The organism is Micromonospora wenchangensis (genome assembly GCF_002210435.1).
GTDB classification, from domain to species: domain Bacteria; phylum Actinomycetota; class Actinomycetes; order Mycobacteriales; family Micromonosporaceae; genus Micromonospora; species Micromonospora wenchangensis.
Window position 1 is genome coordinate 1 of the sequence record NZ_MZMV01000043.1, and the last position, 57,671, is coordinate 57,671.

Consider the following 57,671-nt stretch of genomic DNA (forward strand, 5'->3'; position numbering starts at 1 on the left):
GGGGTGGTCGGCGGCGTCGTGGCGAAGGTGATGTTCGAGACGTAGGAGTTGATGTTCCAGCTCGCGTCCGCGTCGGTCTGGCTGGTGACCGGTCGACCCTGGACGGTGAAGTTGGTGAAGTGCACGCCGCTGATGTTGACCGTCGAGGACCGCCCGTGCAGGTTGACGACCTTCTTCACGTCCGAGGAGACGTTGGTGAAGTAGGCGTTGCGGATCGTGGAGGTGTTCTTCACCGTCCGCCAGGACGGCGGACGGTCCTCCTGGAGGTCGATCAGGCTGTCGGTCTGTTCGACCCGGACGTCCTCCCACCGGGTGTTGGACACGACGGCGGTGTCGACCGCGTCGATCACCATCGACCGTCCCGCCTTCACCACGTCGATGTCGCGGAAGACGATCCCGTCCATCGACGTTCCCTCGGTCTTGGTGCCGATCTTCGCGCAGGCGGAGTTGCTGTAGCAGACGACGTGCTCGTGGACGACGTTCCTGGTGTTGACGATGCCGCTGGCGAACTCGTTCTTGGTCGCCATGTTGTCGTCGCCCGTGTAGAGGAACGCGTTCGACAGCAGGCTGTTGGTCGACTCGTCGAAGTCCACGCCGTCGGTGTTGTTGTAGCCCGAGTTCGGCCGGCAGTTGATCAGCTTGTAGTTCCTGATGGTGACCCGGTCGCTGCGGTAGACGAGGGTGTTCCAGTAGCTGGAGTCGCGGACGGTGACCCCGTCGACCAGGATGTCGGAGCTTTCCTCGATCTTCAGCACGGCCAGGTTGATGCCCTGGGCCCGCAGGTACTTGCCGTTGCCGTCGATGACCCCACGGCCCAGCAGCTTGGCGTTGCGCACCTGGTACATCCGCAGCGAGGCGTGCTGCATGCCCTCGATGTTCACCCCGCCGCTGCCGGTGTTGAAGTCCGCCTTCTGGTTCGAGCCGTAGAGGACCGCGCCGGCGGCCAGGTAGAGGGTCATGTTGCTCCTCATCCACAGCTCACCGACCTGGTACCGACCCGGCGGCACGTACAGGATGTTCCGGGTCGCCCCGGACGCGGCGTTGATGGCGCTCTGGATCTTGGAGGTGACCAGCGTGGCCCCGGTGTTGTCGACGCCGTAGTCGGCCAGGTTCGCGACGTCGGCGTCGCCCACCTGCGGCGCGTCCGCCTCGGGCGCGTCGATCAGGACGAACAGCAACTCCTTGGCGTCGAACTGGACGATCAGGTAGTTGGGGCCGCTGGTGAAGCTGATCGTGTTGCCGCTGCGGGCGACGGCGAGCTTCCGGCTCTTGGGGCTCACGGTGTACGAACTGAAGCTCTCGGCGACGGTGACCGAGAACTGGGCCGTCCCCGCCGCCGCCATCGAGCAGTGCGCGTAGTGCACCTGCATCTCCGGGGCGTACTTGGTCATCTTCTCGACGAACAGCGGGTTGGCGTCCGCCGTGACGGTGTAGAGCGTGCTCTTCGTCGCGCCGCGCAGGGCGGGGTCGGCGACGCAGCCACCGGCGGCCGCACCGGACGTGCCGTTCGCGGCCGCCGCGGTCGCACCGTGGACCGGTGCCACCACTGCGCCCGTCGCGACACCGCCGACGGCGAGGAGAGCGATCGTTGCCCAGATCGCGAGGCGTCTGTTCTTCATGGGGACCCTTCTCGGGGGTGGACTGGGTGCGCCCGGACCACTCCCCGCCACAGGAGGGTCGACTTCGGCGCGCGACCGTCGGCCATGGCGCGGGACCCCTGCACCGGTCCCGACGGGCCCTTCCGTGTCGTTCGCCGCGTGCCCGGTTTTCCTCGCAGCGGGGACACGGAGCCGACAAACGGGCCCCGCCAAGAAACATTTCTACAGCGGACACTACGCTTGACATGGAAGTTCGTCAATGACGACCGAGGTGGGGGACGAAAAGTATCGGGCCGGATTCGGAAACTTTCCTATCGACCGGGGTGGGTCGGTGGTGGGTCGAGTCCGGGGGGCATGGTGCCGTGAACCGCCGCCCCCTGCCCCTGCCGCGCCGACCGGCGCCGGGCGCGACGGACCCGATACGCTCGCCCCGACGGCCGGTGTCCGCCCCCGGGCGGCCCCCGCCGGCCGGACCCGCGCGCCGGCAGGAAAGGGGATGCGGCATGTCGTCGTCGAGGCGGTCGGCAGCCGACCCACCGCGTCCGGTGACCATCTCCCACATCGCCCGGACGGCGGGCGTGTCCGTGCCGACCGTGTCGAAGGTGATCAACGGCCGGGCCGGGGTGGCACCCGGCACCCGGGCCCGGGTCGAGTCGCTGATCAGCGAGTACGGCTACCGCAAGTCCGGTCCTCCGGCCGGCGGCACCACCATCGAGCTGGTCTTCGCGCAGAATGGGGACCTGCCCGGCATCGAGATCATCCAGGGCGTCCAGCAGGTCGCCCGTGAGCACCAGCTCGGTGTGGTGCTGTCCGGGTCCGGTGCCGACCCGGGGCGGTACTGGCTCGACCACGCGGTGTCGCGTCGTTCCCTCGGTGTCGTGGCCGTCGCGCAGCTCGACGTCGAGGAACAGGACCAGCTCCGTCGGCACGCGGTCCCGTTCGTGATCGTCGACCCCACCCACGAGCTGCCCGACGACGTGCCGTTCGTCGGGGCGACGAACTGGTCGGGTGGCCGGGCCGCCGCCCGGCACCTGCTCGGCCTGGGACACCGCCGCATCGCGACGGTCACCGGACCGGGGCACGTGCTGTCCTGCCGGGCGCGCTTCGACGGCCACCGGTCCGCGCTGGAGGAGGCCGGCCTGACCGGGCGGTCGACGCTCGTGACCCGGCAGGAGCTGACCCGGGAGGGCGGCCGGACGGCCGCCGGCGACCTGCTGGCCCGGCCGGACCGGCCGACCGCGGTCGTCACCGGCAACGACCTGCAGGCCGTGGGGGTGTACCAGGCCGCGCGGGCCGCCGGCCTGCGCATTCCGGAGGATCTCAGCGTCATCGGCTTCGACGACCTGCCCGTCGCCGCCCAGTTGGACCCGCCGCTGACCACGGTCCACCGGCCGCTGGGCCAGATGGCGGTCACCGCCACCGAGATGGCGCTCGCGCTGGGCCGGGGCGAGCGGCCCGCGCAGACCGGAATCGAGCTGGCCACGACGCTTGCGGTACGGCACAGCGCCGCTCCCCCGGCCGCCTGACGGCCCGCCCGGCACGATCCACCGGGTACCCACGGTCACCGCGTCGGGGGCCGGCGGCGGTCCACCTCCGCACCGGGCGGCGACCCCCGTTCGACATCGGCTATTGACGTCGCCGTAACAGGGGGCTTAGCGTCTGTCGAACCGCTTCGTCGAACCGCTTCGACGATCATTCACGTGCGGATCCCCGCCCGGCCGAAGGAGGTGCGCGATGGCCACCATGCACGACGTCGCCCGCCTGGCGCAGGTCTCGGTCAGCACCGTGTCCTACGTCCTCACCGGGGCCCGGCCGATCTCCCAGGCCACCCGGGCCAAGGTGCTCGCCGCCATGGCGCAGCTCGACTACCAGCCCAACGCGATGGCCCGGGGCCTGGCCAGCCGGCGCAGCCGGATCCTGGGCCTGCTGCTGCCGATGGACGAGCGCGGGCTCGGCGCGACCGAGGCGGCGTTCGTCACCGGGGCCGCCGCGGCGGCCAGCGCCGTCGGTTACCACCTGGTGCTGTCGCCCGTCGGTGGGGGCGGCGACCTCGACGAGCTGCGCCGGCTGGCCAGCCAGCGGATGTTCGACGGCGTCGTGCTGATGGAGGTGCAGCTCGCCGACGAGCGGGTCGACGCGCTCGGCCAGGCCGGGGTGCCGCTGGTGCTGATCGGGCGGACCGGGGACACCGACGGCCTGTCCTACGTCGACATCGACTTCGAGCAGACGGTGCGGGAGGCGGTGGCGCACCTGGTCGGCCTGGGCCACCGGCAGATCGTCTACGTCAACCACTCGGCCGAGACCCTGGCCAGCGGTTACGGGCCGGCGCTGCGGACCCGGGACGCGTTCGTCACGGCGATGACCGGCCACGGCCTGGAGCCGGTCATGATCCCGGCGCAGGACAGCGCCGCCGGTGGGCGGGCCGCGCTGGCCGCCGCCGTCGCGCGGGCGCCGGGCCTGACGGCCGTGCTGGCCATGAACGAGACGGCGATCTTCGGCATCCTCGGCGAGTTGACCGCGCGGGGGCTGAGCGTGCCCGACGACGTGTCGGTGGTCTCGATGGTCACCTCGCCGCAGGTCGCCGAGCTGGCCACCCCGGCGTTGACCGCGATGACGTCGCCCGGCTCGGCGATGGGCCGGATCGCGATCGAGGCGCTGGTGCGCCACCTGGACGGGGCCGGTGACGAGCGCCACCAGCAGTTGCTGCCGTGCGCGCTGGAGATCCGGGGATCGACCGCAGCACCCCGCAGTCGTCAGCCCGATGGGGGTTGACCAGGTAAAACGGCCCGTCGCCGCGCGGCAACGCGACGACGGACCCAGTGAAGTACCGGGCTCGATACTCAACGAGGAGGATAGCAATGCAGCGATTCCGCCGGATCGTCGCCGCGATCGCCCTGGCGGCCACCGCGACGACCACCGTGGCCGCGTGCGGCGGCGACGACAGCGGTGACGACAGCGGGGCCAAGACCCTCAAGCTCTGGCACTACGAGGGCGAGAACAGCGCGATGGGGGTCGGCTGGGCCAAGGCCATCGAGATCTTCAAGACCGAGCACCCGGGTGTCGAGGTGCGCTTCGAACGCAAGGCGTTCGAGCAGATCCAGCAGAACGCCGGCATGATCATCAACTCGTCCGAGGGCCCGGACATCATGGAGTACAACAAGGGCAACGCGACGGCCGGCCTGCTGTCGTCCCAGGGGCTGCTCACCGACCTCAGCGGCGAGGCCGACAAGCGCGGCTGGGCCGGCAAGCTCAGCCCCAGCCTGCAGACCACGGCCCGGTACAGCGACAAGGGCGTGATGGGGTCGGGCAACTGGTTCGGGGTGCCGAACTACGGCGAATACGTCACGGTCTACTACAACAAGGACCTGTTCGACCGCAACGGCGTCACCGTGCCCACCACCATGGCGGAGCTGACCGCCGCGATGGACACCTTCGTCGGTAAGGGCATCACCCCGCTGGGCATGGCCGGCGCCGAGTACCCGGCCGGGCAGCTATTCTACCAGTTGGCCCTGGCGAAGGCCGACCGGCAGTTCGTCGACGACTACCAGCTCTACAAGAACCCGGTCGACTTCAAGGCCGACCCGCTGAAGTACGGCGCGGACACCTTCGCCGACTGGGTGCGCAAGGGCTACCTGGCCAAGGACTCGGCGAGCCTCAAGGCCGAGGACATGGGCACCGCGTTCATCGCGGGCAAGACCCCGATGATCGTCTCGGGGAGTTGGTGGTACGGCCGGTTCAAGGCCGAGATGAAGGCCAACTGGGACACCTTCCTGTTCCCGGGCAACACCCTCAACGCCGGCTCGTCCGGCAACCTCTGGGTCGTTCCGGCCAACAGCAAGGCCAAGAGCCTGGCGTACGACTTCATCGACATCACCCTGCGCCCGGAGATCCAGGACCTGATCGGCAACAACGGTGGCATCCCGGTGGCCGGTGACCCCACGAAGATCACCGATCCGAAGGACCGCAAGCTGATCGAGGACTTCAACACGGTCAGCAAGCAGGACGGCCTGGCGTTCTACCCGGACTGGCCGGTGCCCGGCTACTACGACGTGCTGGTCGGCGGGTTCCAGGCGCTGATCAACGGGTCCAAGTCCCCCGACCAGGTGCTCGACACGATCGCCAAGCCGTACGCCGACGGCGTCAAGGAGATCACCGGCAAGTGACACGGCGAGCGGCGGGCGCGACCGGCACGACCGGCTGCGCCCGCCCACCCCGCCGGGAAGGGTCCTCCATGACAGTCCCCGACACCGTCGCCGGCACCCCACCGGCGACGACCCCGACCTCCTCCCCCGCGCCTCCACCCCGCCGCCGGCGCGACGGCCGCGACGCGGCGTACTGGCTCTACCTGCTCCCCGGGGCGGTGCTGTTCGTCCTGGTGATCGGCGTGCCGCTGGTCGGCACCGGCTACCTGTCGCTGACCCGGTGGTCGGGCGTGGGCGACCCCACCTTCGTCGGGTGGGACAACTACCGCCAGTTGCTGGACGACGACGTGTTCTGGGCGTCGTTCCGCAACACCCTGGCGATGATCGTCGCGATGGTGGTGGTGCCGACGCTGCTCGGGCTGCTGCTCGCCTCGGTGCTCTTCGACGTCGTCGGACGGCGGTTCCGGCCCCGGACGGCGGCGGCCCTGCGGGCGGCGTTCTACCTGCCGCAGGTGCTGCCCGTGGTGGTGGCCGGCATCGTGTGGGGCTGGATCCTGCGCCCCGACGGCGCGTTCAACAGTGTGCTCGACGCGGTCGGTCTCGGCGCGCTGCGCCACGACTGGCTGGGCGACCCGGACACCGCGCTGCCGGCGGTGATGGCGGTGATGATCTGGGTGCAGATCGGCTACCCGGTGGTCGTGTTCATGGCGGCGTTGCAGCGGGTCGACCCGGAGCTGTACGAGGCCGCCGAGGTCGACGGGGCGAACTGGCTGCACCGGTTCCGGGCGATCACCCTGCCGCAGATCCGGCCGGAGACCTTCGTGGTGGCGCTGACCTGCACGATCGCCGCGCTGAAGGTGTTCGGGCCGATCTTCGCACTGACCCGGGGCGGCCCGGAGAACGCCACCAACGTGCCGTCGTACTTCGCGTACTACACGTTCTTCAAGAAACTCCAGGTCGGCTACGGCTCGGCGATCTCCACGGTGCTGACGGCGATCATCGTGGTGGTGGCCGTGGTGTTCATCGCCGTGCAGGCCCGCAGCGAGCGCCGGGAACGGGGGCGCTGAGATGGCCGTCACGACGACCGGGATCCCGGTCCGGCGGACGGTGCGCGACCGCCACCACCGGGGGGTCAGCCGCTGGGTGGTGCTCGCACTGGTCACGGCGGGCGCGCTGGTCATGCTGGTGCCGTTCGCGTTCATGCTGCTCAACGCGTTCAAGTCGCCTGGCGACTACTCGTCGGGCGGCCCGCTGAGCTGGCCGTCGGAGTTCTACACCACGGGTCTGCGGACGTACTGGTCGGAGGTGAACTTCCCGCTCAAACTGTGGAACTCGGCGCTCATCGCCGGGTCGGTGGCGGTGCTCGGCGTCGTCGTGTCGCTGCTCAACGCGTACGCGCTGGGCATCGGCCGGGTCCGCGGCCGGCTGTGGATCGTCGGGGTGTTCCTGCTGGCCAACATGCTGCCGCAGGAGGCGTTGATCTATCCGCTGTACTACGTCGCCAAGGAGATCGGCCTCTACAACACCCGGCTGTCGGTGATCATCATCTTCACCGTCATCCAGAGCGCGTTCGGCACGTACCTGCTGGCCTCGGTGCTGGGCACGTTCCCCCGGGCGCTGCTGGAGGCCGCCGCGCTCGACGGCGCCGGGAAGTGGACGGTGCTGTGGCGGGTGGTCTTCCCCAACCTGCGGCCCACCCTCGCCGTGCTGCTCATCTTCTTCTTCATCTGGACCTGGAACGAGTTCCTCATCCCGCTGGTCATGCTGATCGACAACCAGACCCAGACCATCCCGGTCGCCCTCGCGTCGTTGCAGGGTGACCGGCTGATGGACGCCCCCACCACCAACGCCGGCGCCCTGATCAGCCTGGTGCCGGCCATCCTGTTCTTCCTCATCTTCCAGCGCACCCTGGCGCGCGGCATCACGGCAGGAGCCGAGAAGTGAAGTTCACCGACGGGTACTGGCAACTGCGCCCCGGGGTCAGCGTGCTGCGCCCCGGCACGGTCGAATCGGTCGAACCGGACGACCGCGGTTTCACCGTCTTCGCGCCGGCCGGTCAGATCAACGGCCGGGGCGACACGCTCAACCGGCCGGTCGTCACCGTCCGGTTCTTCTCCCCCGCACCCGGCGTGGTCGGGGTGACCATCGGCCACCACAGCGGCGGGCTGCCCCGCGAACCCCGCTTCGGGCTGGACACCGACGACACCCACCCGGTCACCGTCGACATCACCGGGATCAGCGCGTCGCTGACCACCGGCGAACTGACCGTGCGGGTCGCGCTGGTCGACGGCTGGCGGGTCGAGTTCAGGCACGGCGACCGGCTGGTCACCGCGTCCACCGGACGCAGCATCGGCATCGTCACCGACGGCGAGGGCCGCCGGTACGTGCACGAGCGGCTCGCGCTCGGCGTCGGCGAGACGGTGTACGGGCTGGGCGAGCGGTTCGGCCCGTTCGTCAAGAACGGGCAGACGGTCGACGTGTGGAACGCCGACGGTGGCACCGCCAGCGAGCAGGCGTACAAGAACGTGCCGTTCTATCTGAGCAGCGCCGGCTACGGGGTGTTCGTGGACCACCCGGAGCACGTGTCGTTCGAGGTCGGCTCGGAGGTCGTCGCGCAGACCCAGTTCAGTGTGGAGGGCCAGTCGCTGACCTACCACGTCGTCGACGGGCCCACCCCGAAGGACGTGCTGCGCCGCTATACGGCGATGACCGGTCGACCGGCCCGGGTGCCCGCCTGGTCGTACGGGCTGTGGCTGTCCACGTCGTTCACCACGTCGTACGACGAGAAGACGGTGACCGAGTTCGTCGACGGGATGGCCGAGCGGGACCTGCCGCTGTCGGTGTTCCACTTCGACTGCTTCTGGATGCGCCAGTTCCACTGGGTCGACTTCGTGTGGGACCCGGCGACCTTCCCCGACCCGGAGGGGATGCTGCGCCGGCTGCACGAGCGGGGCCTGAAGGTGTGCGTGTGGATCAACCCGTACATCGCGCAGCGGTCGTACCTGTTCGAGGAGGGCCGCCAGGCCGGCTACCTGGTGCGCAACCCGGACGGGTCGGTGTGGCAGTGGGACAAGTGGCAGGCCGGCATGGCGTTGGTCGACTTCACCAACCCCGACGCGGTGGCCTGGTTCACCGGCAAGCTCCGGGCGCTGCTGGACATGGGCGTCGACTGTTTCAAGACCGACTTCGGGGAGCGCATCCCGACCGACGTGGTGTGGCACGACGGGTCGGACCCGCAGCGGATGCACAACTACTACTCCTACCTCTACAACAAGGCGGTCTTCGAGCTGCTGGAGGCCGAGCGGGGCGAGGGTGAGGCGGTGCTGTTCGCCCGTTCGGCCACCGCCGGCGGCCAGCAGTTCCCGGTGCACTGGGGCGGCGACTGCGAGTCGACGTTCGTCGCGATGGCCGAGTCGCTGCGCGGCGGGCTGTCCCTGGCGTCGTCGGGTTTCGGCTACTGGAGTCACGACATCGGCGGGTTCGAGGGCACCCCCGACCCGGCGGTGTTCAAGCGGTGGATCGCGTTCGGCCTGCTCTCCTCGCACTCGCGGCTGCACGGTTCCGGCTCGTACCGGGTGCCGTGGGCGTACGACGAGCAGGCCGTGGACGTGCTGCGCCAGTTCACCCGGCTCAAGCTCGGCCTCATGCCGTACCTGGCGGCGACGGCCGAGGAGGCGCACCGCGACGGGATCCCGATGATGCGTCCGATGATCGTGGAGTTCCCGGACGATCCGGCCGTGGCGCACCTCGACCGGCAGTACATGCTCGGCCCGGACGTGCTGGTCGCGCCGGTGCTCAGCGCCGACGGGCAGGTCACCTTCTACGTGCCCGCCGGCACCTGGACCCACCTGGTCACCGGGGCGCAGCTCACCGGCCCGGCGTGGGTGACCGAGAAGCACGGGTACGACAGCCTGCCGGTGCTCGCCCGGCCCGGCGCGGTCATCGGGTTCGGGGCGCGCTGCGACCGGCCCGACTACGCCTGGGCCGACGGGGTGGAGCTGCGGCTCTACGCCCCGGCGGAGGGGCAACGGCAGCGGGTGCGCATCCCGTCGCCCGACGGGGGGCCGGGCGCGCAGTTCGAGGTGGGGTTCCGGGGCGGGGTGGCGACCGCCGAGCTGGTGGCGGGTGAGTCGTCGGCGTACCACTGCGTGGTGGTCGGCGCGGAGAGGGCGGGACGATGACGGCACGCAACTTCCCGGAAAGCTTCGTCTGGGGGTCGGCCACGGCGGCATACCAGATCGAGGGGGCGGCCACCGAGGACGGTCGGGGTCGGTCCATCTGGGACACCTACAGCCACACCCCGGGGCGGACGTTGAACGGCGACACCGGCGACGTGGCCGCCGACCACTACCACCGGTGGTCGCAGGATCTGGACCACCTCGCCGAGCTGGGGCTGGGCGCGTACCGTTTCTCGATCTCCTGGCCCCGGGTGCAGCCGGGCGGTTCCGGCCGGTTCAACCCCGCCGGCCTGGACTTCTACGCGCGGCTGGTCGACGGGCTGCTGGAGCGCGGCATCCGACCGGTGGCGACCATGTACCACTGGGACCTGCCGCAGGAGTTGGAGGACGCCGGCGGGTGGCCGGTGCGGGACACGGCGCGGCGTTTCGAGGAGTACGCGGCGGGGATCGTCGGCGCGCTCGGCGACCGGGTGCACACCTGGACGACGCTCAACGAGCCGTGGTGCTCGGCGTACCTGGGGTACGGCTCCGGCGTGCACGCGCCCGGCCGCACCGAACCGGCGGCGGCGTTGGCGGCGGTGCACCACCTGAACCTGGCGCACGGCCTGGCCGGGCGGGTGGTGCGGGAGTTGACGCCGAGCGCCGAGCTGTCGGTGACGTTGAACCTGCACGTCGTGCGGGGCGCGTCCGACTCGGCCGCCGACGCCGACGCGGTCCGGCGGATCGACGCGCTGGCGAACCGGGCGTTCCTCGGCCCGATGCTGGACGGGGCGTACCCGGCGGACCTGCTGGCCGACACCGCCGCCGTCACCGACTGGTCGTTCGTGCGCTCCGGTGACGAGAAGACGATCGCGGTGCCGCTGGACGTGCTGGGGGTCAACTACTACTCCAGCACCCTGGTCCGTGCCTGGGACGGGCACTCGGCCCGGTCCGCCGCCGACGGGCACGGCGCGTCGGCGCACTCGCCGTGGGTGGGCGCCGGGGACGTCGACTTCCTGCCGCAGCCCGGCCCGTACACGGCGATGGGGTGGAACATCGACCCGCCGGCCTTCACCGAGTTGCTGGTGCGGCTGGGTCACGACCATCCGGGCCAGCCGTTGATGATCACCGAGAACGGCGCGGCGTTCGACGACGTGGTGTCGGCCGACGGGCGGATCCACGACGACCGGCGGATCGACTACCTGCGCCGGCACGTCGGCGCGGTGGCCGACGCCCGCGCGCAGGGCGTGGACGTGCGGGGTTACTTCGTCTGGTCGCTGCTGGACAACTTCGAGTGGGGCTACGGCTACGACCGTCGGTTCGGCATCATCCACGTCGACTACGACACGCAGGAACGCCGGTGGAAGGACAGCGCCCACTGGTACCGCCGGCTGGTCGCCACCGGCCAGCTCGACGGGTAGGTCGGCAGCTTCTGCGTGGGACCTCGGGGTGCCCCGGCCGGCCGGGGCACCCCACGTCGTCGCCGCGACCCGGACCGGGTTCAGGGGCGCGCCGCGCGGACCCGTTCGAGGCCGAGTCGCGGACTGGTGACGAGGCGGTAGTCGGCCGACTCCGCGTCGGACAGGGGGTCGCCGCGGACCGGGGTGAAGTCGGGTCCGTCGGAGTCGGGTGCGTGCACCACCTGAAGTTGCGCCCGCACCGCCTCCTCCCGGAGGCGGTCGGTGATGACGCGGGTGGACGAGTCGGCCGCCTCCCGCAGGTCGGACAGACCACCGATGATCTCGGCGAAGGAGCGGGAGGAGACGTCGGTGTCCGGCTGCCCGGACTGCTCGTCGCCGATCAGCCGGTCCGAGGTGCGGAAGAAGCCGTCCTTGCCCAGGTAGCGCTCGTACATGATGGTCACCAGCGCGAACAGCCGCATGTACGCGCGCCGGTAGGCGAACTCGAAGAACCGCAGCGCCTCCGTCTCGTCGACCTCGCCCCGGTCCATCGAGGCGACGCAGGCGGCCGCGGTCAACGCGCTGTAGAGCGCGAGGTGCACGCCGGTGGACAGCAGCGGGTCCAGGAAGCACGCCGCGTCGCCCACGATCGCGTAACCCGGCCCGCAGAACTGGGCCGCGATGTACGAGTAGTCGGTCTCGACCCTCGTCACGCCGAGGAACTCCGCCCCGGCGGTGAGGCCGGCGATGGTCGGTGAGGCCGCGATGAGGTGCCGGTACAGCTCGTCCGACGACTGGTGCTCGTGACGGTCCCGCGCGAAGGCGTCCTTGGTGGTGACGTAGCCGATGCTCATCCGCCCGCCGGCCATCGGGATCACCCAGTACCAGCCCTCCGGCGAAGAGATGATGTTGATCCCTCCGGTCGGCGTCTCGGGCAGCAGGGTGGCGCCGGTCCAGTAGCCCCAGATGCCGACGTTGCGCAGGTTGTTCAGCGGCTCGCGGTTGCCGAAGTGCCTGGCGCTGAGCAGCCCGTTGCGCCCGGTGGCGTCGACCAGGAAGTCGAAGTCGTCGATGGTGAACGGTTCGCCGTCGTCCGGGGAGCACTCCACGGCCACCGGCCGGCCGTCGGCGAAGCGTACCGACCGGCCGGTGACGCCGGTGGTGACGGCGACCCCGTTGTTGCGGGCGTGTTCCAGCAGCAGCGCGTCGAACTCGCTCCGGTCGACCTGCCACGACTGCACCCCGGACTGCGCCTGCCAGTCGAACGTCCACTGGTCGTCGTCCCAGTGGATGACACCGCCGTTCTTCTTCACGAAGCCGTGGTCGTCGAGGATCTTCGACATGCCGATGGCGTCCAGCACCACCCGGCACGACGGCGTGAGCGACTCACCCACGTGGTATCGCGGGAAGTGGGCGCTCTCGACGAGCCGCACGTCGAGGCCGGCCTGGGCCATCGCCGTTGCCGCGGTGCTCCCGGCGGGGCCACCACCGATCACGAGGACCTTCATGTCTCTGCCACCTTGCCGTTCCGGCCGTAGCCACGCAGGAATGGTGCACGACGACGCGCGTTTCCCCGGCGGCCACCGGGGCCGCCGACGGAATCAGGGGGTGGTGCCGGTCACGGTCGGATCCGGTAGGCGGGTGCCGTGGGTCCCGTACCGGCGGTCGTGCGCCGTACGGGTCGAATCCGATGACGAACGAAGCAGCACAAGCATCCCCATCCTCGCACGAATGAGATAGACGATCGTACATGAATATCGGTGCGGGCACCGCTACGCTCCGTTACCCCGAGGAGCTGTGGCGGTGGGCCGGAGCAGCCACCCTTCCGGCGGTCGTACTAGGGTGCTTTCCGGGGCAAAGTGTCCAGGTGGTCGAGGGGGTCCGATGCGGCAGGCCAAACGGCTGAAGAGTGTCCGGTACGACATCCGCGGGCCGGTGCTGCGGCGGGCACAGGAGATGGAGGCCGCCGGCCACCGGATCCTCAAGCTGAACCTGGGCAACCCGGCGCCCTGGGGGCTGGCCACGCCCGGCCCGATCGTCGCCGACGTGGTGCAGAACCTCGTCGAGGCGCAGGGCTACAGCGACGCCCGGGGCATCTACTCGGCGCGGGTCGCCGTCGCCCAGCGGTACCAGAACCTGGGCGTGACCGGCGTCCAGCCGGACGACGTGCTGCTCGGCAACGGGGTCTCCGAGCTGATCATGATGGTGTTGCAGGCGCTGCTCGACTCCGGCGACGAGGTGCTGGTGCCCAGCCCGGACTACCCGCTCTGGACCGCGGCGGTGAACCTGTGCGGCGGGCAGGCCGTGCACTACCGCTGCGACGAGAGCGCCGGCTGGCAGCCCGACCTGGAGCACCTGGCCTCGCGGATCACCGAACGCACCCGCGCCCTCGTGGTGATCAACCCGAACAACCCGACCGGCGCGGTGTACTCGGAGCAGACCCTGCTCGGCATGATCGAGCTGGCCCGCCGGCACGGCCTGATGATCTTCGCCGACGAGATCTACGACCGGATCGTGTACGACGGCGCCACCCACCACACCCTCGCGGCGCTCGCCCCGGACGTGCCGGTGGTGAGCATGGGCGGCCTGTCGAAGGTCTACCGGGCCGCCGGCTTCCGCTCCGGCTGGCTCGCCACCAGCGGGTTCACCGGCACCGACACGGACTACCTGAACGGGCTGCAACTGCTGGCCAACCTCCGGGTCTGCCCGAACGTGCCGGCCCAGCACGCCATCCAGACCGCGCTCGGCGGCTACCAGAGCATCGACGAGCTGATCCGGCCCGGCGGGCGGCTGCTGGAACAGCGCGACCACGCCTGGCGCGAGGTCGTCTCGATCCCCGGCGTCGACTGCGTCAAGCCGGAGGGCGCGCTCTACCTGTTCGCCCGCCTCGACCCGGCCGTCCACAAGATCCACGACGACGAGAAGCTCGTGATCGACCTGCTGGAGCAGCAGCATCTGTTGATCTCGCACGGCAGCGGCTTCAACATCGACACCCCGGACCACCTGCGCATGGTGTTCCTGGCCCCCACCGACGTCCTCGACGACGCGATCGGCCGCATCCGCACCTTCCTGTCCACCTACCGGCAGTAGGAGGGGTCGGCTACCAGCTCACCACCAGCCGGCTCAGGCCGTAGAAGACGTGGGACGGGCGGAACACCACCCCGTCCGGCTCGATCCGCAGGTCGGGGAAGCGGCGCAGCAGCGCGGGCAGCCCGATCCTCAGTTCCATCCGCGCCAGCGGCGCGCCGATGCAGTGGTGCACGCCGTGGCCGAACGCGAGGTGCCCCACGGCACCGCGTCCGATGTCCAGCTCGTCGGGGCGCTCGACGGCGGTCGGGTCCCGGTTGGCCGCCGGCAGCGACAGCAGCACCAGGTCACCGGCCGGGATGCGGACGCCGCCGAACTCGGTGTCCGCGCGGACCAGCCGTGGCACCCCGGCCTGCACCACGCTCAGCCAGCGCAGCAGCTCCTCGACGGCCGGGGTGACCGCGGCCGGGTCGTCGCGTACCCGGGCGAGTTGCGCCGGGTGGCGCAGCAGGGCCAGGGTGCCCAGGGCGAGCATGTTGGCGGTCGTCTCGTGGCCGGCGAGCAGCAGGAAGTTGGCCAGGCCGGCGAGTTCGGCGTGGGTGAGGTCGTGGCCGTGTTCGCGGATCAGCATGCCGATCATATCGTCGCCGGGCGCGAGCCGGGCGCGCCGCACCAGGTCCGACATGTAGTCGCGCAGCCCGCGACCCACCCGTAACCGTTCCCGCACCGGCACCGAGACGTCGATGAGCCGGCTCGTCTGCGCGTTGAAGTCGGCCCGGTCGGCGGCCGGCACGCCGAGCAGTTCGCAGATCACCAGGGAGGGCACGGGCAGGGCGTACCCGGTGACGAGGTCCACCGGTGACCCCCTGCCCGCCAGCTCGGCCAGTTGCCGGTCGACGATGCGCCGCACCCGGGGTTCCAGGGCACGCATCCGGCGCAGCGTGAACTCCGCCGTCAGGGTCCGGCGGAGCCGGGTGTGCTCCGGCGGGTCCACGCCGAGCAGGTTGCCGAAGCGCAGCGGTGCGCGTTCGTCGTCGGTGAGGTCGTCCAGGCCGGGCAGCGGTGGCATGTCCGACGGGTCGTTGCTGAACCGCGCCGGGTCGGCCAGCACGGTGCGTACGTCGTCGTGCCGGGTCAGCAACCAGGCGGTCAGGCCGAACGGGGTGGTGACCCGTTCGACGAGCCCGGCGTCGCGCAGCCGGCCGAGGTCGGGCGTCGGGGTGAAGCCGTCGCGGCGGAGGTAGACGGGGACCTCCGGCGCGCTGGCGGGGATCGTCACCGGGTCCTCTGCAACACGGTGTCCGCCATCTCCGCGAGACGCCGTCTGGCCAGGTCGGTGACGTCGCTGGCGTCGAGCGCCGCCAGCGCGCGTTCCCCGCACGTCGCTATCCGCGTCTCGACCCGGGCCACCGCGCCGACGTCGACGAGGATGGTCCGCACCCGGTCGAGTTCGTCGTCGGTGAGGTCGGTGCCGATCTTCGTCCGCAGGTAGTGCGCCGCCGCGGCGTCGCGGGCGTCGGCGAGGGTGAGGGCGGTGGCCAGCAGCACGGTCCGCTTGCCCTCGCGGAGGTCGTCACCGCACGGCTTGCCCGTCACCGCGGGGTCGCCGAAGACCCCGAGCAGATCGTCGCGGAGCTGGAACGCGATGCCGACGTCGACGCCGTACGCACCGTAGGCCGCGGTGAGCGCGGGGTCGGCGCCCGCGACGGCCCCGCCGAACTGCAACGGGCGCTGCACCGTGTACGACGCCGTCTTGTACCGGTCGACCCGCAGCGCCGACTCGACGTCCTCGTCGTCGCTGGCCTGGTTGATCAGGTCGAGCAGTTGGCCGTACATCACCTCGGCGCGCGCCGCCGACCACACGGGTCCGATCCGGGTCCGCGCGTCCGCCGGCAGCCCGGAGTCGGCCACCAGCGCGTCGGCCCAGATCAGGGCCAGGTCGCCGAGCACGATCGCGGTGCCCAGGCCGAACGCGGCGGGGTCGCCGGAGAAGCGGCGGGCGCGGTGCCGCTCGGCGAACGCCACGTGCGCCGAGGGACGGCCGCGACGGGTCGGGGAGGCGTCGATGATGTCGTCGTGGATCAGCCCGGCGGCGTGCAGCAGTTCGAACGCCGCGCTGGCCCGCAGCACCGCGTGCGCCCGTGGGCCGCCCGGATCGCCGCCGGCGCCGAGCCAGCCCAGCCAGACGAAGACCGGCCGGACCCGTTTGCCGCCGCACAGCACGAAGCTCTCCAGTTCGGCGACGGTCGCCGCGAGGTCCGGGCCGAACGCTTCGGCCTCGCCCCGGCGGCCGGCGAAGAAGTCGCCGAGGGTGGCGTCGATGGCCGCCACGTCCACGGCTCCGGTGGCCCGGGTGACGGTCATGCCCCGCTCCCCCGTTCCCCGTCGGACGCCGGGGCGGTGGGCGGCGTCACCGCGCGGGGTCCAGGGTCACCCGCAGGGATCGGGGGGCCCGGGTGAGCATCCCCTCCTCGACGGGCACGAACCCGTCCCGATAGCGGAGCACGGGGAAGCGTCGCAGCACGGCGGGGATGCCGATCGCCGCCTCCGCGCGCGCCAGCATCGCCCCGACGCAGAAGTGCCGTCCGGCGCCGAACGAGAGGTGGCTGCTGCCCGCGTTGAACGCCGTGTTCACGTCGATCTCGGTGCGGTGCAGGTCGAACCGCTCGGAGTCGACGAACTCGTCCTCGTCCCGGTTGGCCGCGCCGATCAGGCAGAACATCGTCGCCCCCGCGGGGACGTCGACCCCGGAGATCTCGCGCGTGACGAGCAGTCGACGCAGCAGGATGTGCGTGGGCGGGTTGAGGCGCAGGGACTCCGCGAAGGCCCGCAGCGACAGGTCGGGGTCCGCCCGGACGTCGTCCAACTGGTCGGGGTGGTCGAGCAGGTTGCGGAAGGTGGAGGCCAGGCCCCGTTCGGTGGTCTCGCCGCCGGCGGCGAGCAGGAGGCTGCAGAAGTCCAGGATCTCGCGGTCGGTGAGCGTCGCGTCGTTGATGGTGGCCGTGCACATCGACGAGATCAGGTCGACGCCCGGTGCCGCCCGCCGCTGGTCGATGACCTCCTGGAGGTACTTGTCCAGTTCGCGCTTGGCCCGCAGTCCGGCTTCGGCGACGTCGGGGTCCTGCGTGTAGTTGCCGACGTAGTCCGCGGCGGCCCGGTACCACACCTGGAACATGGTGTAGTCCTGCCGGGGCAGGTCCATGATCCCCATGATCACCCGGATCGGGAGCAGGGCGCAGTAGTCCCGCACCAGGTCCGGGTCCGCTCGGGTGGCGAGTTCGTCGAGCAACTCGTCGGCCGCCTCCGTGATGACCTCGCCGTACGAGGCCAGTGGCCGGCCCCGGAAGGACGGCGAGACCAGGCGGCGGTGCCGTCCGTGCTCGGCGCCGTCCATCTCCAGGATGCTGCGGCCCACGAGTTCGCGCACGGCGGCGTAGGTGGCGGTCGAGTAGTCCTCGTGGGTCAGGGCCTCCCGCACGTCGGCGGCGCGACTGATGATCCAGCCCAGCCTCGGGTCGTGGTGGATCGGGAAGTCGTTGCGCATCGTGCGGTAGATCGGGTAGGGGTCCCGCGCGAACTCCGGGGACAGGAGATCGGGTGGAGCGGCGTTCACCATCGCGTCCATTCCTCCTTGCTGTGGCGGTCGGCGCCTCGAACGCCAGGGTTCAGTTGTCGGCGTAGAACTGGCCGGCCCAGTGCCGGAACTTGCCGATCGGGCCGTCGCCCTTGACCAGTCGGGGGTGTTCCAGGTAGGTCTTCGTCGACCAGATCGGCACGTCGCGGGTCGCCTCGGGCGAGACGATGAGCAGCGCCGCCCGGGTGAGCACCCGGGACAGGGTCGCGGTCGCCAGGCCGGTGACCGCCGAGCCCTGTCGCGTCCGTGTGGCGGAGATGCTGGTGGCGAAGCGGAACTCGATCCGCCACGGTGCGATCGGGGTGGCCATGGCCCACATCCGGGCCCGCAGGCCCAGTTGGGGAACCTCGGCGTTCACCAGGATGTAGCCGAGGCCCGAGACGCTGGTCCGGTACTCGACGCTCCTGGTGCCGATCAGGGGGAACCGCTGCTTCCAGCGGTACCGGGCGTGCAGGTGTGGCCCCTCGAAGCTGATCGGCTCGACGACCTCGATGCCGTAGAACTTGTGGAAGACCGCCAGGTGGCCGATGTCGACCGCGTTCTCCGCGACGTCCTGCGGGTGTCCGGGCAGGACGTGGCAGCGGACGGCGGTCAGCGGGAAGCCCTGCCGGCTCAGCGCCGGTGGTTCCCACGACGGCGGGGCGCCCTTCGGGGAGAACCAGACGAACACCAGCCCCCCTCGTTCGCACACGGGCCACTGCCCCAGGCGGGCGGCGGGCGGCGTCCGGTCGGCGTAGCCAGTGCGGACGCACGTTCCGTCCGCGGCGAACGCGAAGCCGTGGAAGCCGCACACGAGCGCCTCCCCGGCCACCCGTCCGGCGGTCCCGAGGTGGGCGCCCAGGTGCGGGCAGTAGGGGTCGGTGGCCCGTACGACGCCTCGTCGGGTGCGGTGCACGACGACGTCGCGGCCGGCGATCCGGCGGGTGACCACCGGGGTCCTGCGTAGCTGGGCGGTGGTTCCGACGCAGAACCAGCCCTCGGGGTACGGCAGTGGTGCCCCGATCGCCTCGTCGGCCGGGGTCGGACCGCGTTTCACGTTACGGTTGTCGATCATGGCACGTCGGGTCTCCTCGGGCCGTGGGCGGCCGCCGGTCCGCTGTCGCGCGGCCGGCGGGCAAGAAAACGCAGCAGGGTGCTGCCGCACCCGACGTCCGGGGGCGCCAGGTCGTCCAGGGTGGAGTGCAGCCGGGCTCGCTGGGAGTCGCTCAGGCCGTGGAAGACCTCGGGGCCGTACCGCGACCACCACCGGCTGGCGGACATGCCGTCCAGGGTCCGCTCGCGCCGCGAGGTCTGCGCCGCGACGACGGTGAACCCCGCCTCGGCCAGGCCGGTCAGGTAGGTCTGCGGGGGTCGTAGCCGCCAGCGGGTCGGCGTCGGCGGGCCGGGGATGCCCGCCTGCTCCCACGCCCGCAGCAGCAGTTCCCGAAGCTCCGCGAGGCTGCCCACGACCGGCGCCTCGGCCACGAACCTCCCGCCCGGAGCGAGGGTTGCGAACACCGCGCCGAACAGCCGGGTCGGTGCCGCGATCCAGTGCAGGACCGAGTTGCAGAACACGGCGTCGTACGTCGCGTCCGGGGTCAGCGCTTCGGCGTCGCCCAGGTCGAAACGGATGCCGGGATGCCGGCGGCGGGCCTCGGCGATCATCGACCCGGAGACGTCGAGGCCATGGACGGTCGCGCCCCGGTGGGCGATCTGGGCCGTGACGGTCCCCGTCCCACACCCCAGGTCGAGGATGTGTTCCCCGGTGTGCGGGGCGAGGAGGTCGACGAGGCTCTCGCCGGAGCTGACGACGTGCCCGTACCGGGCGTCGTAGGTGCCGCCGCGCCAGTGGAAGGTCGCGGGCAGCTGGTCCGCCGGGGTCACGGCTGGCCGGCCCTCTCCAGGAAGTTGGGTTGGTCCTCGCCGGTACGCAGGTGCTCGCTGCGGTACCGCTCGTTGCCGTACGACCAGTCGACGTTCCCCCGGATCCAGGACTCCATCGCCGCGACGTAGCGCGACACCTGGTGGGCCTGTTCGGCGGTGAACTCGCCGGAGGAGGCGAAGAACGCCAGGGCAGCCCTGCTCGCGGCGACGAAGTCGGCGCACCGGCCCCGGAGCATGCCGGCCACCTCGTCGGCCGCCTCCTGCATCGAGCCGCCGCGGGTGCGCTGGACCACCAGCACGATGTTGTTCACGTTGCCCTCGCGCTTCTCGGCCTCGACGGAGAAGACGTCGTTGGCCCACAGCACCAGGTCCGCCGTGTTGTCCAGTAGTTGCTGGATCCTCGGGTGGGCGTGGACGTCGTCGGTGAGTTCGATGCCCAGCCCGATCTCCGACAGGTCCATGCTCGGTCGCATGCCCCCGAACCGTCGGCGGGTCCGGACGTACGTCGGAAGGTCCGGGGCGACGCCGCGACGTCGGTTATGCGATTCCCAGTGGCACCCTTCGAGATAGTCGGTCAGGTGGCGGACGAAGCGTCGACGCCAGGTGAGCGAGCTGCGGGCGGTGAGCCGGTCCCAGATGTCACGGATGGCCGACTCGATGGGGTTGCCGGACCGGACGGCGGTCCCGGGCGGGGTGAGCGGGAACCAGCTGATCGTCTCGTGGATCAGGGCGACGAAGCGCTCGTCGCCCTGGGCGTCGGGAATCCGCTCCAGGTAGTCGTCGAAGATCGCCCAGACGGCCATCCAGTCGGTGATGACGCACAGCTCCTCCAGTGGAGCGAACGGATAGGCGTGGGCGACCAGTTCCCCGAACCTGGTCCGGTCGTAATGGAACTTCGCCTCCTGCGACCGGAGCAGGCCGAACTTCCGCAGGTACTCGCGTACGTGTGCCTCGGCCTCGTCCACGTGCGGGTTCTGCCGCTCGGGGAAGGGCACGGAGAGATCGGGAACGGTGAACGTCATGAACACGGCCTCCGGCGGGAAGGGATTTCTGGCTGTGCCGGTGTCAACTAATTGCTCGTGCCGGACGTCGACCGGCCCATCGCACTCGGCCGTCGGAGCGGAGCACCCAGGGGTGTGGAAAAAGGGATGGCGGGCCCGCGTTGGCCCGCTGAATACGCCCGACGCCGCAGCCAGCCTAGGAGTGGCACCGCGGGGATGGCAAGGCCGTTCTCAGCGGAAAGTCAACAAGAAACTACTCAATGTCACCGATCCGACCCGGGGCGACCCGGCCCGAACCCGGACACCGCAGGTCAGGAAATCGATCTTTTCCCCTGTTCACGCACATACGGTGAACCACGGTCGTGAAACACGTCCCAACATGCGGATGGATCGACGCGTGTCCGACCGCAGCGGTGGCGGCGACCCACCGGCCCGTCCCCCGCGACGCGCCACCGGCCCGGCGGCGGCTGCGTGTCGAATGCGCGACAGGGCCGGGGCCGACATATTCTTCGCCGGCCAGAATAGGCCGGTGAATCCCCGGCCGAATACGGCGCCGGCGACACCGCGGGGTGACGCCGGTGGATGCCGATCGGCACGATCACGAAACAGAATCCCGGTCGGTCCCCCGGCTCGTGAACCGAAGATCCGCCGATCCACCCCGCACCGCCGGCCCGGTGGCACAACCGCTGGCCGGCGGACGTACGCGACGGTCCCCGGACGCGGTGTCGGCGGCGCGGTCACCGATCGCGCCCCCACGGTCGCGCCGACCGCCGCTACCATCCTCTGTGGAAGATCGGGTTCGTCCGTAAAGTGATTTGCCTTGCCTCTTAAGGCTATATGCATAAAGAATGACGGTATGGCGGATAATGCGCAGCTTCGGCGGGAGCTCGGGCTGAGAGAAGCGGTCTCCCTCGGGGTCGGCGGCACCATCGGCGGGGGGATCTTCGTCCTGGTCGGCACCACGGTGGGCGAGGCCGGCCCGGCCGCGCCGCTCGCCTTCGTCCTCGCGTTCGCCGCCGCCGTGCTCATCGCGCTGCCCTACGCCGAGCTGGCCAGCCGGTTCCCGCGCGCCGGCGGTGGCTACGCCTTCGTCCGGGCCGCCCTCGGCCCCCACCTCTCCTTCCTGATGGGCTGGGGGTTCTGGGGCTCCTACGTCTTCATGAGCGGCTTCATCACCCTCGGCTTCGGCGGCTACCTGCACAGCCTGACCGGCCTGCCGCAACCGATCGGCGCGCTGGTGGTGATCGCCGCGAGCACGGCCGTCAACGTCGCCGGCATGCGCCTGGCCGGGCTGGCCCAGAGCCTCGTGGTGGGACTGACCGCGGTCGCCCTGCTCGGTTTCGGCGCGGTCGGGCTCCCGCACGTCGACCTGGACCGGTTCACCCCGTTCGCCCCGCACGGCGTCGGCGGTGTGGTGACGGCGGCGCTGTTCGCCTTCCTCGCGTACGCGGGGTTCGACATGATCGCCGCCGCCGGTGAGGAGATCAAGGACCCGGAACGGACGCTGCCCAAGGCCATCCTGCTCACCCTGCTCGCCGTGCTCGGCGTGTACCTGCTGATCTCCGTCGTCTCGGTCGGGGTGGTCTCGGCCGGCACCCTCGGCCACTCGCCCGCGCCGCTGGCCACCGCGGCCGAGGCGTTCGCGGGCCCGACCGGGCAACGGCTGGTCGCGGTGGTCGCGGTCTTCACCACGGCGGCGACGAGCAACGCGGTGCTGGTGGTGATGTCCCGGATCGCCTTCGCGATGGCCCGCGACGGCCTGCTCCCCCGCCAGCTCAGCAGGGTCGGCGGCCGGACCGGCACGCCCTGGGCGGCCGTGCTGTTCAGCAGCGGTGTGCTCGCGGTGGTCGCGCTGGCCGTGTCGGTGCCGGTCGCCGCGGCGATCGGCGGCTTCCTCTACGTGGTGCACTTCATGCTGCCGCTGGTCGCGCTGGTGGTGCTGCGCCGCCGGACGCAGGCCGTCCCCGGCTTCCGGACCCCGCTGGCCCGGGTGGTCATCCCGTTGGCCTTCCTGATCTGCGCGGTCTTCCTGGTTGCCAGCGGCCCCACCGGCATCCTCGGCGCGTCGGCCTGGCTGGCCGTCGGCTTCGCCGGATACCTGCTCGGCGGGCGGTCCCGTCGGCGCGGGTCCGCCCCGACCGTGCCGGCCGCCCCGACGCCCGCGGTCACCGCCGGCGGACCGGCCGGCGGTGGCACGGCGGGCTGACGGCACCGGGTGTCCGGGGCCGTCACGACCCGTCGCCGCGCAGCTCCACCCGCTGGCCGGCGCCGGCGGCCACCGCCCGCCGGTAGACCGCGAATCCGGTGACGACGTCCTGCGCCGCCAGGCCGAGCGACTTGAACAGGGTGATCTCCCCGGTGCTGGACCGGCCGGGGTGGTCGCCGCCGAGGACCTCACCGACCTCGGCCCGGACCGCCTCGATCCGGAAGTGACCCTCCCGGGCCGCGAGCAGCAGGTCACCGGCCTCGGCGCGGGCCGACTCGCGGCTGTCCACGAAGACCGCGCAGCGTCCCACCAGGTCACCGGCGAGTTCCCGGCGGTGGGCGAAGGAGGAGCCCACGGCGTTGATGTGCGTCCCGGCGGCCACCGGCGCGGCCGGCAGCACCGGTTCGGCGGCGGCGGTCACCGTGCAGATCACGTCGGCGTCGGCCACCGCAGCCGGTACGGTGCCGGCGACCGTGACGTCCAGGTCCAGTTGGTCGCGGGCCCAGTCGGCGAGGGCGTGCGCCGACGCCGGGCGGTGGTTCCAGACCCGTACCTCCTTGACCTGGCGCACGACACCCACCGCCCGCAGGTGGCTGCGGGCCTGCACCCCGGCGCCGAGCACCGCCAGCACGGTGGCGTCGGGGCGGGCCAGGGCGTCGGTGGCCGCGGCGGACGCGGCCGCGGTGCGGATCGCGGTCAGCGCGGCGGCGTCGACCAGCGCCGCCGGCAGCCCGGTGTCCGGGTCGAAGACCAGCACCAGACCCACGTGCACGGGCAGACCGCGCGCGGCGTTGTCCGGTTTGATCAGCACGGTCTTCAGCCCGTACCCGGCGTACGGCTCCGCCGTGGTCGCGGGGTCGGGGGCGGCGACGTGCGCCGGCATGACCGCGAGCACCTCCCCGCCGGGGCTGCGCACCATGTGCCGCACCGGTTGCACCACCCGTCCGCCGCTGTACCTGCGGAACGTGTCCCGCATCAGGTCCACCGCGTCGGCCATCGGCAGCAGCCGACGCACCGTCTCGCCGTCGATCACGATCATGGGTTCGTCCCGTCCGTCGCGGTGGTCGCCGCCAGTTCCGTGGTCACCGCCGTCACCAGGTCCTCCGGCCGGTCCTGGAAGAAGAAGTGGCCGCCGTCGAAGAGCCGCAGGCCACGGAAGTCGGCGCTGTGCTGCTTCCACTCGGCCAGCCCCTCGGGCGGGGTGACCCGGTCGTCGATCCCGCCGAAGGCCGCCACCGGGCACGGCAGCGGCCCGTCCGGCCGGTACCGGTAGGAGCGGCAGAGCTGGAAGTCGGCGCGCAGGATGGGCAGCGTCAGCCGGAGCATCTGCGGATCGTCGAGCATCTCCGGCGGTACGCCACCCAGGGTGCGCAGCGTGGCGCAGAAGTCCTCGTCGGTGTCCGCCGGATCGGGCATCACCCCGGGCGCGGCACCGGCCACCGGCCAGGAGGCCGCCGCGAACAACGCCGGGGGCGGCAGTCCGGCCCGCTGCCGCAGCCGGATCAGCAGGTAGCCGAGCATCGCGCCCATGCTGTGGCCGAAGATGGCGTACCCGCCGGGCGGTTCCGCGGCGAGCGGCCCGGCCAACGCGTCGGCCAACGCCTCGGCCCCCTGGTGGCAGTCGGTGAACGACGGCTCCCGGTGCCGCCCCTGCCGGCCCGGCAGGCGTACGGCACGCAGTTCCACCCAGTCCGGCAGCAGGGTCGCCCAGCGGCGGAACATCGAGGCGCCGCCGCCGGCGCAGGGCAGGCAGTACAGCCGCACCGCCGCCGCCGGGCGGGGTTGGTAGGTCAGGTACCAGGTGGGGCCGGGCATGCCGGAGATCCCTTCCGCTCGGTGCGGTCCGACGACGGGACGGTCAGCACAGCGAGTTGCCGATCATTTCCTTCATCACCTCGGTGGTGCCGCCGTAGATCGTCTGCACCCGGGTGTCGACGAACGCCCGCGCCACCGGGAACTCGGTGGTGAAGCCGTAGCCGCCGTGCAGCTGCAGGCAGCGGTCCACCACCCGCTGGCACAGTTCGGTGTTCCACCACTTCGCCATGGCCGCCGACTCGGTGGTCAACCGGCCGGCGGCGAACTCGGTGACACACCGGTCGGTGAACGACCGGGCCACGGCCAGCGCGGTCGCCAGTTCGGCGAGCAGGAACCGGTTGTGCTGGTGCCGCCCGACGGACTGGCCGAAGACCTGCCGCTGGCGGGTGTAGCCCAGCGTCTCCTCGAACACCCGCTCGGCGGCGGCCAGCGCGGCCACCGCGATCCACATGCGTTCCTGACGCAGGTGGCGCAGCAGGTAGCCGGTGGCCCGGCCCTCCCGGCCGAGCAGGTTCGCCACCGGCACCGGCACGTCGTGGAAGTACAGCTCCACGGTGTCCAGCGCCTTCATGCCGAGCTTGCCGATCCGGCGGCCCCGCTCGAAGCCCGGCATGTCCCGTTCCACCACCAGCATGCTGAGCCCGGCGTCGCCGGTGCGGGCCACGACCAGCAGCAGGTCGGCGAGGTGGCCGTTGGAGATGAACGTCTTCTGCCCGTTGAGCAGGTAGTGGTCCCCCCGCCGGACGGCGGTGCTGCGGATGTTGCCCAGGTCGCTGCCGGCCTCCGGCTCGGTGATGGCGATCGCCCCGATCAACTCGCCCGCGCAGAAGCCGGGCAGCCAGCGTCGGCGCTGCTCGGCCGTGGCGAGGGTGCGCAGGTACGGGCCGACGATCTCGTTGTGCAACGGCAGGGCGGGGGCGTGCACGCCGGCCCGCGCCAGCTCCTCGGAGAGCACCACGTGGAACCGGTAGTCGGGGTTGCCGCCGCCGCCGTACTCCGGGTCGACGTCGATGCCGAGCAGCCCGTGCCGGCCCGCGCGCAGCCACACCTCGCGGTCGGTCAGCCCGTCGGACTCCCAGCGCGGGTAGTTCGGCAGGATCTCCTTGTCGATGAAGGTGCGGACCAGGTCGCGGTAGGCGCGGTGGTCGTCGTCGAAGATGTCCCGGGGCGGCGCCGAGGTGATCACGACGAGACCGCGGCGGCGGGTACGGTCCAGGCCGGCAGCAGGTCCCGCAGCCGGTTCATCATGGCCTGGCAGTACGCGGCGTTGTGGTCGATGCTGCGGTGCCGGGGGTAGGGCATCTTGCGTCGTCCGACGTGGTCGACCCGCAGCCGCACCGGGTCGGCGTCGCCGGTGTCCAGCGCGAGCCCGGCCGCCGCCCAGGCCGGCAGCTCCACGTCCAGGTGGTAGCGGCCCTGCCCGACGATGCGCAGGTGCTCCAACGGCACCGAGGGTGCCACCACCGGCTCCCGGTAGACGTAGGGCCGGCCGACGAGGTCCAGCTCGAAGGCCGCCCGCAGGGTCGGCTCGTCGAGCCAGCCCTGTGCGCCGGCGAAGTCGGCGAGCAGCGCGTCCATCTCCGCGCGGTGTTCGTGCAGCACCAGGTGCAGCGCCTTGCCGATGTTGTTGATGTCGTAGTTGCCCAGCCCGGCCACCGACTCGGCGAAGAACGCGCAGACCGGGTCGTCGACGCGCCGTTGGAAGTAGGCGGCCGCGGCGGCGAGGAAGTCCCGGTAGCCGCACCGGCCGGTGCGGTCCAGTTCCCGGGCCAGGTGGAAGGCCGCCCGGCCGTTGTAGAGGCTCACCACCGCGTAGTAGAACCAGGCGCCCTCGCGGAACTCCTCCGGGGTCACCCACCGGGTGCCGACCACCACGTCGGCCTCGGCCACCTCGTCGTCCACCCGGACGGTGATCACGCCCAGCTCGTCGCGGCGCTGGTACATCGGGGTGTTGTGCAGCAGCAGCTGGGGGTACGTCACGATCGCGTCCGCGCCCGAGCGGCAGAGCCGGGCGATGCCGTCGCGGAAGGAGTCAAGCGTCTCCCCGGGCAGCGGCCAGATCAGCTCGGTGTACGAGCTGATCCCCTTGTCGTGCAGCTTCTGCTGGAGTTCCACGTAGGTGGACTCCTTGATGTTGGCCCGCTCCACGATCCGCAGGGTGTCCTGGCTGACGGTCTGCAACGAGACCGGCTGGCTGGCCAGCAGGCCGCCCTCGACCAGGATCTCGGTGATCTCGGTGACCCGGTCCGGTCGGTTCTTCGCCGCCTGCATCGAGATCATCAACGGGTAGCCGTGCTCCTGCTTGCCCCGCACCAGATGCCGGGTCAGCTCGACGTCGCGGGGCAGCGCACCCCAGTTGGCGTCCGCGATGAAGATGCTCTCCACCCCGTTGCGGCTGATCCAGCTCAGGTCCCGCAGCACCCGGTCGAGGTCCCAACGGTGCACCTTGTCGTTGGTGGCCGCACCCCAGTAGCAGTAGGTGCACCGGAACGGGCAGCCCCGGTTCGTCTCCACCACCGCGAAGGTGTACTCGCCGCCGTCGAAGATGCCCGCCTCGTACGGCGAGGGGATCTCGTTGAGGTCGGTGAACCGGGGCGGCTTGTCGGTGGTGACCAGTTCCCCGTCCCGCCAGAAGCTGACGCCGGGCACGGCATCGAAGTCGGGCCGGTCGCGCAGCAGTTCCCGCAGGTACGCGGCGAACGTCCGCTCCCCCTCCCCGTTGCAGACCAGCACGTTCTCCAGGTGCGCCGGCACGTACTCCGGGGCGTGGTTCATCACCTGGGGCCCGCCGAGGATGTACTGCGCGTCGGGGCGTTCGGCCAGCAGCCGGTCGAGCAGGTCCCGCATCCGGCGCATGTTCCACAGGTAGCAGCTCAGCGCGTACACGTCGGCCCGCTGCGCCAGCAGGTCGGCGGCCAACTCGTCGAGGGGGTCGGTGACCGGCCGGGCGTGGATGCGGAACGCGTAGCCGGCGGCGACCGCCGGGTCCTGCTGCGCGTACGCCTGCAGGTAGCCCGACGTCAGCGGCAGGCTGTTCGGGTAGAGCGGCAGCTCCACTAGGGCCACCGTGCGCACCCCGGCCCGACTGGGGACATCCGTCGTGGTCACACCGTTCGCGGTCACCGCGTCCTCCGGTCCGGTCCGCCGCGCTGCTGGAGCGCGTCCGCCAACTCGTGCAGGATCTCGTGTTCGAACAGGTCCTCGGCCCCGAAGTGCAGGCCGCGTTCCCGGGCCCGCGCGGCGACCCGCATGGCCTGCAACGAGTCACCGCCCAGGTCGAAGAAGCTGTCCTCGCGGTCCACCGCGTCGATGTCGAGCGTCTCCCGCCACAGCTCGGCCAGCAGCTGCTCCACCGGGCTGAGCGCGGACGGGCCGGCCGGCGCGGTCCCCGGCGGGTCCGCGGCCGGGACGGGCAGCGGTCGCCGGCTCAGCTCCCCCCGGGCCACCTTGCCGTGCGGGGTCAGCGGGACGGCGTCGAGGCAGCCGAACAGGTGCGGCACCATGAACGGCGGGAGGACCCGGCCGAGTTCCTCGCGGAGCCGGTCGGCGCGGGGCGGTCGCGCCGGATCGGCGGGTACGACGTACCCGATCAGCCGGTCGGCCGTGCCGTCGCCCGGCGAACCGGGCCGGACGACCACGGCGGCGTCGCGGACCTCGGGCAACGCCCGCAGCGCCACCTCGATCTCGCCCAGCTCGATCCGGAAGCCCCGCACCTTGACCTGGTCGTCGGCCCGCCCGACGAAGGCCAGGTCGCCGCCGGGCAGCCGACGGACCAGGTCCCCGGTGGCGTACATCCGGCCCGGCGGCCCGGTGAACGGGTCGGGCCGGAACCGTTGCCCGGTCAGCTCCGGCCGGCCGAGGTAGCCCCGGGCCACGCCCGTGCCGCCGAGGTACAACTCACCCACGGCACCGGCGGGCACGGGACGTTCCCGCTCGTCCAGCACGTACGCGCGGACGTTGGCCAGCGGACGGCCGATCGGCGGGGCGACGTCGTGCGGGTCGGCCGGGTCCATCTCCCCGCAGGTGGCGAGCATCGTGGTCTCGGTCGGGCCGTAGACGTTGTGCAGCCGGAACGGCAGCCCGGCCGGCGGGTAGCGGTGCAGCTTCTCGCCGCCGAGCAGCAGGTGCCGCAGCCGGGTCCGGTCGGCCGGCCAGGGGTAGGTGAACAGTTCCCGGGCCAGCACGGTGGTCAGGAAGCAGACCGTGATGCCCCGCTCCACCAGCCAGTCGCCGAACTCCGTCGGCGAGTCCAGTCGCCGGCGGTCCACCAGGTGCAGGGTGCCGCCGTTGGCGAGGCAGGGCCACACCTCCAGGCCCCAGCCGTCGAAGGAGGGCCGGGCCAGTTGCGGCATCCGGTCGCCGGGGCGGACTTCGAAGGTCTCCCGGTACCAGTCGACCAGGTTGGCCACCCCGTCGTGCGGCACCAGCACCGCCTTGGGTCGACCGGTGGAGCCGGAGGTGAAGGTGACGTAGCAGACGTCCTCGGCGGACGCGACCGGCGACGTCCCGGGGTCCGGGGTCGACGTGCCGGGGTCGGCGGGCGGCGTCAGCAGCGTCTCGACGGTGACCACCCGGGTGTCCGGTGGGACGTCCTCGGGCAGCGCCGCCCCGGGCCCGGTGACCAGCACCCGGCAGTCGGCGTCGGCCAGCATCGTGGCCAGGCGGGCGGGCGGTTCGTCCCGGTCCAGGCCGACGTACCCGCCGCCGGCGAGCAGCACCCCCAGGGCGCAGGTCACCAGTTCCGGCGACCGGTCCAGCAGCAGCCCCACCAGGTCGCCCCGGTCCACCCCGTACCCCTGAAGGGTGGTGGCGACCCGGGTGGCGGCGGCCGACAACTCGGCGTAGCTCAGCGTGCGGTCACCGGCGACGACGGCCGGCTGGTCGGGCTGGCGGTCGGCCCACCGGCGGACCCGCTCGGCCACGGTGCTGCGGTCGGGACGGGCCACCGCGGTGCGGTTGGCGTCCTCGGTGACCGCCCGCAGCTCGTCGGCGTCGAGGAGGGTCAGGTCGACCACCTGCCGGTCCGGGTCCACGGCGGCCTCCCGCAGGAGGGTGGCCAGGTGCCGGGCGAGTTGGCCGGCCGGCACCCGGGGCCACTGCGCGCCGACCAGCACGACCCGGGCCCCGGCCGATCGGCCCGGACCGGTGACGACCGCGACCGGTTCCGGGGCACCGGGGCCCGGCGGTTCCGCCACGACCGGTCCGGCGGTGCGTCTGGTCGACTCGATCGTCTTCACCAGCGCGCCGAACCTGTCCTGCGGATCGACCGGGAACGTGACCGGGTGGGCCGGGGACGTCGCGCCGGTGTCCGGTTCCCGGAGCGCCACCGTGATCTCGGTACGGCGGGTGTACCGCATCAGCAGCGTGCCGACGGCCGCCACCAGCACGTCGGTCCCGCTGCCGCCGAGCCGTGCGGCAAGCGCCGCGATGTGCCGCTGCGGGTCGCCGTCCAGGTCCAGCGCTCCCGCCGGGGCGTCCGGGTCCGCCGGGGCGTCCGGGTCGGCCGTGGGCCCGGCAGGGGGTGGCGTCATGTCGTCTCCTCGTGTCCACGATGCGGGCAGCCGCGTACCGGCTGTTCATGCAGGTAGTGACGCGCACGAGCAATTGCGGGGCACCCGTCGGAATACGGTGGCCCGCCCGCGCCGATATTGCGCGTCGAAACGTCCGAGCAATTGGAGATCGATACTTTTCCGGCCGCCAGGGGCTGCACGGATACCGCAGCTGACGATTGCGGCGACGGATCAGGCGACGATTATCTCAGGGTGGTCGCCACGACTGTGGACGTCTGCCATGCCATTGCCCACACGCCTGACGGCCTGACCACACACGCGCAGGTCACCGCTCGGGATGTTATCCCGCGGTCGCCATCGACGATGGACCCTTGTTGCCCCCCGTAACTGTGTCCCATCCTCGCTGCCTGCGCCGGTCGCGTCGTTGCGGTGGACGCACGTCTGACGTAACACCGGCCCTCACGGACCGTTTGGAATGTATAACAACGCGCAGCGGGACCGCAAGCATCAATGGGACGACAGCGAAAGCCCGATCGGACGTCATACCAACTGCCGAGACATATCTAGATCAATTGTCGTTGATCAATAAATGCGATCTTCCTGGCACCCGCAATGAGCGGGGCGGACGCGGCCGACGACGGCTACTGGACACGGAGCTGCCCATCGGGCAGGGCCGGTCCGCACGGCTCGGGATCGCCGCCACCGGTCGGCACGGACACCGCCGGTCGACCTCCGGCGCGGAAGCCCCCGGTCCGGACGCGACCCGGACGGCCGGCGACGCGGTGGGACGCATGGTGGGCGGTCACGGCGCGGCAGCACCTACCCTGCACTCATGTCGATCGCCGACTCCGCCCTGGCCATTCACGCGGCACAGGCCGGTGCCGCGATTGTCCGTTCCTGTCACGGTTCCGCGCTGGCACGTTTCGACAAGGGCGGCGGTGATTTCGCCACCGCCGCCGACCTCGAGGCCGAGCAGGCCATCATCGACGTCCTGCGTACCGCGCGACCCGACGATGCCGTGCTGGGCGAGGAGAGCGGACACACCGGCCCGGCGGACAACGGCCGCACCTGGCTCGTCGATCCCCTGTGCGGAACGCTGAACTTCGCCGTACGGAACATGCTGGTCGCGGTCAACGTGGTCCTGCGGGTGGGGACCGCCGTCACCGTGGCCGCCTCGGCGGACCCGTTCACCGGTGAGGTGTTCTGGACCGACGGCGACGCCGCGTACCTGCGCAACGACGGGGAGGACCAACGACTCGTCCCGTCGGCGGACTCCGGCCTGGTCGACGTCAATCTCGACCCGCCGTTTCCGAACCGGGACGTGTTCCTGGCCGCCCGGATGCTCGCCGACGACGGCTTCATCGACCGGTTCCGGCCCCGGGTGGTCTCCACCACCCTGGCCGTGGCCTGGGTCGCCGCCGGACGGCGGGCCGCGTACGTCACGGACGGCCACCTGCGCGACAGCGTCCACTTCGGTGCCGGCATCGCCCTGTGCCGGGCGGCCGGCTGCGTCGTCACCGGGCTCGACGGTGGACCGCTGCACACCGGCACCGGAGGGCTCGTCGCGGCCGCCGACCGCCAGACCCACACCGCCCTGCTGACCCTCATCCGTCGCCAGCGCCACCCCTAGCGCGACGTCGCGCACCGGACTTTCCGGTCCGCGGACCGACATCGACGGCGACCCGAATACGGACGTCGCGTCGTGGCCCCGGTGATAGGCTCCGGCTCGGGTAGATCACCATTCGGCCCTGATCCGACAAGGAGAGTGGAATGCGCCGACAGTCCGGAGCAGCAGACGGGACGGTCATGTCGGCTATCTACCCCAGGGCGGCATTCATCAATGGGCTCCCTCAATATCGGGATCGTCGCGCATGTTGACGCGGGAAAAACGAGCCTGACCGAACGGCTACTTCACCACACCGGTGTCATCGACCAGGTCGGCAGCGTCGACGCCGGAAGCACCCAGACCGACTCCATGGAGATGGAGCGGCGTCGTGGAATCACCATCCGGTCAGCCGTGGTGTCGTTCACCATCGACGGTCTCCGGGTCAATCTGATCGACACACCGGGGCACCCCGACTTCATCGCCGAGGTGGAACGGGCGCTGCGGGTGCTCGACGGGGCCGTTCTCGTGGTGTCCTGCGTCGAGGGCGTGCAGGCGCAGACCCGCATTCTCATGCGGACGCTGATCCGGCTGCGGATTCCCGTCCTCATCTTCGCCAACAAGATCGACCGCGGTGGCGCCCGCCACCACGAGCTGCTGCACGACATCGGGGAGAAACTGACCCCCCGCCGGCTGGCGATGAGCACGGTGACCGGTCCCGGCACCGCGCAGGCACGGTCGGTGCCGCTACCGCTGTCCGAGGGGAACCGCGCCGCCTCGGTGGCCGACCTGCTGGCCGGGCGGAGCGACGACTTCCTCGAGTCGTACCTCAGTGACACCGCACGGCTCTCCGAAACCGACTACCGCGCGGAGCTGGTGCGCCAGGTGCGGCGGGCGCAGGTGGTGCCGGTGTACTTCGGGTCGGCCGTGACCGGTGAGGGCGTGGACGAGTTGCTCCGCGCCGTCAGGGAATTCCTCCCGCCCCCGGGCGGCGACCCGTCGGCGCGGCTGCGGGCGAGCATCTTCAAAATCGACTGGGCGCCCGGCGGTGAGAAGGTCGCCTACGCGCGGGTGCACGCCGGTCGGCTCACCGCCCGGGAACCGGTCGACACCTACCGTCGTGGCCGCACCGGCGAGGTGGTCGAGGGACACGGCAGGACGACGTCGGTGCGGGTCTTCACCCACGGCACCACCACCCACGAGACGGTGGCCGGGCCGGGCGACATCGCCACCGTCTACGGGCTCGCGCAGGTGCGGGTCGGCGACCAACTCGGCTCCCCCGAGGGCCTGCCCTCCGGTGGTTACTTCGCCCCGCCCAGCCTGGAGACCGTCGTCCGGGCCGCCCGGCCCGACCAGAACGCCCGCTTCTACCGGTGCCTGCTGCGCCTGGCGGAGGAGGACCCGCTGATCGACGTACGCCGCGACGAGACCGACCGGACCATCTCGGTGGCCCTCTACGGCGAGGTCCAACGCGAGGTCGTCAAGGGCCTGATGCTCGACCGGCACGGCATCGAGATGGTCTTCGAGGAAACCACCACGGTGTACGTCGAGAAGGTGGAGGGCACCGGCCACGGGCTGGAGGTGATCCGGCACAACGAGTTCCCCGCCACCGTCGGCCTGCGGATCGAACCGGCCCCCACCGGCACCGGGGTGCGGTACCGGATCGCCGTCGAGCCCGGCGGACTGCCCGCCGCCTTCCACCGGGCGATCGAGGAGACCGTCCGCCGCACGTTGCGGCAGGGACTGTACGGCTGGGAGGTCGTCGACTGCGTCGTCACGTTGACCGACACCGCGTACTTCAGCCCGGTCACCTCCGCCGGGGACTTCCGCAAACTCACCCCACTGGTGCTGATGGCCGCCCTGCGTACGGCGGGGACCACGGTGCACGAGCCGGTGAACCGGTTCGAGGTGGAGGTGCCCGACGACACCGTCCACGCGGTCATCTCCCGGCTCGCCGCCGCCCGCGCGGTCGTCGACCGGTGCGACACCCGCGGCCCGGTCAGCCGCCTGCACGGCACGATCCCCGCGAGCAGCGTCCACGACATCGAGCGGCAGCTACCCGGCCTGTCCCACGGCGAAGGCGTCTTCGTCGCCACGCCCAGCGGCCACCGCCGCCTCGCCGGCAACCCACCGACCCGACCACGTACCGACGGCAACCCCCTGCACCGCAGGGAATACCTGACCCACGTACTCGGACGGGGGTGACAGGCGCGCGGACGCCGCGCCGACCCACGTGAGGCGACCGGTCGTGGGCGAGGATGGACCCATGACCGACGAGTTGACCGTAGGGGTGCTGGGCGCGGGCATCATGGGTGCCGCCATGGCCCGCAATCTGGTCCGGGCGGGACACACCGTCCGGGTGTGGAACCGGTCCCCGGACAAGGCGGCGGCGACCGGCGCGACCGTGGCACAGACCCCGGCCGACGCCGTACGCGACGCCGACGTGATCATCACGATGCTGTACGACGGGGCGACCGTCCGCGACGTGATCGGGCGGGCCGCACCCGGGCTGAGGCCGGGCGCGGCCTGGTTGCAGACGACCACGGTGGGCCTGGCCGACACGGCCGGGCTCGCCGAGGTCGCCGCCGAGCACGGGGTGGCGTTCTACGACGCGCCGGTGCTCGGCACCCGGCAGCCCGCCGAGGCCGGCCAGTTGACCGTGCTCGCCGCCGGGCCGCAGACCGGCCGGGAGAGGCTCACCGCGGTGTTCGACGCGGTCGCGGCCCGGGTGGTGTGGCTGGGTGAGGACGGCGCGCGGGGCGACGGCACCCGGTTGAAGCTGGTGGCGAACAGTTGGGTCCTGACGGTGACGCACGGCGCGGTCGAGACGCTGGCGTTGGCCGGGGCGCTCGGCGTCGACCCGGACCGGTTCTTCGCGGTGATCGAGGGCGGCCCGCTGGACATGGGCTACCTGCACGCCAAGACCGACCTGGTACGGCAGGGCCGGCTGTCGCCGGCGAGCTTCGCGGTGGAGACCGCCGAGAAGGACGCCCGGCTGATCGTCGCGGCCGGCGAGGAGCACGGGGTACGCCTCGATGTGCTGGCCGCCGGTGCGGAGCGGTTCCGGCGCGCGGCCGCGCAGGGTCACGGGGACGAGGACATGGCGGCGTCGTACCACGCCAGCTTCGTCCCGTGACACTGTTCCGGCGGCCGAGCGCCCCGCCCGAACTGGGTGCAATCGCCTGCTTCCCGCGACGGGAGCACCCGTGTCGCGGCGGACCACGCGTCGGCGGGAGTGGCGATTGTGGACAGTGCCCGGATCGGGCATGCTGACACCACGGTCGGCCTATTCGGCTCGCGTCACGCCATCCGCGTCTCCCGATTTCTGCCGCGAGTCTGCTGTTTCCACATGCACGGAGGAGTGTCGGTGAATCACCTTCGTAGAGCTTTTCTCGCCGTGCTGTGCGGAGCCGTGCTGGTGGTCGGCCCGCAGACCCCCGCATCGGCGATCACCGGCGGCACCACCACGTCGTCACTGCACGGGCAGGTACAGATCTGGAACAACGGAGGGGCCAACTTCCGCTGTACCGGCTCGCTCATCCATGTGCACTACGTGCTCACCGCGGCACACTGCCTCCACAGCAGCCGCCTCGTGGTCAAGGCGGGCGACAAGCGTCTCGGCAGCGGTCAGCGCATCATCGTCGACGGCACGGCGGCGGCACCGAAGGGCTACGACATGGCGGTCCTGCATCTGGCGTCGAACGTCACCCAGAGCAATCTCGTCGTTCCTTACAGCAGAGACACGGCTCTGCTCAAGACCGGGGTCACCGTAGCCATCCGCGGCTGGGGGCAGACCGAGACGAACGGGCCACCGGCATCGACCCTGCGGGTGTGCAGCCTGCGGGTCGAGCGGTCCATCGCCTCGGAGCTGGAGTTGGAGGGACTCGACGGGGTTCCCCTGGACGGCGACTCCGGGGCGGCGGTCTGGCAGAACAACCGCGTCCAGGCCGTGTTCACCCACTCCGACGACGCCCTGGGTGGACTGTCCGTTCCCACCGGTTTCCTGGCCGGCTGGATCAAGAGCGTCAGCGGGGTCGACGGAATCGACTGAACCCGGTCTGATCGCCCGGGCGACGTGGGCGGGGTCGTCGTCAGGCGGCGTTGACGCTGGTGAGGACGGCGTCCCAGGCCAGCTCGGCGGCGACCGTGCCCAGCCGCAGCGACGGGGCGGGCATCGTCACCTCGTCGGTGGTCAGGGCGAACAGGGTGTCACCGTCGGCGATGGTGTGGAAGGGCTGGATGGCCCGGTGCATGGAGCTGTGCACCTGGGTGGCGAACTGGGCGAGTTCGGCGTCGGTCATCCGGACGTTGGTGACCACGGCGGTCAGGGTGGTGTTCCCACCCGTTGGCGCGAGGTCCGGTGCGGCGGCCGTGATCAGCTCGGCGTAGTCCCCGGCCGGGTGGCGACGCCTGCCGGTCGCCGGGTCGAGGTTGCCCCGCACGATGTCGCCGTCGCGGTCGACGATCACACCCATGGCGTTGACCACGGTCAGCACCAGCAGCCGGACCGCGCCGACGCGGGCGAAGGCCGCCCCCTGCCCGCCCCACTCGGCGCGGGCGTTGTCGACCTTGCCGACGGTCGCGCCGACACCCGCGCCGACCCTTCCGACGGCCACCCGGTCGGCGCGTACCGCGCGCAGCCCGTCGGCACCGAGCCGGGCGTCGGGGTAGATGGCGTTGTCCCGGGGGGTGAAGTCGTAGACGACGGCCCCGGACACCACCGGCAGGCTGCCGAAGTCGGTGGCGTAGCCGGTGCGGCGGAGCAGTTCGTCGTAGACACCCGACGCCGCGGCGAGCCCGAAGCTCGACCCGCCGGCGAAGCACAACGCGTGGTGGTACGGGAAACCGCCGCTGACCCCGACGGCCCCGCCCCGCTTGTCGACGGCGGTACGCGCGCCGCCGGGGATGCTGAGCACGGTGACGCCGGTCGGGCCGTCGGGATACTCGGCGGTGCCGATCGCCACGCCGGGCAGGTCGAAGTCGACCCACCCGTCGCCCGCCGCGCCGAGCACCGCGGGTCGCCGCCGGTGGTCGTTGCCGACGGGTGCCGTCGTACGCGGCGGGGCCGGATGGTGCTCGGACATGAGGATCACCGTCTTCCGTGGGGGGTGTGGTGGCGGCGTGTCCCGACCGACGTCCGGTTCCCTAGACTGGGCTGATGGCCCGTCCCGTCACGCTGCACGATGTCGCGCGCCGGGCGGGTGTCGGCAAGTCCACCGTTTCCAATGTGCTGTCGTGTTCCGGCCGGGTCTCCGAGGCGACCCGGGAGCGGGTCCGCGCGGCGATGGAGGAACTGGGTTACGTCCCCAACCGGGCGGCCCGGCAGTTGCGGGGCGGACGGACCGGCATCATCGGGGTCTACGTTCCGGGCGTGCCGTCCACGTCGGAGTTCTACATGCGGTTCGTCTTCGGCGTCATGGAACGCGCCGCCGCCCGCGACCGGGACGTCACCATCCTGACCGCCTCGGAACGCCGGTCGCCCCGCGCGCTCGACGGGGTGATCGTGGCCGATCCGCACCGGGACGACGCGTTCGTGCCGGTCCTGATGCAGGGTGGCATGCCGGTCGTGTGTTTCGAACGGCCCCCGGCCGGGATGCGCGCGGACGTCGTGCTGTGGGCGGACCACCACCTGGCGCTCACCGGGCTGCTGGACCGGATGGCCGGGGCCGGGGCCCGGCGTCCCGCCCTGGTGGTGCCACCGGAGACCGGTGACTGGGCGGCCCAACTGGCGGCGGGGCACCGGGACTGGTGCGCCCGGCACGGCGTCGCCCCCGTGGTGGCGCACCATCCGTGGGTGCCGTCGCCGCCGGAGGTGTCCCGGGCGGTCGAGCAGGTGCTCGCCGCGCCGGGGGTGGATGCCCTGGTGTGCGCCTCGGTGGACACCGCGCCGGCGGCCGTGCACGTGCTGCACCGGCTCGGCCGCCGGGTCGGGCGGGACGTCCTGTTGGCCAGCGCCACCGAGTCGAGCGCCCTGCGGCTGGGTCAACCGCCGATCACCGCGCTCGACCTGTCGCCGTTGGACGCCGGACGCCGCTGCGCCGACCTGCTCGACGACCTGATCGGTGGCGGCCCGGGTGGGGTCTACGAGCATCCGGTCCACCTGTGGTGGCGGGACTCGACCCGGGGGCCGGTCACCGGGTCATCCGTTCCAGTGCCTCCTCCATCCGGTCGCCCGCTTCCACCGGGTTGAGTCCGGCCGCGAGGCCGTCCTGGTAGACCTGGTCGAGCAGGGGACGGAAGCGGGCGTAGCGGCGTTCCCAGTCGGCGGAGTCGGTGCGCCAGTAGCCCACGCAGACGGCGCGGTCGCGGGGCAGCCGGTGCACGGTGCGCAGCACGGACCGGGCCGTTCGGCACTCCCCCGCCTCGCCGGCGACCCAGACGTAGCCGGGGCCGTCGGGCAGGGTCGTCTCCCGCAGCCGGTCGGCGAGGCTGCCCGGACCGTGGCCGTTGCCGACCCCGACCCGTACGTCGACGTGCACGGTGGGGTCGTCGCCGGCGGCGGCGAGCAGGTCCCGGGCGTCGGCCAGGTCCGGCAGGTCCACCAGCACCCGTACCGGGAGGCCGGGTGGGCGTTCCGCGACGGCGCGGGTCGCGGCCGGCAGCCCGGACAGGTCGGCGGCGAGCACCAGCCAGCGGGTGTCGGCGGGGGGACGGAACCAGGCGCGGCAGCGCCACAGCAGGAGACCGGCGCCGGTCCCGGCCTGCCGCGCCCAGGACGTGGCGGGGCCGTGGTCGTGCAGGGCGAAGTCGATGGTCAGCCGCGCCCCGGCGGGGTCGACGGCGCGGACGGAGTAGTTGCGGCCGATGGGCGGGTGCGGCTCGTCGTGGTAGCCCCACACCTCGCCGCGCAGGGTCATCGGTGGCGGGGCGGCCTCGCCGGGGCGGGGGAGGTAGATCGTCACCGACTCGTCCGGTGCGCCGAGGCGGGGGAAGTGGGCGAGGTCGGGGCCGCGCAGGACGATCCGTTGCAGGTGCGGGGTCAGCCGCCGGACCTCGTGCACGGTGGCGGTCCAGAAGCCGGGTCGGGTGAGCGTGTCGGTCATGTCGCGCTGTACTCCGAACTGGTGGCCGGGTCGCCGTCGACGGCGAGGGTGAGCGCGGGGACGATCTTGTCCAGGACGTAGGGCAGGCTCAGCACGGAGGCGAACGCCAGCGCGCCGTTGGCCTCGGTGCCGAGGAAGACGTCCCGGCGTTGGGTGCGGACGTCCAGCCGGGTGTAGAGCGGGTCGCCGAGCAGGGTGGTGACGCCCGGGTCGGTGGCCGCCTCGGACCAGACGGCGACGTCCACGTCCACCAGGTCGAACCGTTCGCGGCTGATGGTGGCGGACTGGTTGGCGTTCGCGGTGAGGGTGGTGACCTCGGGTGCCATGGTGAGTCCGAGGTCGAGCAGGACCTTCGAGGCGGTGGTCTCGGGGCTGAACAGGTAGTACTGGCCTTCGTAGGTGGAGGCGAACACGGTGCGGGCGCCCTTGAGTCGGGGATGGGCGGCGGCGACCGAGGCGATCCGCTGTTCCAGGTCGGTGACGAGTTTCTCGGCCTCGGCGCTGCGGCCGGTGATCTGTCCGGCGGCCCGGCTCATCTGCTGCCAGGTCACCGCCCAACTGCCGTCGCCTGCGGGCTGGGCGACGGTGGGTGCGATCTTGGTGAGCAGGTCGTACTCCTGCCGGGACATGCCGGAGGAGAGGCCGACGATGACGTCGGGGCGCAGTGCGGCGATCTGTTCGTAGTCGAGTTCGGCGCGGGCCAGCACCTCCGGTTTGGCCGTGCCGAGTCGTTCCCGGGCCCACGGCCAGGTCGCGTTCGGCATGTTGCCGTACCAGTCGCGGATCGCCACCGGCACCTCGCCGAGGGCGAGGAAGTAGTCCTGTTCCTTGAGGCCCACCACCACGATCCGTTCGGGCTTGGCGGTGAGGGTGGTCGCGCCGAAGGCGTGGGTGAGGGTGGTGGGGAACGCGGCGTCGGACGAGCCGGACGCGGGTGCGGCGGGGCTCGCCCCGTCGGCGGCGCAACCGCCGGCCGCCAGCACGGCGAGGATCAGTGCGGCGGCGGTCAGGAGGGTGCTCAGCCGGCGTGGGCGGGTGTGTGACATGGCATTCGATCCTCAGGAGGGGCAGCGAGAACGACGTTCCCAGTGGCTTAGGGTAGGTTTACCTTAGCCAGTGATGGAACGTTCCACCATGAAGTGAGTCACAGTGTCGGTCGCCACCCCCGCCGGCTTACGCCGCCCCCACCTGCTCGCCGCCGGGCTGCTCGCCTGCGCGCTCGCCCTGCTGGCCGCGATCACCGCCAGCCTCGCCGTCGGCGCGCTGCCCCTGACGACCGGCACCGTGCTGCGGGAACTCCTCGCCCACGGCGACAGCGAGGCCGGCCTGATCGTCTGGGAGGTCCGGCTGCCCCGTACGGCGATCGCGATCTGCGTCGGAGCGGCCCTGGCCCTGGCCGGCACCCTGATGCAGGCCCTCACCCGCAACCCGCTCGCCGACCCCGGGCTGCTGGGCGTCAACGCCGGAGCCGCCGCCGCGGTGGTCGCCGGCATCCTCGCCGGGGTGAGCAGCCAACGCGGACACCTGCTGCTCGCCCTGCTCGGCGCGGGCCTCGCCGCCGGCCTGGTCACCGCCATCGGCGGCACCCGGGGCCCGGGCAGGGCCGAGGACGGCCGGCTGGTCCTGGCCGGCGCGGCCGTCGGCGCCTGCCTGACCGGGGCCGTCGCCGGTGTCACCCTGATCGACCAGACCGCATTCGACAGGTACCGCTTCTGGGCCGTCGGCAGCCTCGCCGACCAGCCGCTGTCCGCCCTGCTCACGGCGGCACCGGCGCTGCTCGCCGGCCTGGTCGTCACCGTCGGCGTGATCCGGCCGCTGGACGTGTTGCGCTTCGGCGACGAGGGCGGCACCGCGCTGGGGGTCAGCCCCGGCCGCACCCGGCTGCTCGCGCTGGTCGCCACCACCCTGCTCTGCGGCGGCGCGACCGCCGTGGCCGGCCCCATCGGCTTCCTCGGGCTCGCCGTCCCCCACGCCGCCCGGGCGATCTGCGGCCCCCGGCTCGGGTGGATCGTCGCCTACGCCTGCCTGCTCGGCCCGATCCTGCTGATCACCGCCGACGTGATCGGCCGGCTGCTGGCCCGACCTGGAGAGATCGAGGTCGCGATCGTCATGGGCGCGATCGGCGCGCCCGTGTTCATCGCCCTGGTCCGCGCCCGGAGGATTCCCCGCCCATGACCACCACCGCGACCAGCGCTCCGGGCCGCCGCACCCGCCGCCGGCACACCCGCCGCGCCACCGTGGCCTGCCTCCTCGCCCTGGCCCTCGGCACCGGGCTGGCCGTCGTCGCCCTGGCCAGCGGCCGGTACGCCACCCCGCCGCACGACCTGTGGCCGGTGCTGACCGGGGGCGGCGACCCCGGCCTGCGGTTCGTCCTGTTCGAGCTGCGGCTGCCCCGGATCGGCACCGCGCTCGCCGTCGGAGCGGCCCTCGGCGCGGCCGGCGCCCTCTTCCAGAGCGCCAGCCGCAACCCCCTCGGCAGCCCCGACATCGTCGGCTTCACCGTCGGCGCCGCCACCGGCGCACTCGTCGTCCTGCTGGTCCTGCACGACACCCGGCTCACCCCCGCCGTGGGCGCGGTGCTCGGCGGCGCCGCCGTCGCCGGGGCGGCCCTGCTGCTCGGCGGAACCGGGCAACGCCTCATCCTCGTCGGGATCGGCCTGTCCGCCCTGCTCACCTCCGTCAACGCGTACCTGCTGACCCGCGCCGAGGTGACCGACGCGCAGAACGCCGCCGTCTGGCTCGTCGGCAGCCTCAACGGCAGCGGCCCGCACCTGCCGCTGCTGCTCTGGGCGCTCGCCGCACTGCTGCCACCCGCCGTCCTGACGGCCCGGGGGCTGCGACTCATCGAGAACGGCGGGGACAAGGCACTCAGCCTCGGCGTACCCGTACGCCGGCAACGCCTCACCGCGACGGCCCTGGCGGTCGCGCTCACCGCCGTCGGGGTCGCCGGCGCCGGACCGGTCGGGTTCGTCGCCCTGGCCGCCCCCCACCTGGCCCGCCGGCTCACCCGCGTCGCCGCTCCCCTGGTGACCACGAGCGCGGTGTTCGGCGCCGTCCTGCTGCTCGCCGCCGACCAGCTCGCCCAGCGGCTCGTCCCCGGGCAGCAACTGCCCGTCGGCGCGGTCACCGGCGTCGTCGGCGGCGGCTACCTGGCCCTCGTCCTGGCCTGGACCTGGCGGGGCAGGCCCGGATGAGCCGCCGCCCGTCCCGCACCGCACCGCCACCCCGGAGGCAACCATGACCGCCCCGCCCACCATCGAACTGGACTCGGTCACCGTCGGCTACGACCGTCGGGTCGTCTGCCGGGACGTCTCCCTGCGGATCGCCGAGGGGAGCTTCACCGTCTTCATCGGGCCCAACGGGTGCGGCAAGTCGACCCTGCTGCGCACCATCGCCCGGGTGTTGCGCCCGAGCGGGGGCCGGGTGGCCGTGGCCGGCCGCGACGTGCGCGGCTACCGCCGACGGCAGTACGCCCGCACCGTGGGGCTGCTCCCCCAGGGCATCGAGGCACCGGCCGGGATGACCGTCACCGATCTGGTGCTGCGCGGGCGGCACCCGCACCGGTCGACGCTGAGCCGCTGGACGGCGCAGGACGAACGGGCGGTCACCGCGGCGCTGGCCGCCACCGGCACCACCGACCTCGGCGACCGGGTGCTGGCGGAACTCTCCGGCGGCCAGCGGCAACGCGCCTGGCTGGCCATGCTGCTGGCCCAGGACACCCCGATCCTGCTGCTCGACGAACCGACCACCTACCTCGACATCGCCCACCAGTACGAGGTCCTCGACCTGCTCGCCGACCTGCACGCCGGCGGCCGGACCGTGGTGGCCGTCCTGCACGACCTCAACCAGGCGGCCCGCTACGCCACCGACCTGGTGGTGCTGCGCGACGGTCAGGTCACCACGACCGGTCGCCCGTCGGCGGTGCTCACCCCGGACCTCGTCGCCGACGTGTTCGGGTTGCGCTGCCGGATCGTGCCCGACCCGGTGACGGGCACGCCCGCGGTGTTCCCCGAGTCGTCCCGCCCCCACCCGACCGGCCCCGTGGTGGTGCCCGGTGGATGAGCGGACCACCCCCGCCGAGGGCGGGCCGCCGATGCGACGGCCCGCCCGGTCGGCGACGGAAGCCCCGGCCCTGGACATCGCTACCTACCAGTCATGACCGACGGGGGCTCCGCTGCCGTGCGGCGCTAGCGCGGGCCCCGCCGGGGTCGGGGGACGATCTTCTCGGCGTCGACCACGGTGAACGAGGCGTACGGGTGGACGCCGCCGCTGACGACCGCGTCGGCCTGCCGGTCGCCCAGCAGCACCGCACGGAAGAACGCGGTGACGTATCCGGCGCTGACCTGGCGCTGTTCGGTCTCGGTCAGCTTGCGGGTCACGTGTGACCACTCGATCGGCGGTTCGGGGGTGCCGCTGTCCGGGTCCCAGTCCGGGAACGTCGGGGTGCCACACCAGCCCGGTGCCGGACCGAAGCCCTGGTCGTCGACGGCACCGACCTGCCCGCTCCCGGGGGACCACTGGGTGTTGAGGAAGTTGTGGTTCGCGCCACGGACATGCCAGGTGTAGACCGGCTTACTCGTGTGACCGATCGCCAACTTCGCATAGTCGAGACCCTGCTCGCTGTCGCAGCCGCCGACCCAGACCGCGAGCGGCGCCGAGGTCACCCGGTAGAGCTTGGCATCCGGGGAACCGGGGTTGGTGGCGGTGCCCGAGCCGGCGGCGGCGAGGGCGAGGACGCCGGCCACGCGTACGCCTGCCGGAAGGTCGGCGCGGTGGACGTCGGCGGCGTGCCAGGCCACCGCCCGGCCGCCGCGTGAGTGGCCGAGTGTCCCCGTACGAGAGAAGTCGATCCTGCCTTTGAGGTCCGGGGTCGGGCCGTTGAAGTGGCCGGCCAGGGCGCCACGGCCGGTTCGGGCCAGTTCGGTCCAGAGCGCGAGATGCTTGTTGATGAGCTTCGCGCGGGCGTTGTCGGCCTCGGTGCCGATCTGGCCGGCGTTGATCCCGTTGGCGCTGATCGAGACGACGACCATTCCCTGGGCGGCGAGCTGTCGGGCGAGGTAGTCGTAGCCCCGGTAGCTGGGCAGTGCGGCGACACCGGGCGCGCAGGGCCACTGCCAGAGCCGGTGGAGGGCGGCCAACCAGCGCGGGTCGTCGTAGTAGTCGGCCGGCGACTCCTTCTCGATACGGGCCGCCTCGGCGTCGGCCGCCCGGTCGGCGCAGGTGGACCAGTAGCCGTGCGAGAGCACCACCAGCGGGAACGGCCCGTTGCCGGCGGCCGGGTAGTGCACGTTGCCGGTCAGCTCGATCGGTGCCAGGGTCGACGAGTCCGGGCCGTCGGTGTGGAAACCGGCGACGGTGAACGCGCGGTCGCCGAGGGTGTAGTCGAGCGACCTGACCGGATAGGTGCGGTCGTTCGCCTGGGCGGGTGACGTGGGCACGAGGCCGGCGGCGACCAGGGCCACTGCGGCCAGGCCCTTCAGCAATGACAACCTTTTCTCCTTCACGGGGACCGGGGGCTGGTACGTGCCACATCCTGGCGAACCCTTGTCAGGAACCTGTGGTGATCCGGTAGTGGTCCCGTTCGCTACCTGTTTCGATGTTCTGACGCCTCCTAGACTCGCCGCCGTGAACGCGAACGTGCTCGTCGCCGAGGACGACCCCAAGCAGGCCGAACTGCTCCGGCGGTATCTGGAGCACGAGGGTCACCGGGTGTCGGTGGTCCACGACGGCCGCGCCGCGCTGGACGAGATCCGCCACCGCCCGCCGGACCTGCTGGTGCTGGACGTCATGATGCCGCGCGTCGACGGCCTCGACGTGTGCCGCATCCTGCGTCGGGACTCCGACGTGCCGGTGCTGATGGTCACCGCCCGCAGCACCGAGGACGACCTGCTGCTGGGCCTGGACCTGGGCGCCGACGACTACCTGACGAAGCCGTACAGCCCGCGGGAACTGGCGGCGCGGGTGCGCACCCTGCTCCGCCGGACCCGGTCCGCGCCTGCGCGGCCCGTCGCGCCGCCCCTGCGGGTGGGCGACCTCCTCCTTGATCCGGTACGCCACGAGGTCACCGTCGCGGGCAGACCGGTGGTGTGCACCCCGGGCGAGTTCGCCCTGTTGAGCGCGTTCGCTGCGGAGCCGGGTAGGGCGTTCAGCCGCGACCAGCTGCTCCGCCGGCTGCACGGCCTCGACTCGTACGTCACCGCCCGCACGGTCGACGTGCACGTGATGAACCTGCGCCGGAAGATCGAGACGGATCCGCGACGGCCGGCACGGCTGCTCACCGTGTACGGCATCGGATACAAACTCGCCGATGGCTGAGTGGTGCGGACGCGGCAGCCTCCTGGTCCGGCTGCTCGCCCTCAGCGTGGTCATCTCCGTACTCTCGATCTCGGCGACCGCCTGGCTCGCCGTACGCGACACGACCCGGGCACTGCAACAGGAGCGCGGCCGGGCGCTCGCCGACGACGCGCGGATCTACGACGCCCTGCTCGGGCACGCCGCGACGCACCACGACTGGACGGGCGTGTCGCCACTGGTGCGGTCCCTCGCGGCCGACACCGAGCGACGGATCGTCCTGACCGACCGCAACCGCACCCCGCTCGCCGCGTCCGGTGCGGGAGCCCTGCCGCAACGGGCCTCCGCCACCGTCGACCCGCTCGACGTCGACACCGATCTGGCGGGCACGGCGGGAGCCGGCGGCATCGACGCGCGGGCCACCGGCCCGTACCAGCTACCGGACGCCGAACGGACCGCGCTACGCCGATTGGCGGTGAGGGCACTGGATTGTCTGCACGGTCCGGTCGACCCGGCCCCGCTGACCGCGGCGGAAGGGTTGTTTCCGGTCCACACCGACGCGGAGATCGTCGTCGCCCCCAGCGGCCGGCCCCGCATCGCGTCCCGAGGCGCCCCCGTCATCGGCGACGCGCGGTGCGTCGGGGAGTTCGACGCGTTGGCTGAGCCGACCGCCACCGAACGACAAGCGCTGGACCAGCTCGACGACCTGGTCAACGCCTGCCTGGGCCGCCAGCGGATTCCGGCGGTGCGAACCGACCTCGACGGGCAGTGGACCCCGGCCGGGTCCGGCCTGATCACCGCCGAACGACGCGACGACGTCGACGGTTGTGTCGCCGCGGCCCGACGCACCCAGATCGCCGGCCACGTCGCGCCACCCGTGTTGCTGTTCGTCACCGACCCGGGTACCCCGGCGCCGGTCGGTGCCTTCGACCTCACCCCGGCCAACCGGTTGCGGATCTTCGGGGTGGCCGGGGTGGTGCTGCTCGTCGCGGTCGGCGTCACGGTGCTGGTGGGGGTGCGCCTGGTCCGACCACTACACGCGTTGACCGCCGCGGCCGGGCGGATGCGCAACGGCGACACCACGGCACGGGTGCGGGTCGCCGGACGCGACGAGATCGCCCGGCTCGGCACCGCGTTCAACGAGATGGCCGAACAGCGGTGCCGGGTCGAGCAACTGCGCCGCGACATGGTCGGCGACATCGCCCACGAGATGCGTACGCCGGTGACGAACATCCGCGGCTGGTTGGAGGCAGCCGAGGACGGGGTGGTCGAACTCGATGTGGACCTGGTCAGCTCGCTGCTGGACGAGGCGCTGCTACTCCAGCACGTCATCGACGACCTTCAGGATCTCGCCGCAGCCGACGCGGGCGAGCTGACACTGCACCGGCAACGGGTCGAGGTGCCCAGGCTGCTGCGCGAGGTCGCGGACGCCTTCGCTCCCGCCGCCGAGTCCGCCGGGGTCGCGCTGGTCGTCGATGCCGCACCCGGCACGCTCGACGCCGATCCGATCCGGCTCCGGCAGGCCATCGGCAACCTGATCACCAACGCGATCCGGCACACGCCCGCCGACGGCCGGGTCACGCTCTCCGCCCGACACCGGGCAGCGTACGTCGAGATCGTCGTGGCCGACACCGGGCCGGGGATTCCGGAGGAACAGCGTGACCTCGTCTTCGAACGGTTCTGGCGGGCCGAGAAATCCCGCAACCGGCGGACGGGCGGCAGCGGTCTCGGGCTCGCCATCGTCCGCAAGATCGCCGAGTCACACGGCGGCACCTCGGCGGTCTCCGGCACCGTCGGGACGGGAGCGGTGTTCACCCTCCGCCTTCCGGCCGCAGCCGGTCAGGCCGACCCGCCGCACGGAGCCCCGCTCCCCGACCGACCCTGACCCCGCACCGCAGGGACCGGGTGGGGGACTACCCCGGTCGGCGTCCCCAGGCCGAGATGAGCGGTGCGAGGGTGAGGTCGAGGTCGCCGGCCCCGACGGCCGCCAGGTGCGCGTCGATCTCGGCGTCGGTGGCCAGCCCCGCGGCGAGCAACTCGGCGCGGACCATCCGCACCGTCGCAGCCTCCAGCCGGTCGCAGGCCACCCCGCCGACCGGGAAGCAGCCGGACGCGCCGACATCGACCAGGCCGGCCGCCCGCAACGCCCCCGGCAGCGTGCGGCCGAACCGCAGGTCCGCGCCCCGACGGGTCAACAATTCCCGGACCGCCCGGCGTAGCCGGTTGGCGCGCCGCTGAGCCGGGCCGACCTCGTCGAGGCAGGCCAGCGGCTGCAACTCGGTGTCGGCGTCCTCGACGAGAAGCCAACCGCCGGGCCGCAACGCCGCCACCATCGTCGCCAACGCCCGGGCACGGTCGGCCACGTGGACGAGCACCAGCCGGGCGTGCACCAGGTCGAAGGTCCCCGGCTGCGGCGGCGGATCCCCACCCACGTCGTGCCGGGCCACCTCGTATCCGCCGTGCGGGTCCAGCCAGGCGGGATCGATGTCCGTGGCCAGCACGTGACCGGAGGGTCCGACGGCCGCCGCCAGCGCCTGCGCAATGCCGGGGCCACCGGCGCCGACCTCCCAGCAGCGCCAGCCCGCCCGTATCCCGAGCCGGTCGACGTGCCCCCGGGTGACACCGTCGAACAGCTCAGCCAACCAGGTGAACCGCTCCCCCGCCTCCACCCGGGCGTTGTCGAGCAGATAGCGGCGATCCTCGGCCGACCCGGGGCCGGCGGAGGGCTTCGGTGAACTCACACCCCCATCCTCACGACCGACCGCCTCCGGTGCCAGTACGACGCCACACAGAAGCCGGATGCAACCGGACACGGGACGAGCGGTCTCGTCGGACCGCGCGCGAGTCGGCGGCTCGTCGCGGCCGGCGGCTGGCCGGTCACGGGAACCCGTCAGCGGTTCACTGCACCTGGTACGCGCCGCCGCACGCCTCGGCGAGGGGCGACCCGAACAGTGCCGCCGGCGTGTACGCGCCCGGTTTCCCCTGCCCGTCGAGCAGCCGCCGGACCACCTCGGCGGGCACCGTCGCCGTCCAGGACTGGGCCTCGCCGACCCGCAGCCAGCCCTCGCGGATGCTGCCGTCCGGCCATTCCACGACGGCGTGGCCCCAGGAGTGCTCGCGGGGCTTCGGGCGGGCCCTGGTCGCCACCGTGGCGAGCCGCCGCCGCAGGAGGGCGCGCACCGGGCCGATCGCGAGCAGCGCGGTCGCCACGGGCAGCACCGCGCGCATGACCGGGGAGGACGGGGCCTCGCTCGATGCGGCGAGCACGTCCGCTGCGCCGCTGGCCCGCTGGGCGGCCATCAGCTCGCCGAGCGGCATGCCGGCGGTGGTCACCGTGGACCCGTCGGGCAGGACCAGTTTCATCGGGTCGCTGCCGAGACGGGCCGGGGCGAGTCGTCCGTCGCGGTACCGGCGGCCCTGGAACCGCCCACCGCCCTCGACCCCGGGGATGCCCTCCACGATCGTCGCGGCCAGGGCGTCACCGACGACGCCGTCGCCGGTGGCCAACGAGGGCACCATGTCGACCCGGACCCGCCGGGGTGTCGGCCGCCCCTGGCAGAGCTTCACCACGACGCTCTCGGTGGCGGTCACACCGAACCCGGCTCCCGTGACGGCAGTGCGCCCCGCTGCCGTCAACTCGCCGTGCCGGCCGAGGACCGCCGACACCGAGGCCAGATCGTTGGCGAGGTCAAGGTAGTGGCCGGTCGGGAGGCACGCGTCCAGCAGGGGCAGGGCCGTCTCGATGAACGGTCCGACGGTGTTGACCACCACGGCCGGCCGCTCCCGGCGGATCGCGGCCACGGTCTCGCGGACCGAGCCGGCCACCATCGTCGGCAGCCCGCCGGCGGCGGCCTCGAGCCGTTCGGCGTCCCGGCCGACCAGCACCGGCTCGATGCCCCGTCGGCGCAGTTCGGCCGCGATAGCGCGCCCGCTGCGGCCGGTGCCGCCGAGGATCCATACGTCGGTCATGGCACAGCTCCGCCCTGGTACGGCATCCGCCCCAGTGACGACATGCCGTGTCATCACCATACCGGCGACGACATGCGATGTCATCACGACTACACTGAGATCATGGCAAGGTGGCGACCGGATGCCCGCGAGCGGCTGCGGCAGGCGGCGCTCGAACTCTTCGCCGAGCAGGGCTTCGCCGCGACCACGGTGCCGGCGATCACCGCGCGGGCCGGACTGACGACGCGCACGTTCTTCCGGCACTTCGCCGACAAGCGCGAGGTGCTCTTCGCGGACGAGGCCGAGATCGGTGCCTACGCCAAGCAGCTCATGGCCACGGCGTCCGCCGACGAACCGCTGGCGTTCATCGTCGCGGGCCTGCGCACGCTCGCCGAGACGTATTTCGAAGGTCGCAAGGATGACCTGCGGCAGCGGCGCGCCATCGTGGCGTCCGACCCGGGGCTGCGCGAACGCGACCAGCACAAGCGCGCGATGCTGGCCGAGGTGATGCGGGACGGCTTCCGGGCCGGCGGCCTCGATCCGCTGCGGGCCGACCTGCTCGCCGCGACGGCGGGAACCCTGATGTACGTGTCCGTCGCCGCATGGCTCGACACCGACGACGGTCGCCGGCTCGGCGACATCATCGACGCCGCACTCGCGACCTTGCGGGCCGAGCTGGAAGGGCTGCCGACCTCGAACGGTCAGGTCGCTTCGGAAGGGTGAGGCCGGCGCGAGCGGAACCGGCCCTGTCCGGGTGCCGCCCGCCGGGTCGAGGCGTCGCCGCGACCGTACGTCAGGTCGCGGCGACGCCCACCTCCACGGCTACCCCGTGACGGTGACCTGGTGCTCCGCACAGGCAGCGATCAGCCTGGGGACCGCGGCGGCCAGGTTGACCTGCCGCAACTTCACCGTCTCCGGCGCGTCGCGCGGATCCTGCGCCCGTTGCGCCCGCTGCACCATGCCCACCGCGAAGACCCCTGCGGACCGCAGCTCCTCGTGCGCGGAGCGCTGGAACAACTCCCCCACCCGCCGCACCTCGTCATCAGACGCAACCTCGCCCTGCGCGGCCCGCACCACGAACCCGGCCGACCGGCAGGCCGTCACCCCCGGATCCTCATCCTCCCGGTCAGCGAGCTGCCGGTACGCCACCGCACCACCGCCACCCAGAGCGAGCACCACCAGGGCCACCACCGACGGGATGACCCACCGACGTCGCCGCCGCGGCACCTCGACGGCTGACCCGGCCCCGGAGTGGTCGTCAGTCACCCGAACGTCCTTTCTCGACTGTCCCAGCACGAGGGCGGAAAACTACCACCTCGGCTCGCCCACTCTCCGACCGAGCCGAGTTCGCGACCGTTGCCGGCGCGAACACCGACGAGGCCCCGGAAAGCCCCGCTCTGCTCAGGGAAGTGCCCGACGAAACCACCGGATTTGATCCGACCGACCACAATGCTGGTGGTGGCAGCATCCCTCAGCTCTCGCCAGGTTCGACTCCGGCGGGGCGGTGCCGTGGTCGTCGTGGTCACGCTGGTCGCCGTTGCCGTCGCCATCGCCCTGGACGACAAGGTCCTCGCGACGGTCACCACCACGCTCGGCACGGTGACCGGCGTGCTCGGAGTCTGGCATTCGCTGCGACAGGGTGCGACGCAGGCGGCAGGGGGCGGGGCCAGCTCGGCTCGCCGATCGGTCACCGCTCCGACCGGCGATGCGCCCCGGGTGCTGCACGGGCGCGAGACCGAACTGGCCCGGCTACGGACGGCGCTGGCCCGTCCGGCAGGACGACTTCTAGTGTTGGCCGGCCTCGCCGGGGTCGGGAAGTCCGCGCTGGCGCTGGCCCTGCACGAGCACGCGGCCGCCCGGCGCGGCCGCAACGCCTGGTGGATCTCGGCGCGTACGCCGGAGACCTTCACCGACGGTCTCGTCCACGTCGCGGAGACTCTCGGCGCCTCCCCTGCCGACACGGACGAACTGGGGGCAGGCACCGCTCGGGCCCGGGACCTCTGGTGGGAACTGCTGTCCCGGGCGCGTCGCGGCTGGCTGCTGGTCATCGACGACGCCGACGAGCTTCGGGTGCTCGGCGCACTGGACGGCACCGGTTGGCTCCGGCCGAGCAGACGAGGGCTGGTCCTGGTCACCAGCCGCGTCAGCAGCGCGCACCTGTGGGAACGTACCGCCGAGGTGATCCGGCTCGGACCGCTCGCCGAAGGCCCGGCCTCGCGGATGCTGCTGGACCTCGCCGGCGGCGGTAGCGAGGCGGCGGCGCGCCGTCTCGCGTACCGCCTCGGCGGCCTACCGTTGGCGCTCAAGGTCGCCGGCAGCGCCGTCGCCTGGGAGTTCTCCCGATGGGAATCGCTCGCCGCCTACGAGAGCGCGCTCGATTCCGGGGACGCGACCGGCCTGCTCCACGTGGACCGGGGTGCCGGCGGGCCCCCGGATCCGCGCCAGGTCCCGGCAACGACCTTCGAGCTGTCCCTGGCCAGCCTCGCCGAGGGGGGCCTGCCGCACGCGACGCCGCTGCTTCGGCTGCTGTCCTGCTACGCCCCGAACCTACCGATCCCGGTCGGTCTCCTCGCCTGCGAGACGGTCAACACGCTGCTCGGCGGCCCGGCGGACGAAGCAGGCCGACAGCGGCACCTCCACACCGCGCTTCGCGGGCTGGCGCAATTGAGCCTCATCACCGAAGGACGTCCTGACCGGAACGGAGCATGGACACGGACGGCGTCGTTGCATCCGCTGGTGAGCGAAGCCAGCCGCAGCCGGGCGGTGGGTGCACCGCACCAGGTGGCCGTGGAAGCAGTCGTCGCGGCACTCGATCCGCTCCGCTCCGACGACAGTCGCACCTGGCCACTGGCCGCCGTCGTCAGCCCACACGTCCGGCAGCTACTCGACACGAGTCTGGCCTACCTCGACGAGGAACACCTCGCGGCGTTGCTCGACGTCGCAGCCCGGCTCGTGGCAGCCGCAGCCTGGAGCGGTGCAGGCGATGCCAGCGGACAACTCGCCTCCCATGCGCTCGCCCGCGTCACTCCCCTGCCCGAAGACCATCCCTCGCGCCTGAACCTCCGAGCGGAGCTGGCCTGGGCCACCGGCCGCAACGGCGACTGGAACGCCGCCCGCACCATGCTGGCCGCGCTGCTGCGGACCTGGGAGAGCCAAGCGGACCCGCCGCCGCTGAACGTGCTGGACGTTCGGCACAAGCTCGCCTGGTCGATCGGGCAGACCGGCGACTGGGACTCGGCACGAGCGGGACTGACCGCGGTCGGCGAAGCACGTCGACGCCTGCTGGGTGCCGACCATCCGGACACGCTGCACACCCGGTGCTGCCTCGCCTGGGCGACATGGCGTACCGGATCACCCGCCGAGGCCGAGGCCGAGTACAGGAGGGTGATCGCGGACCGCCGGGCGGTGCTCGGCGACGACCACGTGGAGGTCCTCGACGCCTATCATTCCCTCGCCGAGGGCTACGTGCTCGACGACCGTCACGAGGAAGCCGAGGCGGTGTTGCGCATGGTCGTCGCCGGTCGTGTCCGCCTGCTGGGCCCCGAGCATCCGGAGACCCTCGACAGTTGCCCCCGCTACTGGCTCGGGCGCGCCTTGCAGGGCCAGGGACGGCACGTCGAGGCCGCCGACGTACTCCGGAGGCTGCTCCAGGAGCAGACCCGGTGGTTCGGCGTCGACCATCCGGCGACAGTAGCCACCCGAGCGCGCCTGACCGGCCACCTCGGACCGGACGCGATCGACGCCCTGTGACCACCCGGCACCGTCCGACGCCCTCCGCGGCCCGAGCGGTGATGCGAGGATGACGGCCGTGGTGAGCATCGATTCGTTGACTGAACGTGACCGCGAAGAGTGGGAGGGTTTGACCCGCCGTTTCCACGCGCACTGGGCGGGCCGGCCGGGTCGACCCGCGACCGAGGTCGACGACGAGGGCTACGAACGGACGTGGCGGCGCCTTGTGGACGGCGAGGAGATCCGAGGCATCTGCGCGCGGCGCGACGGTGAGATGGTGGGCATCGCGCACTACCTGTTCCACGCCGCCGTCTGGGGCGCCGGGAGGTGCTACCTGGCGGAATTGTTCGTGGAGCCGCGGGCACGACGGCGAGGTATCGCAACGGAAATGATCAGATGGGTGGCCCGGGATGCCGAGAGGCACGGCACCCCACGCCTGTACTGGAACACGGAGATCGATGCCGAGGCCCGCTCCCTGTACGACAGGGTCGCCGTCTTCCAGGGCTACATCCTGTACAACTACTCGCGAGCTGCGACCACCGCCACGACGTGACCGATGTCCGGTCGGATTGCGGATGTCGACCCCCGACGGGACCGTCTGCGGATTGACCACCTGCGCAGTCGTCGGCGCCGGTGGTCGAGGGGGTTCAGGCGGTCCACGGGGTGTCGGGGGCCGGCCTGATGCCGTAGTCGGCGAGCCAGCCGAGCAGGTCCTCGCGGTGGGCGTGGACGAGTGAGCCACCGGTGAACCGGGGGTCGTCGGTGACCTCGGCGACGATCTGCGGGGGTGGGAGGAACGAGCGTGCCGCCGCGTCGGTGGTGAACTCGGCCTCGGCCAGGACCAGACCGTGCAGGGGCGGGTCGAAGATGTCGATGCCCAGCGGCGGGACGCTCAGCCGGGTCTTGGACAGCGTCGCGGCGGGCAGGCGGGCGAGCAGTTCGTACTCGGCCGGGGACAGGTAGACGCTCGTGATCAGCCCCTGGATGTGGCCCGGCCGGGCGGCGGGCACCTTCTGGGTGAGCTTGAACTCGCGGGATCCGTCGGTGAGGCTCTCGGAACGCCTGAGGCGCAGCCGGGTGCCGGCCAGGTACCGGTCGGTGATGCGACGGCTGGCGGTGACCGGGGCCGGCGGCGGCGGTCCGGCCAGCAGGAACCGCCGCTCCCGCTCGATGCGCGCGTACTTCTCCTCGCGGACCGGCTCGGCTGTCATCGGGCCCCATTCCAGCACCAAGCGGTGCTCATCGTGAGCATGAGGGTCCGGCGGTCACGGAGTAGCTGCGGCCGCAGCGCGAGTCCGTCCGGCGTACGCGCGGGTCGCGCGTACGCCGGACGTTGGACGGCTCTACTGCCAGGCGCCGCTGCGGCAGATGAACTGGGTGGTGCCGCTGTACTGGGTGGTGCCCCCGTCGACGTAGCTGTAGCTGGCCCGCACCGGGTGGCCGAGGTTGCTGGCCGGGCAGGTGGCGAAGAGGGTCGGCCCGGCGGTCGTGAAGGTGCCGACGCTGCCGGAGTACCAGGTGATGCTCCAGGTCGTCGTGCCGGTGCTGCTGCCGTCGCAGTAGAACTGCGACGCGCCGGACTCGCAGAAGGGCGCCGGGGCGGCGGCGAGGGCCGGCGTGGCCCCGGCGGCCACGAGGCCCAGGGCGGCAAGCGCGGATGTGGCCAGGGCCGTGACGGTGGTACGCATGGAAATCCTCCCAACGTAGCCGGGTAACGACTGAGCGCGACGTCAGCCTAACCGCTGCATCGACGTACCCGAATTAGCTGTTCGGTCGGTCAGGCACCCGTCGTAGCCAGCGGTCGTGGTGCACCGCCTCGGCGAGGGGCCGGCGTCGCCGCCACCTGTGCCGTTCCAGGTCGGGCACGGTCTCCAGGTGGCTGACCGGCCCGACGCAGAGCCAGGCCACCGGCCGGATGCCGGCCGGCACACCCAGCAGTTCGGCCAGGAACGACTCCCGGTAGAAGGACACCCACCCGACGCCCAGCCCCTCGGCGGTGGCGGCGAGCCAGAGGTTCTGGATGGCCAGGCAGACCGAGTAGAGGCCCGCGTCGGCGATGGCGTGCCGCCCGAGCACCGCCGGGCCCCCGCGCTGCGGGTCGTACGTGACGACGATGGACAGCGTCGACTCCAGCACCCCGTCGATCTTGATGCGCGCGAACCGTTCGGCCGCGGCACCGTCCAGGGTGGCGGCGAACGTGGCCCGCTCGGCCTGCACGTGCCGGTGGAACCGACGACCGACGGCAGGGTCCCGCACCAGGACGAAGTCCCACGGCTGTGAATTGCCGACGCTGGGCGCGGCGTGCGCGGCGTCGAGGATCCGGTGCAGGGTGTCGGCCGGCACCGGCTCCCCGGTGAACTCGGCCCGGACGTCCCGGCGGCGGTGGATGGCGTCGTAGAGTTCCACAGGCAGGCTCCCGCTGCGCTCGGCCCACCCCCGACGGGTGGGCGCTCGACGCGAGGCCGGTCTTCGGACTCCCGGATCAACGCCGACCCGTCCGCCTTCCCAGCCGTACGGCCAGTGGCTGCGCTCCTCGCGCCTGGACGGTCGCTCCCCGGTCACCGCGGCGGGCCCGTGCCGGATTCACACCGGCTTCCCGATTCTCCCCGCACCCGCGGGGCACCTCGCACGATCGTGCCGCCGCCGATGCTACCGGTGGATCACGTACCTCGTGCCCGAGGTGGTCGCCGGATACGGCCCGACCCGGCAGCCGGGTGGCGGTGAGCCCGGGCCGCTGACGCCGGCCTCGGCGCTCACCGGGCGGCGGTCAGACGGCGACGGTTCCCGGTCGGGTAGTGCCTGCGCAGGTCGGAGGTCGTCATCCGGTCGAGCATCCGGTCGGGGAGGATGCGGGAGGCCCGGACGAGGAAGGCAGCCGTCGCGCCGATGGTGTAGCGGGTGCGGGGCCTGCGGTCGGTCACCGCCGCGGCGATCCGTTTCGCGGCGACGGTGGAGGTCACCCCGGCCCTGGTGAACGCCGCCACGTGGGAGGGTATCGCCTGCATCAGGGCGCCGTAGCGTTCGTTCTGCTCGGGGGTCATCGTGTCGTCGAGGCGGCCGAGGGCGGCGAGGCCGACGCGGGACATCTCGGTTTTGACGCCGCCCGGTTCGACCACCACCACCTGCACGCCGTGGGGGGCCAGTTCGTTGCGCAGCGCGTCGCTCATCGCCTCCATCGCGAACTTGCTGGCGGCGTACGGCCCGTAGCCGGCCATGGAGATCCTGCCGTTGAGGGAGCTGATGTTGACGACGCGTCCCCTGCCGCGCAGCAGCGCGGGAAGCAGGGCCTGGGTGACGGCGACGTGGCCGAAGAGGTTCACCTCGAAGATGCGCCGCCATTCGTGCAACGGCATCACCTCGACCGGGCCGGCGCCGGGGACGCCGGCGTTGTTGACCAGCGCCCGCAGCGGCAGCGGATCCCGCTCGACCCGTGCGGCGAGCGCGGTGACGTGGTCGGGGTCGGTGATGTCGAGGATCACCGGCTCGATGCGGTCGGCCCGCAGGGGTGTGGCGTCGCTGTCGCGCCGTACGCCGGCGAGGACGTGGAAGCCGCGGCGGGCCAGTTCCCGCGCGGTGGCCGCGCACATGCCGGTCGACGCCCCGGTCACGACCACGAGTTCCCGAGTTTCAGTTGACGTTGTCATCTCTCTAGTCTGCGCCATTGAGATGACAACGTCAACCGAAGGAAGGGACCTGGTCCTCACCAGCGGACTAGCATCGTCCGCGTGACCAGCCGCGCCGAATCAGCCGCCGCCACCCGCCGCGCGCTGCTCGAAGCGGCCGCTGAGCTGCTCGATTCCGGTGGCCTCGACGCGGTGACGCTGCGTGCGGTGGGAGCCCGCGCCGGAGTGACCCGTGGCGCGCCCTACCGGCACTTCCTCGACAAGGAGAGCCTGCTGATCGCCGTCGGAACCCGGGCGTGGGACACGCTCGGCGACCGCATGCAGGCTCTTCGCGCGGAACCGGGCCTGTCCGCCGCCGAGAAGATCCGGGGCGGCCTCCTCGCGCTCATAGACGTCGGCCGCTTCCAGCCACACCTCTACCAGCTCATGTTCAGCAACCCGCCCGGCGACCCCACCGCGCTCGCCCGGGCCGCCCAGCGAAGCCAGACCGAGTTCCTGGCCGTCGTCGCCGACCTGGTGGGCGAGCAGGATGCCCGCCGGTACGCGGCCCTGCTCATCAGCAGCGCGAACGGGATCGCCGGCCTGGAGGCCAGTGGCCAGCTCGCCGACCCGAAGTGGGGAGGCGTCTGCGCCGAGGACCTCACCGACACCCTCGTCGAGATGGTCGCCGCCACGAGCCGGCACACCTGACCGGCGGGCGGCGGACCCGACGACCCGGGACGCCGGCTGCACGATCGCGTCGGCGTGGCCGGGAAGCGTCGGCAGGGCGGGCCAGACGGTCAGTGCCGGGCCGGCCGGCACCAGCAGCGCCGGCCCGGCCGGGGGCGGCCGGCGTCGGCGCCGCGGGTGGAGGGCAACCGGTCAGGGCTGGAGGTTCTCCAGGTCGGCAAGCAGCTTCGGGTGGGTCGGCGTCCAGCCGAGGGTCGCCCGGGTGTGTGCGCTCGACGACGGCTGGTCGGCGGCGAAGATCCCGCCGAGCGGGCCGAACGTCTCCTCGGGCACCTGCCGCACCGGCAGGCCGAGCCGCCGCCCGATGACCTCGGCGATGTCCCGCACCGCGTCGCCCTCGTCGTCCACCGCG

48 protein-coding genes and 1 riboswitch (1 of these 49 running past the window's edge) are annotated in these 57,671 nt (G+C 72.2%); of the genes, 23 read left to right on the top strand and 25 right to left on the bottom strand.

The window, feature by feature from the left end; genetic code table 11:
• On the bottom strand, positions 1–1,619 hold a 1,619-nt coding region (locus B5D80_RS22570), incomplete at its 3' end, for a glycosyl hydrolase family 28 protein (RefSeq protein ID WP_144081741.1).
• 524 nt (positions 1,620–2,143) lie between these two features.
• On the opposite strand from B5D80_RS22570, the gene B5D80_RS22575 reads away from it, so the two are divergent.
• The 7 genes from B5D80_RS22575 (at position 2,144) to B5D80_RS22605 (ending at position 11,318) form a co-directional block, all read left to right on the top strand.
• Positions 2,144–3,124, top strand: coding sequence for a LacI family DNA-binding transcriptional regulator (locus B5D80_RS22575; protein ID WP_211291612.1), 981 nt, complete (start codon positions 2,144–2,146; stop codon positions 3,122–3,124).
• Between the two features lie 208 nt (positions 3,125–3,332).
• Positions 3,333–4,370 (top strand): LacI family DNA-binding transcriptional regulator, encoded by a 1,038-nt coding sequence (locus B5D80_RS22580; RefSeq protein WP_088645928.1) that lies wholly within the window; start codon positions 3,333–3,335, stop codon positions 4,368–4,370.
• 86 nt (positions 4,371–4,456) lie between these two features.
• Positions 4,457–5,761, top strand: a complete 1,305-nt coding sequence (locus tag B5D80_RS22585; RefSeq protein WP_088645929.1) for an ABC transporter substrate-binding protein — start codon at positions 4,457–4,459, stop codon at positions 5,759–5,761.
• Between the two features lie 68 nt (positions 5,762–5,829).
• On the top strand, positions 5,830–6,807 hold the full coding sequence (locus B5D80_RS22590) for a carbohydrate ABC transporter permease (RefSeq protein ID WP_088645930.1): 978 nt from the start codon (positions 5,830–5,832) through the stop codon (positions 6,805–6,807).
• A gap of 1 nt (position 6,808) precedes the next feature.
• Positions 6,809–7,684 carry a carbohydrate ABC transporter permease gene (locus B5D80_RS22595; RefSeq protein ID WP_088645931.1) on the top strand — a complete coding sequence of 292 codons (876 nt, stop codon included), beginning with the start codon at positions 6,809–6,811 and terminating at the stop codon, positions 7,682–7,684.
• Positions 7,681–9,921 (top strand): alpha-xylosidase, encoded by a 2,241-nt coding sequence (gene yicI, locus B5D80_RS22600; RefSeq protein ID WP_088645932.1) that lies wholly within the window; start codon positions 7,681–7,683, stop codon positions 9,919–9,921. The genes B5D80_RS22595 and yicI overlap by 4 nt, the downstream gene beginning before the upstream one ends.
• On the top strand, positions 9,918–11,318 hold the full coding sequence (locus tag B5D80_RS22605) for a GH1 family beta-glucosidase (RefSeq protein ID WP_088645933.1): 1,401 nt from the start codon (positions 9,918–9,920) through the stop codon (positions 11,316–11,318). The genes yicI and B5D80_RS22605 overlap by 4 nt, the downstream gene beginning before the upstream one ends.
• 80 nt (positions 11,319–11,398) lie before the next feature.
• Here B5D80_RS22605 and B5D80_RS22610 read toward each other — a convergent pair whose 3' ends face one another.
• Entirely contained in the window at positions 11,399–12,805 is a 1,407-nt protein-coding gene (locus B5D80_RS22610) for an NAD(P)/FAD-dependent oxidoreductase (protein WP_088645934.1), read from the bottom strand.
• 376 nt (positions 12,806–13,181) lie between these two features.
• Here B5D80_RS22610 and B5D80_RS22615 point away from each other — a divergent pair, with 376 nt between their 5' ends.
• Complete coding sequence (locus B5D80_RS22615; RefSeq protein ID WP_088645935.1) at positions 13,182–14,387, top strand: pyridoxal phosphate-dependent aminotransferase; 1,206 nt, start codon at positions 13,182–13,184, stop codon at positions 14,385–14,387.
• A gap of 10 nt (positions 14,388–14,397) precedes the next feature.
• Here the strand turns inward: B5D80_RS22615 and B5D80_RS22620 are convergent, their stop codons facing one another.
• The 6 genes from B5D80_RS22620 to B5D80_RS33450 are packed head-to-tail and all read right to left on the bottom strand — an operon-like array spanning position 14,398 to position 20,843.
• Positions 14,398–15,603, bottom strand: coding sequence for a cytochrome P450 (locus tag B5D80_RS22620; protein WP_211291613.1), 1,206 nt, complete (start codon positions 15,601–15,603; stop codon positions 14,398–14,400).
• A complete protein-coding gene (locus tag B5D80_RS22625; RefSeq protein WP_088645936.1) occupies positions 15,600–16,688 on the bottom strand; it encodes a polyprenyl synthetase family protein in 1,089 nt (362 codons plus the stop codon). Before B5D80_RS22625 ends, B5D80_RS22620 begins: the two co-directional genes overlap by 4 nt.
• Before the next feature lie 46 nt (positions 16,689–16,734).
• Positions 16,735–17,949, bottom strand: a complete 1,215-nt coding sequence (locus B5D80_RS22630; protein ID WP_088645937.1) for a cytochrome P450 — start codon at positions 17,947–17,949, stop codon at positions 16,735–16,737.
• A gap of 40 nt (positions 17,950–17,989) precedes the next feature.
• Complete coding sequence (locus tag B5D80_RS22635) at positions 17,990–19,012, bottom strand: Rieske 2Fe-2S domain-containing protein (RefSeq protein WP_088645938.1); 1,023 nt, start codon at positions 19,010–19,012, stop codon at positions 17,990–17,992.
• Positions 19,009–19,821 carry a class I SAM-dependent methyltransferase gene (locus tag B5D80_RS22640; protein WP_158224225.1) on the bottom strand — a complete coding sequence of 271 codons (813 nt, stop codon included), beginning with the start codon at positions 19,819–19,821 and terminating at the stop codon, positions 19,009–19,011. Before B5D80_RS22640 ends, B5D80_RS22635 begins: the two co-directional genes overlap by 4 nt.
• On the bottom strand, positions 19,818–20,843 hold the full coding sequence (locus tag B5D80_RS33450) for a terpene synthase family protein (RefSeq protein WP_158224226.1): 1,026 nt from the start codon (positions 20,841–20,843) through the stop codon (positions 19,818–19,820). The genes B5D80_RS22640 and B5D80_RS33450 overlap by 4 nt, the downstream gene beginning before the upstream one ends.
• An 835-nt stretch (positions 20,844–21,678) precedes the next feature.
• Here B5D80_RS33450 and B5D80_RS22645 point away from each other — a divergent pair.
• Positions 21,679–23,028, top strand: a complete 1,350-nt coding sequence (locus B5D80_RS22645) for an APC family permease (protein WP_088645939.1) — start codon at positions 21,679–21,681, stop codon at positions 23,026–23,028.
• 22 nt (positions 23,029–23,050) lie between these two features.
• Here the strand turns inward: B5D80_RS22645 and B5D80_RS22650 are convergent, their stop codons facing one another.
• The 5 genes from B5D80_RS22650 to B5D80_RS22670 are packed head-to-tail and all read right to left on the bottom strand — an operon-like array spanning position 23,051 to position 30,374.
• Positions 23,051–24,067, bottom strand: a complete 1,017-nt coding sequence (locus B5D80_RS22650) for an ornithine cyclodeaminase family protein (protein ID WP_088645940.1) — start codon at positions 24,065–24,067, stop codon at positions 23,051–23,053.
• On the bottom strand, positions 24,064–24,843 hold the full coding sequence (locus B5D80_RS22655; RefSeq protein ID WP_088645941.1) for a thioesterase II family protein: 780 nt from the start codon (positions 24,841–24,843) through the stop codon (positions 24,064–24,066). The genes B5D80_RS22650 and B5D80_RS22655 overlap by 4 nt, the downstream gene beginning before the upstream one ends.
• Before the next feature lie 43 nt (positions 24,844–24,886).
• The gene (locus B5D80_RS22660; RefSeq protein WP_211291614.1) at positions 24,887–26,029 is read right to left on the bottom strand and encodes an acyl-CoA dehydrogenase family protein; all 1,143 of its coding nucleotides are present in this window, start codon (positions 26,027–26,029) and stop codon (positions 24,887–24,889) included.
• Positions 26,026–27,966 (bottom strand): B12-binding domain-containing radical SAM protein, encoded by a 1,941-nt coding sequence (locus B5D80_RS22665; RefSeq protein WP_088645942.1) that lies wholly within the window; start codon positions 27,964–27,966, stop codon positions 26,026–26,028. Before B5D80_RS22665 ends, B5D80_RS22660 begins: the two co-directional genes overlap by 4 nt.
• Positions 27,963–30,374, bottom strand: a complete 2,412-nt coding sequence (locus B5D80_RS22670; protein WP_088645943.1) for a non-ribosomal peptide synthetase — start codon at positions 30,372–30,374, stop codon at positions 27,963–27,965. The genes B5D80_RS22665 and B5D80_RS22670 overlap by 4 nt, the downstream gene beginning before the upstream one ends.
• An 811-nt stretch (positions 30,375–31,185) precedes the next feature.
• Here B5D80_RS22670 and B5D80_RS22675 point away from each other — a divergent pair.
• From B5D80_RS22675 to B5D80_RS22690, 4 genes are all read left to right on the top strand, one after another.
• Positions 31,186–31,983: an inositol monophosphatase family protein gene (locus B5D80_RS22675; RefSeq protein ID WP_088645944.1), complete on the top strand. Its 798-nt coding sequence runs from the start codon at positions 31,186–31,188 to the stop codon at positions 31,981–31,983.
• Between the two features lie 210 nt (positions 31,984–32,193).
• On the top strand, positions 32,194–34,161 hold the full coding sequence (locus B5D80_RS22680; RefSeq protein ID WP_088645945.1) for an elongation factor G: 1,968 nt from the start codon (positions 32,194–32,196) through the stop codon (positions 34,159–34,161).
• 61 nt (positions 34,162–34,222) lie between these two features.
• A complete protein-coding gene (locus tag B5D80_RS22685) occupies positions 34,223–35,092 on the top strand; it encodes an NAD(P)-dependent oxidoreductase (RefSeq protein WP_088645946.1) in 870 nt (289 codons plus the stop codon).
• A gap of 231 nt (positions 35,093–35,323) precedes the next feature.
• Positions 35,324–36,007 (top strand): trypsin-like serine protease, encoded by a 684-nt coding sequence (locus B5D80_RS22690; RefSeq protein WP_158224227.1) that lies wholly within the window; start codon positions 35,324–35,326, stop codon positions 36,005–36,007.
• A gap of 40 nt (positions 36,008–36,047) precedes the next feature.
• Here B5D80_RS22690 and B5D80_RS22695 read toward each other — a convergent pair whose 3' ends face one another.
• Positions 36,048–37,040: a P1 family peptidase gene (locus tag B5D80_RS22695; protein WP_088645973.1), complete on the bottom strand. Its 993-nt coding sequence runs from the start codon at positions 37,038–37,040 to the stop codon at positions 36,048–36,050.
• 74 nt (positions 37,041–37,114) lie between these two features.
• Here B5D80_RS22695 and B5D80_RS34885 point away from each other — a divergent pair, with 74 nt between their 5' ends.
• A complete protein-coding gene (locus tag B5D80_RS34885; RefSeq protein ID WP_088645948.1) occupies positions 37,115–38,146 on the top strand; it encodes a LacI family DNA-binding transcriptional regulator in 1,032 nt (343 codons plus the stop codon).
• On the opposite strand, the gene B5D80_RS22705 is transcribed toward B5D80_RS34885, so the two are convergent.
• A complete protein-coding gene (locus tag B5D80_RS22705; protein WP_088645949.1) occupies positions 38,088–38,999 on the bottom strand; it encodes a siderophore-interacting protein in 912 nt (303 codons plus the stop codon). The two genes, B5D80_RS34885 and B5D80_RS22705, sit on opposite strands and share 59 nt — an antisense overlap.
• Positions 38,996–40,045, bottom strand: a complete 1,050-nt coding sequence (locus tag B5D80_RS22710) for an iron-siderophore ABC transporter substrate-binding protein (RefSeq protein WP_088645950.1) — start codon at positions 40,043–40,045, stop codon at positions 38,996–38,998. The genes B5D80_RS22705 and B5D80_RS22710 overlap by 4 nt, the downstream gene beginning before the upstream one ends.
• 103 nt (positions 40,046–40,148) lie before the next feature.
• Between B5D80_RS22710 and B5D80_RS22715 the strand changes: the two genes are divergently transcribed.
• The 3 genes from B5D80_RS22715 to B5D80_RS22725 are packed head-to-tail and all read left to right on the top strand — an operon-like array spanning position 40,149 to position 43,061.
• On the top strand, positions 40,149–41,174 hold the full coding sequence (locus B5D80_RS22715; RefSeq protein ID WP_088645951.1) for a FecCD family ABC transporter permease: 1,026 nt from the start codon (positions 40,149–40,151) through the stop codon (positions 41,172–41,174).
• Positions 41,171–42,193, top strand: a complete 1,023-nt coding sequence (locus B5D80_RS22720) for a FecCD family ABC transporter permease (RefSeq protein WP_088645952.1) — start codon at positions 41,171–41,173, stop codon at positions 42,191–42,193. The genes B5D80_RS22715 and B5D80_RS22720 overlap by 4 nt, the downstream gene beginning before the upstream one ends.
• Before the next feature lie 43 nt (positions 42,194–42,236).
• Complete coding sequence (locus tag B5D80_RS22725) at positions 42,237–43,061, top strand: ABC transporter ATP-binding protein (protein ID WP_088645953.1); 825 nt, start codon at positions 42,237–42,239, stop codon at positions 43,059–43,061.
• A gap of 125 nt (positions 43,062–43,186) precedes the next feature.
• On the opposite strand, the gene B5D80_RS22730 is transcribed toward B5D80_RS22725, so the two are convergent.
• Positions 43,187–44,488: an alpha/beta hydrolase gene (locus B5D80_RS22730; RefSeq protein ID WP_144081743.1), complete on the bottom strand. Its 1,302-nt coding sequence runs from the start codon at positions 44,486–44,488 to the stop codon at positions 43,187–43,189.
• 136 nt (positions 44,489–44,624) lie between these two features.
• Here B5D80_RS22730 and B5D80_RS22735 point away from each other — a divergent pair, with 136 nt between their 5' ends.
• Both B5D80_RS22735 and B5D80_RS22740 read left to right on the top strand, forming a co-directional pair.
• Complete coding sequence (locus B5D80_RS22735; protein ID WP_088645955.1) at positions 44,625–45,314, top strand: response regulator transcription factor; 690 nt, start codon at positions 44,625–44,627, stop codon at positions 45,312–45,314.
• On the top strand, positions 45,307–47,175 hold the full coding sequence (locus B5D80_RS22740; protein ID WP_088645956.1) for a sensor histidine kinase: 1,869 nt from the start codon (positions 45,307–45,309) through the stop codon (positions 47,173–47,175). Before B5D80_RS22735 ends, B5D80_RS22740 begins: the two co-directional genes overlap by 8 nt.
• A 28-nt stretch (positions 47,176–47,203) precedes the next feature.
• On the opposite strand, the gene B5D80_RS22745 is transcribed toward B5D80_RS22740, so the two are convergent.
• Positions 47,204–48,031 carry a methyltransferase gene (locus B5D80_RS22745; RefSeq protein WP_245854885.1) on the bottom strand — a complete coding sequence of 276 codons (828 nt, stop codon included), beginning with the start codon at positions 48,029–48,031 and terminating at the stop codon, positions 47,204–47,206.
• A 157-nt stretch (positions 48,032–48,188) separates the two neighbouring features.
• On the bottom strand, positions 48,189–49,259 hold the full coding sequence (locus B5D80_RS22750; RefSeq protein WP_088645957.1) for a saccharopine dehydrogenase family protein: 1,071 nt from the start codon (positions 49,257–49,259) through the stop codon (positions 48,189–48,191).
• Positions 49,260–49,361: 102 nt separating this feature from the next.
• Here B5D80_RS22750 and B5D80_RS22755 point away from each other — a divergent pair, with 102 nt between their 5' ends.
• On the top strand, positions 49,362–49,961 hold the full coding sequence (locus tag B5D80_RS22755) for a TetR/AcrR family transcriptional regulator (RefSeq protein WP_088645958.1): 600 nt from the start codon (positions 49,362–49,364) through the stop codon (positions 49,959–49,961).
• Between the two features lie 99 nt (positions 49,962–50,060).
• Here the strand turns inward: B5D80_RS22755 and B5D80_RS22760 are convergent, their stop codons facing one another.
• Positions 50,061–50,504, bottom strand: a complete 444-nt coding sequence (locus tag B5D80_RS22760) for a hypothetical protein (protein WP_088645959.1) — start codon at positions 50,502–50,504, stop codon at positions 50,061–50,063.
• Between the two features lie 192 nt (positions 50,505–50,696).
• On the opposite strand from B5D80_RS22760, the gene B5D80_RS22765 reads away from it, so the two are divergent.
• Both B5D80_RS22765 and B5D80_RS22770 read left to right on the top strand, forming a co-directional pair.
• Positions 50,697–52,988: a tetratricopeptide repeat protein gene (locus B5D80_RS22765; RefSeq protein WP_158224228.1), complete on the top strand. Its 2,292-nt coding sequence runs from the start codon at positions 50,697–50,699 to the stop codon at positions 52,986–52,988.
• Between the two features lie 49 nt (positions 52,989–53,037).
• Positions 53,038–53,520, top strand: coding sequence for a GNAT family N-acetyltransferase (locus tag B5D80_RS22770; protein WP_169733092.1), 483 nt, complete (start codon positions 53,038–53,040; stop codon positions 53,518–53,520).
• Positions 53,521–53,614: 94 nt separating this feature from the next.
• On the opposite strand, the gene B5D80_RS22775 is transcribed toward B5D80_RS22770, so the two are convergent.
• From B5D80_RS22775 to B5D80_RS22790, 4 genes are all read right to left on the bottom strand, one after another.
• On the bottom strand, positions 53,615–54,178 hold the full coding sequence (locus B5D80_RS22775; RefSeq protein WP_088645962.1) for a CYTH domain-containing protein: 564 nt from the start codon (positions 54,176–54,178) through the stop codon (positions 53,615–53,617).
• A 132-nt stretch (positions 54,179–54,310) separates the two neighbouring features.
• A complete protein-coding gene (locus tag B5D80_RS22780) occupies positions 54,311–54,655 on the bottom strand; it encodes a hypothetical protein (RefSeq protein WP_088645963.1) in 345 nt (114 codons plus the stop codon).
• 73 nt (positions 54,656–54,728) lie between these two features.
• Complete coding sequence (gene bluB, locus B5D80_RS22785) at positions 54,729–55,373, bottom strand: 5,6-dimethylbenzimidazole synthase (RefSeq protein WP_088645964.1); 645 nt, start codon at positions 55,371–55,373, stop codon at positions 54,729–54,731.
• A gap of 37 nt (positions 55,374–55,410) precedes the next feature.
• Positions 55,411–55,604, bottom strand: a riboswitch (cobalamin riboswitch).
• Positions 55,605–55,720: 116 nt separating this feature from the next.
• A complete protein-coding gene (locus B5D80_RS22790) occupies positions 55,721–56,611 on the bottom strand; it encodes an SDR family oxidoreductase (protein WP_169733093.1) in 891 nt (296 codons plus the stop codon).
• An 81-nt stretch (positions 56,612–56,692) separates the two neighbouring features.
• On the opposite strand from B5D80_RS22790, the gene B5D80_RS22795 reads away from it, so the two are divergent.
• Entirely contained in the window at positions 56,693–57,280 is a 588-nt protein-coding gene (locus B5D80_RS22795) for a TetR/AcrR family transcriptional regulator (protein WP_088645965.1), read from the top strand.
• A 171-nt stretch (positions 57,281–57,451) separates the two neighbouring features.
• Here B5D80_RS22795 and B5D80_RS22800 read toward each other — a convergent pair whose 3' ends face one another.
• Positions 57,452–57,671: the 3' portion of an SDR family oxidoreductase gene (locus B5D80_RS22800; RefSeq protein WP_088645966.1), read on the bottom strand. The gene runs 662 nt beyond the window's last position; the window shows 220 of its 882 coding nt (coding positions 663–882); the start codon falls outside the window, past its right edge; it ends in the stop codon at positions 57,452–57,454.

Coding starts and splice junctions, on each gene's coding strand:
- B5D80_RS22580 (WP_088645928.1), top strand. CDS start 3,333: ATGGCCACCATGCACGACGTCGCCCGCCTGGCGCAGGTCTCGGTCAGC.
- B5D80_RS22585 (WP_088645929.1), top strand. CDS start 4,457: ATGCAGCGATTCCGCCGGATCGTCGCCGCGATCGCCCTGGCGGCCACC.
- B5D80_RS22590 (WP_088645930.1), top strand. CDS start 5,830: ATGACAGTCCCCGACACCGTCGCCGGCACCCCACCGGCGACGACCCCG.
- B5D80_RS22595 (WP_088645931.1), top strand. CDS start 6,809: ATGGCCGTCACGACGACCGGGATCCCGGTCCGGCGGACGGTGCGCGAC.
- B5D80_RS22605 (WP_088645933.1), top strand. CDS start 9,918: ATGACGGCACGCAACTTCCCGGAAAGCTTCGTCTGGGGGTCGGCCACG.
- B5D80_RS22610 (WP_088645934.1), bottom strand. CDS start 12,805: ATGAAGGTCCTCGTGATCGGTGGTGGCCCCGCCGGGAGCACCGCGGCA.
- B5D80_RS22615 (WP_088645935.1), top strand. CDS start 13,182: ATGCGGCAGGCCAAACGGCTGAAGAGTGTCCGGTACGACATCCGCGGG.
- B5D80_RS22625 (WP_088645936.1), bottom strand. CDS start 16,688: ATGACCGTCACCCGGGCCACCGGAGCCGTGGACGTGGCGGCCATCGAC.
- B5D80_RS22630 (WP_088645937.1), bottom strand. CDS start 17,949: ATGGACGCGATGGTGAACGCCGCTCCACCCGATCTCCTGTCCCCGGAG.
- B5D80_RS22635 (WP_088645938.1), bottom strand. CDS start 19,012: ATGATCGACAACCGTAACGTGAAACGCGGTCCGACCCCGGCCGACGAG.
- B5D80_RS33450 (WP_158224226.1), bottom strand. CDS start 20,843: ATGACGTTCACCGTTCCCGATCTCTCCGTGCCCTTCCCCGAGCGGCAG.
- B5D80_RS22645 (WP_088645939.1), top strand. CDS start 21,679: ATGGCGGATAATGCGCAGCTTCGGCGGGAGCTCGGGCTGAGAGAAGCG.
- B5D80_RS22650 (WP_088645940.1), bottom strand. CDS start 24,067: ATGATCGTGATCGACGGCGAGACGGTGCGTCGGCTGCTGCCGATGGCC.
- B5D80_RS22655 (WP_088645941.1), bottom strand. CDS start 24,843: ATGCCCGGCCCCACCTGGTACCTGACCTACCAACCCCGCCCGGCGGCG.
- B5D80_RS22670 (WP_088645943.1), bottom strand. CDS start 30,374: ATGACGCCACCCCCTGCCGGGCCCACGGCCGACCCGGACGCCCCGGCG.
- B5D80_RS22675 (WP_088645944.1), top strand. CDS start 31,186: ATGTCGATCGCCGACTCCGCCCTGGCCATTCACGCGGCACAGGCCGGT.
- B5D80_RS22680 (WP_088645945.1), top strand. CDS start 32,194: ATGGGCTCCCTCAATATCGGGATCGTCGCGCATGTTGACGCGGGAAAA.
- B5D80_RS22685 (WP_088645946.1), top strand. CDS start 34,223: ATGACCGACGAGTTGACCGTAGGGGTGCTGGGCGCGGGCATCATGGGT.
- B5D80_RS22695 (WP_088645973.1), bottom strand. CDS start 37,040: ATGTCCGAGCACCATCCGGCCCCGCCGCGTACGACGGCACCCGTCGGC.
- B5D80_RS34885 (WP_088645948.1), top strand. CDS start 37,115: ATGGCCCGTCCCGTCACGCTGCACGATGTCGCGCGCCGGGCGGGTGTC.
- B5D80_RS22705 (WP_088645949.1), bottom strand. CDS start 38,999: ATGACCGACACGCTCACCCGACCCGGCTTCTGGACCGCCACCGTGCAC.
- B5D80_RS22710 (WP_088645950.1), bottom strand. CDS start 40,045: ATGTCACACACCCGCCCACGCCGGCTGAGCACCCTCCTGACCGCCGCC.
- B5D80_RS22720 (WP_088645952.1), top strand. CDS start 41,171: ATGACCACCACCGCGACCAGCGCTCCGGGCCGCCGCACCCGCCGCCGG.
- B5D80_RS22725 (WP_088645953.1), top strand. CDS start 42,237: ATGACCGCCCCGCCCACCATCGAACTGGACTCGGTCACCGTCGGCTAC.
- B5D80_RS22740 (WP_088645956.1), top strand. CDS start 45,307: ATGGCTGAGTGGTGCGGACGCGGCAGCCTCCTGGTCCGGCTGCTCGCC.
- B5D80_RS22750 (WP_088645957.1), bottom strand. CDS start 49,259: ATGACCGACGTATGGATCCTCGGCGGCACCGGCCGCAGCGGGCGCGCT.
- B5D80_RS22755 (WP_088645958.1), top strand. CDS start 49,362: ATGGCAAGGTGGCGACCGGATGCCCGCGAGCGGCTGCGGCAGGCGGCG.
- B5D80_RS22770 (WP_169733092.1), top strand. CDS start 53,038: ATGACGGCCGTGGTGAGCATCGATTCGTTGACTGAACGTGACCGCGAA.
- B5D80_RS22775 (WP_088645962.1), bottom strand. CDS start 54,178: ATGACAGCCGAGCCGGTCCGCGAGGAGAAGTACGCGCGCATCGAGCGG.
- B5D80_RS22780 (WP_088645963.1), bottom strand. CDS start 54,655: ATGCGTACCACCGTCACGGCCCTGGCCACATCCGCGCTTGCCGCCCTG.
- B5D80_RS22790 (WP_169733093.1), bottom strand. CDS start 56,611: ATGACAACGTCAACTGAAACTCGGGAACTCGTGGTCGTGACCGGGGCG.